This window comes from Amycolatopsis sp. NPDC057786 (assembly GCF_042797905.1).
Taxonomy (GTDB): Bacteria; Actinomycetota; Actinomycetes; order Mycobacteriales; family Pseudonocardiaceae; genus Amycolatopsis.
The window spans coordinates 1-47,902 of record NZ_JBHVKW010000066.1; the positions used below are offsets into that span (position 1 = coordinate 1).

The 47,902-nt window shown below is 68.7% G+C and carries 49 protein-coding genes and 1 pseudogene; 24 read left to right on the forward strand and 26 right to left on the reverse strand.

What is annotated here, in order from left to right:
* Positions 1-107: 107 nt before the first annotated feature.
* Entirely contained in the window at positions 108-611 is a 504-nt protein-coding gene (locus ACFVM3_RS27850) for an Rv3235 family protein (protein WP_378442937.1), read from the reverse strand.
* Positions 612-723: 112 nt separating this feature from the next.
* Here ACFVM3_RS27850 and ACFVM3_RS27855 point away from each other — a divergent pair, with 112 nt between their 5' ends.
* Positions 724-1,128: an HAD family hydrolase gene (locus ACFVM3_RS27855; protein ID WP_378442938.1), complete on the forward strand. Its 405-nt coding sequence runs from the start codon at positions 724-726 to the stop codon at positions 1,126-1,128.
* Here the strand turns inward: ACFVM3_RS27855 and ACFVM3_RS27860 are convergent.
* The gene (locus ACFVM3_RS27860) at positions 1,103-1,882 is read right to left on the reverse strand and encodes a TrmH family RNA methyltransferase (RefSeq protein WP_378442939.1); all 780 of its coding nucleotides are present in this window, start codon (positions 1,880-1,882) and stop codon (positions 1,103-1,105) included. The two genes, ACFVM3_RS27855 and ACFVM3_RS27860, sit on opposite strands and share 26 nt — an antisense overlap.
* A 34-nt stretch (positions 1,883-1,916) precedes the next feature.
* Between ACFVM3_RS27860 and ACFVM3_RS27865 the strand changes: the two genes are divergently transcribed.
* Together ACFVM3_RS27865 and ACFVM3_RS27870 are read left to right on the forward strand one after the other, a co-directional pair.
* Positions 1,917-3,323 (forward strand): wax ester/triacylglycerol synthase family O-acyltransferase, encoded by a 1,407-nt coding sequence (locus ACFVM3_RS27865; RefSeq protein WP_378442940.1) that lies wholly within the window; start codon positions 1,917-1,919, stop codon positions 3,321-3,323.
* The gene (locus ACFVM3_RS27870) at positions 3,320-3,811 is read left to right on the forward strand and encodes a DUF6912 family protein (RefSeq protein ID WP_378442941.1); all 492 of its coding nucleotides are present in this window, start codon (positions 3,320-3,322) and stop codon (positions 3,809-3,811) included. The genes ACFVM3_RS27865 and ACFVM3_RS27870 overlap by 4 nt, the downstream gene beginning before the upstream one ends.
* A 71-nt stretch (positions 3,812-3,882) precedes the next feature.
* On the opposite strand, the gene ACFVM3_RS27875 is transcribed toward ACFVM3_RS27870, so the two are convergent.
* The 6 genes from ACFVM3_RS27875 to rsgA form a co-directional block, all read right to left on the reverse strand.
* Positions 3,883-4,767: an NAD-dependent epimerase/dehydratase family protein gene (locus tag ACFVM3_RS27875; RefSeq protein WP_378442942.1), complete on the reverse strand. Its 885-nt coding sequence runs from the start codon at positions 4,765-4,767 to the stop codon at positions 3,883-3,885.
* A gap of 61 nt (positions 4,768-4,828) precedes the next feature.
* The gene (locus ACFVM3_RS27880) at positions 4,829-5,623 is read right to left on the reverse strand and encodes a hypothetical protein (RefSeq protein WP_378442943.1); all 795 of its coding nucleotides are present in this window, start codon (positions 5,621-5,623) and stop codon (positions 4,829-4,831) included.
* A gap of 71 nt (positions 5,624-5,694) precedes the next feature.
* A complete protein-coding gene (locus ACFVM3_RS27885; protein ID WP_378442944.1) occupies positions 5,695-6,366 on the reverse strand; it encodes a hypothetical protein in 672 nt (223 codons plus the stop codon).
* 141 nt (positions 6,367-6,507) lie between these two features.
* Positions 6,508-6,945, reverse strand: coding sequence for a hypothetical protein (locus ACFVM3_RS27890; RefSeq protein ID WP_378442945.1), 438 nt, complete (start codon positions 6,943-6,945; stop codon positions 6,508-6,510).
* Positions 6,946-7,387: 442 nt separating this feature from the next.
* Positions 7,388-8,290, reverse strand: a complete 903-nt coding sequence (locus tag ACFVM3_RS27895; protein ID WP_378442946.1) for a hypothetical protein — start codon at positions 8,288-8,290, stop codon at positions 7,388-7,390.
* A 61-nt stretch (positions 8,291-8,351) separates the two neighbouring features.
* A complete protein-coding gene (gene rsgA, locus ACFVM3_RS27900) occupies positions 8,352-9,362 on the reverse strand; it encodes a ribosome small subunit-dependent GTPase A (RefSeq protein ID WP_378442947.1) in 1,011 nt (336 codons plus the stop codon).
* 101 nt (positions 9,363-9,463) lie between these two features.
* Here rsgA and ACFVM3_RS27905 point away from each other — a divergent pair, with 101 nt between their 5' ends.
* Positions 9,464-10,222, forward strand: a complete 759-nt coding sequence (locus ACFVM3_RS27905) for an SOS response-associated peptidase (RefSeq protein WP_378442979.1) — start codon at positions 9,464-9,466, stop codon at positions 10,220-10,222.
* Complete coding sequence (locus tag ACFVM3_RS27910) at positions 10,219-10,827, forward strand: alpha/beta family hydrolase (RefSeq protein ID WP_378442948.1); 609 nt, start codon at positions 10,219-10,221, stop codon at positions 10,825-10,827. Before ACFVM3_RS27905 ends, ACFVM3_RS27910 begins: the two co-directional genes overlap by 4 nt.
* Here ACFVM3_RS27910 and ACFVM3_RS27915 read toward each other — a convergent pair.
* Positions 10,777-11,340, reverse strand: a complete 564-nt coding sequence (locus ACFVM3_RS27915; RefSeq protein ID WP_378442949.1) for a hypothetical protein — start codon at positions 11,338-11,340, stop codon at positions 10,777-10,779. The two genes, ACFVM3_RS27910 and ACFVM3_RS27915, sit on opposite strands and share 51 nt — an antisense overlap.
* A 141-nt stretch (positions 11,341-11,481) precedes the next feature.
* Entirely contained in the window at positions 11,482-11,958 is a 477-nt protein-coding gene (ybaK, locus tag ACFVM3_RS27920; protein ID WP_378442950.1) for a Cys-tRNA(Pro) deacylase, read from the reverse strand.
* A 190-nt stretch (positions 11,959-12,148) separates the two neighbouring features.
* Here ybaK and ACFVM3_RS27925 point away from each other — a divergent pair, with 190 nt between their 5' ends.
* Together ACFVM3_RS27925 and rsrA are read left to right on the forward strand one after the other, a co-directional pair.
* Positions 12,149-12,787, forward strand: a complete 639-nt coding sequence (locus ACFVM3_RS27925; protein ID WP_378442980.1) for a sigma-70 family RNA polymerase sigma factor — start codon at positions 12,149-12,151, stop codon at positions 12,785-12,787.
* On the forward strand, positions 12,784-13,107 hold the full coding sequence (gene rsrA / locus ACFVM3_RS27930) for a mycothiol system anti-sigma-R factor (RefSeq protein WP_378442951.1): 324 nt from the start codon (positions 12,784-12,786) through the stop codon (positions 13,105-13,107). The genes ACFVM3_RS27925 and rsrA overlap by 4 nt, the downstream gene beginning before the upstream one ends.
* Positions 13,108-13,176: 69 nt before the next feature.
* Here rsrA and ACFVM3_RS27935 read toward each other — a convergent pair whose 3' ends face one another.
* Positions 13,177-13,251 carry a 50S ribosomal protein bL37 gene (locus tag ACFVM3_RS27935; protein WP_369299112.1) on the reverse strand — a complete coding sequence of 25 codons (75 nt, stop codon included), beginning with the start codon at positions 13,249-13,251 and terminating at the stop codon, positions 13,177-13,179.
* Positions 13,252-13,357: 106 nt separating this feature from the next.
* Here ACFVM3_RS27935 and ACFVM3_RS27940 point away from each other — a divergent pair, with 106 nt between their 5' ends.
* Positions 13,358-14,881, forward strand: coding sequence for a sensor histidine kinase (locus ACFVM3_RS27940; protein ID WP_378442952.1), 1,524 nt, complete (start codon positions 13,358-13,360; stop codon positions 14,879-14,881).
* Positions 14,882-15,177: 296 nt separating this feature from the next.
* Here the strand turns inward: ACFVM3_RS27940 and ACFVM3_RS27945 are convergent, their stop codons facing one another.
* Together ACFVM3_RS27945 and ACFVM3_RS27950 are read right to left on the reverse strand one after the other, a co-directional pair.
* Complete coding sequence (locus tag ACFVM3_RS27945) at positions 15,178-15,432, reverse strand: WhiB family transcriptional regulator (RefSeq protein WP_007028999.1); 255 nt, start codon at positions 15,430-15,432, stop codon at positions 15,178-15,180.
* Between the two features lie 273 nt (positions 15,433-15,705).
* Complete coding sequence (locus tag ACFVM3_RS27950) at positions 15,706-16,632, reverse strand: diacylglycerol/lipid kinase family protein (protein WP_378442953.1); 927 nt, start codon at positions 16,630-16,632, stop codon at positions 15,706-15,708.
* Positions 16,633-16,876: 244 nt separating this feature from the next.
* Between ACFVM3_RS27950 and ACFVM3_RS27955 the strand changes: the two genes are divergently transcribed.
* Positions 16,877-17,416, forward strand: coding sequence for a hypothetical protein (locus ACFVM3_RS27955; protein ID WP_126735734.1), 540 nt, complete (start codon positions 16,877-16,879; stop codon positions 17,414-17,416).
* A gap of 116 nt (positions 17,417-17,532) precedes the next feature.
* Here the strand turns inward: ACFVM3_RS27955 and ACFVM3_RS27960 are convergent, their stop codons facing one another.
* Positions 17,533-18,015, reverse strand: coding sequence for a GNAT family N-acetyltransferase (locus tag ACFVM3_RS27960; RefSeq protein ID WP_378442954.1), 483 nt, complete (start codon positions 18,013-18,015; stop codon positions 17,533-17,535).
* A gap of 1 nt (position 18,016) precedes the next feature.
* The gene (locus tag ACFVM3_RS27965) at positions 18,017-18,610 is read right to left on the reverse strand and encodes an acid phosphatase (RefSeq protein WP_378442955.1); all 594 of its coding nucleotides are present in this window, start codon (positions 18,608-18,610) and stop codon (positions 18,017-18,019) included.
* A 62-nt stretch (positions 18,611-18,672) separates the two neighbouring features.
* Between ACFVM3_RS27965 and ACFVM3_RS27970 the strand changes: the two genes are divergently transcribed.
* Positions 18,673-19,143 carry a hotdog fold domain-containing protein gene (locus ACFVM3_RS27970; protein WP_378442956.1) on the forward strand — a complete coding sequence of 157 codons (471 nt, stop codon included), beginning with the start codon at positions 18,673-18,675 and terminating at the stop codon, positions 19,141-19,143.
* 218 nt (positions 19,144-19,361) lie between these two features.
* On the opposite strand, the gene ACFVM3_RS27975 is transcribed toward ACFVM3_RS27970, so the two are convergent.
* Positions 19,362-20,039 (reverse strand): hypothetical protein, encoded by a 678-nt coding sequence (locus ACFVM3_RS27975; protein WP_378442957.1) that lies wholly within the window; start codon positions 20,037-20,039, stop codon positions 19,362-19,364.
* A gap of 168 nt (positions 20,040-20,207) precedes the next feature.
* Between ACFVM3_RS27975 and ACFVM3_RS27980 the strand changes: the two genes are divergently transcribed.
* Complete coding sequence (locus ACFVM3_RS27980) at positions 20,208-21,809, forward strand: GMC oxidoreductase (protein WP_378442958.1); 1,602 nt, start codon at positions 20,208-20,210, stop codon at positions 21,807-21,809.
* Between the two features lies 1 nt (position 21,810).
* On the opposite strand, the gene ACFVM3_RS27985 is transcribed toward ACFVM3_RS27980, so the two are convergent.
* Entirely contained in the window at positions 21,811-22,416 is a 606-nt protein-coding gene (locus tag ACFVM3_RS27985) for a dTDP-4-dehydrorhamnose 3,5-epimerase family protein (RefSeq protein WP_378442959.1), read from the reverse strand.
* A 387-nt stretch (positions 22,417-22,803) separates the two neighbouring features.
* On the opposite strand from ACFVM3_RS27985, the gene ACFVM3_RS27990 reads away from it, so the two are divergent.
* Complete coding sequence (locus ACFVM3_RS27990) at positions 22,804-23,979, forward strand: NADP-dependent malic enzyme (protein ID WP_378442960.1); 1,176 nt, start codon at positions 22,804-22,806, stop codon at positions 23,977-23,979.
* A 96-nt stretch (positions 23,980-24,075) separates the two neighbouring features.
* Here ACFVM3_RS27990 and ACFVM3_RS27995 read toward each other — a convergent pair whose 3' ends face one another.
* Positions 24,076-24,819 (reverse strand): DUF4190 domain-containing protein, encoded by a 744-nt coding sequence (locus ACFVM3_RS27995; RefSeq protein WP_378442961.1) that lies wholly within the window; start codon positions 24,817-24,819, stop codon positions 24,076-24,078.
* A gap of 43 nt (positions 24,820-24,862) precedes the next feature.
* Entirely contained in the window at positions 24,863-26,266 is a 1,404-nt protein-coding gene (locus tag ACFVM3_RS28000; protein ID WP_378442962.1) for a bis-aminopropyl spermidine synthase family protein, read from the reverse strand.
* A gap of 91 nt (positions 26,267-26,357) precedes the next feature.
* Here ACFVM3_RS28000 and ACFVM3_RS28005 point away from each other — a divergent pair, with 91 nt between their 5' ends.
* Genes ACFVM3_RS28005 through ACFVM3_RS28020 form a run of 4 tightly spaced genes read left to right on the forward strand, consistent with a single transcriptional unit; the run spans position 26,358 to position 29,711 of the window.
* Positions 26,358-27,446 (forward strand): ABC transporter ATP-binding protein, encoded by a 1,089-nt coding sequence (locus ACFVM3_RS28005; protein ID WP_378442963.1) that lies wholly within the window; start codon positions 26,358-26,360, stop codon positions 27,444-27,446.
* Positions 27,446-28,129, forward strand: a complete 684-nt coding sequence (locus ACFVM3_RS28010; protein WP_378442964.1) for an ABC transporter permease — start codon at positions 27,446-27,448, stop codon at positions 28,127-28,129. The genes ACFVM3_RS28005 and ACFVM3_RS28010 overlap by 1 nt, the downstream gene beginning before the upstream one ends.
* Entirely contained in the window at positions 28,126-28,815 is a 690-nt protein-coding gene (locus tag ACFVM3_RS28015; protein ID WP_378442965.1) for an ABC transporter permease, read from the forward strand. The genes ACFVM3_RS28010 and ACFVM3_RS28015 overlap by 4 nt, the downstream gene beginning before the upstream one ends.
* 8 nt (positions 28,816-28,823) lie before the next feature.
* Complete coding sequence (locus tag ACFVM3_RS28020) at positions 28,824-29,711, forward strand: ABC transporter substrate-binding protein (RefSeq protein WP_378442981.1); 888 nt, start codon at positions 28,824-28,826, stop codon at positions 29,709-29,711.
* Positions 29,712-29,788: 77 nt separating this feature from the next.
* On the opposite strand, the gene ACFVM3_RS28025 is transcribed toward ACFVM3_RS28020, so the two are convergent.
* Positions 29,789-30,304, reverse strand: coding sequence for a GNAT family N-acetyltransferase (locus tag ACFVM3_RS28025; RefSeq protein WP_378442966.1), 516 nt, complete (start codon positions 30,302-30,304; stop codon positions 29,789-29,791).
* Positions 30,305-30,697: 393 nt separating this feature from the next.
* Between ACFVM3_RS28025 and ACFVM3_RS28030 the strand changes: the two genes are divergently transcribed.
* Together ACFVM3_RS28030 and ACFVM3_RS28035 are read left to right on the forward strand one after the other, a co-directional pair.
* Positions 30,698-32,263, forward strand: coding sequence for a S8 family serine peptidase (locus tag ACFVM3_RS28030; RefSeq protein ID WP_378442967.1), 1,566 nt, complete (start codon positions 30,698-30,700; stop codon positions 32,261-32,263).
* Between the two features lie 132 nt (positions 32,264-32,395).
* Complete coding sequence (locus ACFVM3_RS28035; RefSeq protein WP_378442968.1) at positions 32,396-33,115, forward strand: hypothetical protein; 720 nt, start codon at positions 32,396-32,398, stop codon at positions 33,113-33,115.
* Here ACFVM3_RS28035 and ACFVM3_RS28040 read toward each other — a convergent pair.
* The gene (locus ACFVM3_RS28040; RefSeq protein ID WP_378442969.1) at positions 33,112-33,900 is read right to left on the reverse strand and encodes an SMP-30/gluconolactonase/LRE family protein; all 789 of its coding nucleotides are present in this window, start codon (positions 33,898-33,900) and stop codon (positions 33,112-33,114) included. The genes ACFVM3_RS28035 and ACFVM3_RS28040 overlap by 4 nt on opposite strands.
* A gap of 156 nt (positions 33,901-34,056) precedes the next feature.
* On the reverse strand, positions 34,057-37,779 hold the full coding sequence (locus ACFVM3_RS28045) for a multifunctional oxoglutarate decarboxylase/oxoglutarate dehydrogenase thiamine pyrophosphate-binding subunit/dihydrolipoyllysine-residue succinyltransferase subunit (RefSeq protein WP_378442970.1): 3,723 nt from the start codon (positions 37,777-37,779) through the stop codon (positions 34,057-34,059).
* 361 nt (positions 37,780-38,140) lie between these two features.
* Here ACFVM3_RS28045 and ACFVM3_RS28050 point away from each other — a divergent pair, with 361 nt between their 5' ends.
* Positions 38,141-38,407 carry a hypothetical protein gene (locus ACFVM3_RS28050; protein ID WP_378442971.1) on the forward strand — a complete coding sequence of 89 codons (267 nt, stop codon included), beginning with the start codon at positions 38,141-38,143 and terminating at the stop codon, positions 38,405-38,407.
* Here the strand turns inward: ACFVM3_RS28050 and ACFVM3_RS28055 are convergent.
* Positions 38,404-38,973 (reverse strand): annotated as a pseudogene (locus ACFVM3_RS28055) (DUF4291 domain-containing protein). The gene ACFVM3_RS28050 and the pseudogene ACFVM3_RS28055 sit on opposite strands and share 4 nt — an antisense overlap.
* Positions 38,974-39,047: 74 nt before the next feature.
* On the opposite strand from ACFVM3_RS28055, the gene ACFVM3_RS28060 reads away from it, so the two are divergent.
* A complete protein-coding gene (locus ACFVM3_RS28060) occupies positions 39,048-39,359 on the forward strand; it encodes a hypothetical protein (RefSeq protein ID WP_378442972.1) in 312 nt (103 codons plus the stop codon).
* 358 nt (positions 39,360-39,717) lie between these two features.
* Here ACFVM3_RS28060 and ACFVM3_RS28065 read toward each other — a convergent pair whose 3' ends face one another.
* The 3 genes from ACFVM3_RS28065 to ACFVM3_RS28075 form a co-directional block, all read right to left on the reverse strand.
* Positions 39,718-43,440 (reverse strand): ABC transporter ATP-binding protein, encoded by a 3,723-nt coding sequence (locus ACFVM3_RS28065; protein ID WP_378442973.1) that lies wholly within the window; start codon positions 43,438-43,440, stop codon positions 39,718-39,720.
* A 125-nt stretch (positions 43,441-43,565) separates the two neighbouring features.
* Positions 43,566-44,450, reverse strand: coding sequence for an ABC transporter permease subunit (locus ACFVM3_RS28070; RefSeq protein ID WP_005150670.1), 885 nt, complete (start codon positions 44,448-44,450; stop codon positions 43,566-43,568).
* Positions 44,450-45,610 (reverse strand): ABC transporter ATP-binding protein, encoded by a 1,161-nt coding sequence (locus ACFVM3_RS28075; RefSeq protein WP_378442974.1) that lies wholly within the window; start codon positions 45,608-45,610, stop codon positions 44,450-44,452. Before ACFVM3_RS28075 ends, ACFVM3_RS28070 begins: the two co-directional genes overlap by 1 nt.
* A gap of 588 nt (positions 45,611-46,198) precedes the next feature.
* Here ACFVM3_RS28075 and ACFVM3_RS28080 point away from each other — a divergent pair.
* Genes ACFVM3_RS28080 through ACFVM3_RS28095 form a run of 4 tightly spaced genes read left to right on the forward strand, consistent with a single transcriptional unit; the run spans position 46,199 to position 47,871 of the window.
* Complete coding sequence (locus ACFVM3_RS28080; protein ID WP_378442975.1) at positions 46,199-46,492, forward strand: YbaB/EbfC family nucleoid-associated protein; 294 nt, start codon at positions 46,199-46,201, stop codon at positions 46,490-46,492.
* Entirely contained in the window at positions 46,489-46,761 is a 273-nt protein-coding gene (locus ACFVM3_RS28085) for a hypothetical protein (RefSeq protein WP_378442976.1), read from the forward strand. Before ACFVM3_RS28080 ends, ACFVM3_RS28085 begins: the two co-directional genes overlap by 4 nt.
* Positions 46,761-47,093, forward strand: a complete 333-nt coding sequence (locus ACFVM3_RS28090) for a hypothetical protein (protein ID WP_378442977.1) — start codon at positions 46,761-46,763, stop codon at positions 47,091-47,093. Before ACFVM3_RS28085 ends, ACFVM3_RS28090 begins: the two co-directional genes overlap by 1 nt.
* Positions 47,086-47,871 carry a hypothetical protein gene (locus ACFVM3_RS28095; protein WP_378442978.1) on the forward strand — a complete coding sequence of 262 codons (786 nt, stop codon included), beginning with the start codon at positions 47,086-47,088 and terminating at the stop codon, positions 47,869-47,871. Before ACFVM3_RS28090 ends, ACFVM3_RS28095 begins: the two co-directional genes overlap by 8 nt.
* The last annotated feature ends 31 nt before the right edge of the window (positions 47,872-47,902 follow it).

A 47,902-nucleotide genomic window follows, 5' to 3' on the forward strand; every position in this document is an offset into this window, starting at 1 on the left:
GCCCCTTCCCTCGGCTCAGCCGAAGGAAGGGGCCTTCACGCGCTTCAGGCCGCGTCGTGCGCTTCACGGCCGTCTGCCGCCCGCCCGCGCAGCGGCCTTCACGCGTATCAGGCCGCGAGCGCTGAGACCCGTCGCGGCGGCTTCAGCAGGTGGAAGCGGGTGCACACCCAGCCCGACGGCGTCCGCTCGAAGCGGGCGGCCAGCGCGAGGCAGCGTCCGTTCTGTTCGACGGTCGCGCAGGCTTCGACGACGCCGTCCGCCGGATGTCCCAGGTGGACCGACTTCGGCCGATAGCCACCCGAGGGACGGCGACGGCCGCGGTCGAGCAGCGCGCTGTGCAGTGCCGGGTCGAGGATCGGCCGCACCTGGACCGCGGGACGGCGACCGTCACAGGCTTCGAGGATGGTGGTCAGCAGCCTGCCGACCTGCCGTCCGTCGGGGGTGTCCGGTCGCGGCCGCGGTTCCTCCACGACGGCTTCGCCGAACAGCGGCAGGTCCAGCACGAGCTGGTTGTCCGGCGCCGCGGCCCGGTGCACCAGGTTGTCCGGCCTGCCGTCGACCCGGTACGGCGGTTCACACGGTTCAAGCCGTCTCAGTACGTACGACTTCATCTGACAGTCCCCCTCCGCGGCCCCCTCGGCCGCGCCCAGCAACTAAGGGGCGGGCGGTGGGCGGAGCCGCGACAAGGACCGCCCGAGAGGATGAACCGGGCGGTGATCGCTTGTGTACGGTGGGCCGGTGTTGAAAGGGCTGGTCATCGACTACGTCGGGGTGCTCACGGACGCCGGCGCGGACGAGCTGTACGCCTTCCTGCGAGCGGTCAGGGAGCGCGGCATCAAAACGGCCTTGCTCTCGAACGCTCCCGGCGCTTCCGATGAGGCCAAACGGTCGCTCGACCCGTTCTTCGACGCGCTCGTCTTCTCCGGCGAGGTGGGCGTGGCCAAACCCGAACGCGAGGTCTACCTGCTCACCGCGGGGCTGCTCGACCTGCCCGCCGACCGGTGCGTGTTCGTCGACGACGCCGCGCACAACGTCCGCGCGGCGGTGGCGGCCGGGATGGCTGGAGTGCACCACACCTCGGTCGAGGAGACGCTGACCGAGCTCAGCGCGTTGTTCCCGCAGCCTTAGCGCGCCGCACCAGCTCGAAGGAAAGCACCGCGGCGGCCGCCGAGACGTTCAGCGACTCGACCTCGCCCGGCATGGGGATCGACACCCATTCCGTCACCAGTTCGCCGACCTCGGCGCCGACGCCGTTCGTCTCCCCGCCCAGCACGAAAGCCGCGCGCTGCGGCAGTTCGACGTCGAACACCGAGCTCCGGGCGGAAGCGCCCAGCGCGAAGATCCCGTAGCCGGCTTCGGTGAGCATTTCGGCCGCCTCGCGCGCGCTGCCGCAGCGCAGCACCGGCGCGCGGAACGCGACCCCGGCCGAAGCCTTGACCACCATCGGATCGAGGGCGGCGACCCCGCGCCGCGGCACCACGACCCCGTCCAGCCCGGCCGCGGTCGCCGTGCGCAGGATCATCCCGACGTTCGCCGGGGTGGTGATGCCGTCGAGCAGCAGCACCCGCGACGGCGGCCTGCCGTCGGACAGGGCCGCGTGCAGGGACCGCATCCGCGGGGCGACGACGTCGGCCAGCACCCCCTGGTCCTGTTTGCCGTTGCCCGCCAGCACTTTGACCCGATGCGCGCTCGCGCGCTGTACCGGCACCCCGGCGGCCTTGGCGGCACGCTGGATCTCGGCGGCGTTCGGCCCTCGCACGGTGTCGGCGAGGATCACCTTGTCCACCTCGAGCGCCGCGTCGTCCAAGGCCTCGAGCACCGGTTTGCGCCCGTACACCGTCAGGAACCGGTCCTTCGGCGAGATCACCGACTCATCACCCACACCGGCGAGTGTCCCACTATGTAAGGATCGGCCCATGCCCGACCGCCTCTCCGCGCTGGACGCCTCGTTCCTGTACGTGGAAGACCACTCGACCCCGATGCACGTCGGCGGGGTGGCGGTCTTCGAGCGGCCGCGCGACGGGTTCACCCACGAGCAGCTGCTGGACCTGATCGGGCAGCGTCTCGCGTTCCTGCCGCGTTACCGGCAGCGGGTGCTGGAGGTGCCGGGGCATCTCGCCCGGCCGGTGTGGGTCGACGACGTCGACTTCGACCTGAACTACCACGTCCGCCGGTCCGCGCTGCCGCAGCCGGGTTCCGACGGTCAGTTGTCCGACCTCGTGGCGCGGCTGATGTCGCGGCGGCTCGACCCGGGAAGGCCGCTCTGGGAGGCGTATTTCGTCGAGGGGCTCGCGGGCGACCGCGTCGCTCTGGTGACCAAGACGCATCAGTCCGTCGTGGACGGGCTAGGCACCATCGAGCTCGGACAGCTGATCCTCGACGGCACCCCGCAGGAGCCGGAACCGTTCGAGGACACCTGGCATCCGCGCCGGGAACCGAGCCGTACGCAGCTGATCCTCGACGCGGTCGCCGAGACCGTGCAGCGGCCGACGGAGCTGGTGGAGAACGTCCGCTCCATCGCCCACGACGCCACCGCGATGGCGGGCAAGGTCACCGAAACGGTCGGTGACGTCGCGTCGGCGCTGAAGACCATGGTGAATCCGGCGCCGTCCGGGCCGCTCAACGTCCGCACCTCGGGCGGCCGCATGTTCGCCGTGGTCCGCACGCGGCTGGAGGATTTCCGCAAGGTCCGCGCCGCGCACGGCGGCACGGTCAACGACGTCGTGCTCGCCGCGATCACCGGCGCGCTGCGGGAATGGCTGCTCTCCCGCGGCTCGAACCTGACCGCGACGACCACCGTGCGCGCGCTGGTGCCGATGGCCGTCCGCGACGCCGAGACGGCCGAATACTCGACGCCGGCGCTGGTCGGGAACCAGGTCGACGCCTATCTGGTGGATCTCCCGGTCGGGGAGCCGAACGCGGTCCTGCGGTTGCAGCACATCGGACACGCGATGGCGGACCACCTCGACTCCGGCCGTTCGGTCGCCGCGCGCGGGCTGCTGACGGTCGGCGGGTTCGCCCCGGCGACGCTGCATTCGCTGGGCGCGCGGGCGGCCGGGTCGATGTCGGGACGCATTTTCAACGTGCTGATCACCAACTCGCCGGGCCCGCAGGTGCCGCTCTACGCGGGACAGGCGAAGATGGTGGAGATGTTCCCGGTCATGCCGCTGGTGCGCAATCAGGCGCTGGCGATCGGGGTCACCTCGTATCACGGGGGTGTCTACTTCGGACTGAACGGCGACCGCAAGGCCGTGTCCGATGTGGACCTGCTCGCCGGGATGATCGAGGAATCGTTGGAAGAGCTGAAGGGTGCGCACTGGTGAGGGTCTATCTACCGGCGACGATCGCGATGCTCCGTGAGCTCGAAACCACCGGCGAGTTCCGGGCGCGGAGTGGCACGGGATTCGCGCTGACCCCGGCGCTGCGGGAGTCCTACGCCAGCGGTTCCGACGAAGAGCTCGAATACGCCGCGCTGCTCGACGCCGCGAGGGCGTCGCTCCGGCTGATCGCGGCCGAGGAGAAGCCCGAGCCGCGGCGCGTGGTGATCTCGGCCGACGTCGAGGAGGTCACGCTGCGCCCGGATCTCGACGCCGCCGTCGTCCGGCTGGCCGGGCCGGTGAAGATCGCCGACGTCGCCGCGATCCACGTCGACGCCGCCGAGGCAGCGGAGGCCGTGCGGGCCGCCGCCGCGGTGATCGACCAGGCCGACCTCGGCGACCCGGACGCGGAGTTCACCCTCGGCGACGCCGAAGACCACGAACTCGCCTGGTACGCGCCTCAAGAGCTCCCGTTCCTGCTCGAACTCCTCTAACCCCGTCCGCGTTCAGTCCTCTGAATGCGGTCCTTGCACGCGCGACTACCGCATTCAGAGGACTGAACGCGTCAGAACCAGGACGGGCCGGGCACCGGGCGCTCGGGGCGCCAGCCGGTCGCTTCGGTGAGCCGGGTCGAGACGACGCGCTGCGAACGCGCCAGCACCGACATCAGGCCCAGCCGGTTCGCCAGCCACTTCGGCAGCGCGCGCGGACGGCGGACACCGGCCGCCGCGGCCATCGCCTCGCCGAGTTCCTGCTTCCGCACCGGATCCGCGGCCAGGTTGTAGACGCCGCTCGGGGCCCGCAGCGCCGCGATCGCGCCCGCCGCCGCGTCGTCCGGATGGATCGCCGCGGTCCAGTCCGTCCGGCGGCCGAAGATCAGCGGCGAACCGCGCCGCGCGGCGGACAGCATCGTCGTGGTCATCGGATCGTCGGCGACCAGGAGCCCGATCCGCAGCCGGATCGCGGTCCGGCCCTCGTCCGCCAGTTCCGCGATGTTCGCGTGCGCCACCGTCGAAGACGCGATGTTGCCGCGCAGTTCGAGGGGCGCGTCCTCGTCCAGTTCCTGATCGCCGCCGTCGGCGTAGACGAACGAAATCCCTTCCTGCACCACGATTCCCACTTCACCGACCCGTCGCACGGCGTCCGACAGGGTCCGGCTGCCGGTGATCCGCACGCGGTCGTTCTCGGCCCAGCCGGACAACGTCATCGCGTGGCGCGCGTCCGGGATGCGGGTCGCGACATTGACCACCGCGTCGTGTCCGTTCAGCGCGCCTGCCAGGGAGTCGACGTCGAACAGCGAACCCTGCACCGGTTTCGCGCCGGTCGCGCGCACCGCCGCGACCCGGTCCACCCCGCGGGCCAGCCCGCTCACCTCGTGGCCTTCGGCCAGCAGCCGCCGCACCAGCGGCCGTCCCAGCATCCCGGTGGCCCCGATCACCATCACTCGCATGTTCGCTCCTCCTGTCCCGCCTTCACGAATCCGACGAGATGGGCGAGCGGAACGTGACGGATCAGCCCGCCGGGATCTCCCCGATCTCCTCCGGCGGCGGCGCCTGGATGTCGGCCTGCATGCCCCATTCGCTGTAGCGCGTGACGATCCGGGCCGTCGCGCTGTCCGGGACACCCGAAGCGGCTAGTACCGGCGCGAGGTCGAGCACGATCCGCACCGGCCGGTGCGTGTCGTCGAGCCAGACCTCCATGGGGATCTTCCCGAGCTTCCCCCGCAGTTCCCCGACGGCCTCGGCCGACAACCCGGCGGGCAGATCACCGCCCAGCGCGGCCAGGTCGACGTCCAGCCGGTAGTGCTCGGTGGGCGTCCCGTCCAGTTCGGCGTGCCCGGATTCGGTGAGCGTGCCCGCCTTCCGTACCCGGTCGAGCGCACGGCCGGGGTCGTTCTGCTTCGCCAGTTGGTCGATGCTGCCGCCGGCGACCTGCGAAAACGGGTCCGCGCCATCGGGGGAGACCTTCACCCAGGGCTTCCCGCCGGGGATGTCCGCGCGGGCGGCTTCGGGGACCTTGGCGAAGACGATCTTGTCGACGAGCCGGAGTTCGAGTGGCTCGCCGAGGAAGTCCGTGGTCATGGCCAGCGCGGTCCCCGTCCCCGCGACCCTCGCCTGTCCCTGGCTCTTCGACCGCATCGTGCTCGCGGTGACCTCGGTGACGAAATTCGCGGCCTTGCCGTCCATGGCGGAGGTTGCTCCGTCGGCGAGCGCGCGGGCGTCGGCGAACGACACGGCTCCGCGGTCGCACGCGCCGAGCAGCGCGCCGACGACGAGCACGACGGTGGACAGGGCCGTTCTCCGCATGAGGACCTGCTTTCAAAGGCGGGCGCCCAAGCGAAACACAGCGGTGGTCCGCACCCCGATCGGGGGACGGCTCAGCGGCTGTCGCCGACCGCTTCGGGCGGCGGCGCGATGATCACCACGTCCGAAGCCCAGCTGTCGTACTTGACCGTGGTCTTGCCGATGGTGACCCGCACCGGGCGCTGCTCGCCGTCCAGCCACAGCTCGGCGGGCGCGCCGCCGAGGTCGAGGGTGTACCGCGTGGCGGCCGTGCCGTCCGCGTCGGCCTGTTCGGACTTGGTGACCTTGCCCGACTTCGAGATCCGGTCGATCGTCCGCGTCGGATCCATCGACTCGACGACGTTCGTCAGCAACGCGCCGTTGGCCGCGGACAGCGAATCCTTGCCGCCGGCGGTGATCTTGACCCATTCCTTGTCGGTCTTGAATTCCTGGACCTGCGTGTCCGACAGGTGGTAGTAGAGGACGCCGTCGGCGAAGATCAGGTCCCGTTTTTCCCCCGCGACGTCGGCGACCATGGAGAACTTGCTGTTCGGGCCCTCGTAGAGCCCGGAGCTGGTGACCAGGACCTTGCGGCCGTCCTCCGCGGTGGTCTCGAGAGCGATCTTGGACGAGCGGGCCTTCTGTGTACCCGCGGCGGCGGCCGAGGCCAGCTGCGCCGCGTCGTTCACCACCGGTTTTTCTTCCCCGGAACAGCCGCCCAGCAGAAGGAGAGCGGTACAGACGACGGCGAATCCGGTGGCACGCATGGGACTCCCTCGGGTGAATGGTCTGTACCACTACCGTAGCGCCTGGCGCGTGAATTTCCACCGTCCGATTGTCTGGGTACGTGAAGGCCCCCTTCATTGCGCCAGACGCAATGAAGGGGGCCTTCACGTACTCGCGGGAGGCTAGCCGCCCGCCTGCTGCATCATTTCGGCGTAGTCGCCCACCTCGGCGGCGGGCGGCGCGGTGACCTCCACCGGCGTGCCCCAGTCGCTGTAGGTGTAGGTCGACTTCGCCTCGCCGGTCTGCGACCCGCCCGCCGACTTCATGAACGAGGTCATGTCCATGGTCATCTTCAGCGGCAACTGTTCGGCGTTGAGCCACAGCTCGGCAGGGAGCAGCAGATCCCTGCCATCGAGCCGCTTCTCGATCTCCGCGCGCTGTTCGGCGGGGACGTCTTCGCCGAGGAACAGGGCGATCTGTTTCCTGGCGTCGAATTCGACGAAGTAGTGGTTCGCCGGGACGCCGTCCAGCCGGGTCTGTTCCGACCTGATGACGCGGCCGGTCTTTTCGACCAGCTCCAGCTGTTTCGCCGGGTCGCCCATCTCGAAGGCCCTCAGCATGGCCTTCCCCATGGCCTTCGCCTGGGGCTCCGCGCTGTTCAGCGGGACCTTCCCCCCACGCCTTGTCCGTCTTGAGCCGGGCCTTCTCCTCCGCGGGCAGCTTGACGAACACGGTCTGGTCCACCAGACGCATCCCGACCGATTCACCGTCGACGGTCATGTTCGCCTCGAGTTTCGAGGCAGGACCGTCGTAGAACGCCTTCACCGTGCCCGTGACCTCTTTGGTCCCGAGCATGCTGTCGATGATCGTCGTGGAGGACTTCGCCTTCTGAGTTCCCTGCTTCGCGGCCTCGACGAGGCCGAGCGCGTCGGTGAACGGGGTGGCCAGCGCGAGTTCGCCGCCGCCCTTGTCCTCGGCCGTCGCGCCGGGGCGGGTGCCGCAGCCCGTGACCACGAGGGTCAGGGCCGCGGCCACCGCGGTCAGCTTGTAGGCAGCACGCGTCTACCGGCCGCCGGCCTTCTTCATCATCTCCGTCAGGTCGCCGACCTGGTCGGCGGGCGGGGCGGTGACCTCCACCGGGCTGCCCCAGTCGGTGTACTTGACCGTGGTCTTGGCGACGCCGTCACCGGGAACGCCCATGGCCTTCATGAACGCGGTCTGGTCCGACACGACCTGCACCGGCAGCTGGTCGGCGTTGAGCCACAGCTCGGTGGGGATGGTGACGTTCTTGCCCTTCAGCTTCGCGTCGAGCTGCTTCTGGACCTCCGCCGGGAACGGGATGCCCACCTCGCCCACGATGAGGGCGATGGCCTTCTCGACCTCGATCTCGACGACGTAGTGGTTGGTGAGCTCGCCGTTCAGCTCGACCTGGTCCGACTTCGTGATCTTGCCGGCTTTCGAGACCTGCTCGAGGGTGCGCGACGGGTCACTGTCCTTGATGGCCTTCGACATCATCTTGCCGAGCATCTGCGAGATGGGGTCCTGGCCGTCGGCGGAGATCTTCACGTACGACTTGTCGGTCTTCATCTCGGCCTTGTCGGACGCGTCGAGCTTGAAGTACAGCGCGCTGTCGACGAAGAGGATGTCCAGCTTCTTGCCGTCGCTGTCCATCGACATCGAGAACTTGGTGTTCTCTCCGTCGTACACGCCCTGTCCGGTCGCCGTTTGCTTCTCGGTGCCGGCGACGCTCTCCATCGTCACCTTCGACGACTTGGCCTTCTTGGTGCTCTCGCGGGTCAGTGCCGCGAGCTGGATCGGGTCGCCGAGCGGCGCCGAAAGCAGGCTCTTCTGCTCGGAAGGAGCAGGAGCGGGGGCAGCCGCGCCGGGCTGCTTCTCGCCACCGCAGGCGGACAGCGCCAGAACGGCGGCCGTCGTGATGGCGGCGAGCATGGTTACGCGCTTCAAGATGACCCCTCAGAAAAAGTTGATCTAATCCGAACGGGTTATCGCGCGAAGCCGGAATTAGTTACCGCTCGTCGTCGTGCCCAGCTCGGGACGCCAGAAGGCGACGCAACGAGGTCAACCGTTCCGGGCTCGCGTGACCCTCGGTGACCACGTCGTCGAGGGCGCAGTCCGGGTCCGAGGGCGGCCCGAGGTGCCCGCACCCGGAGGGGCACTCTTCGGCCGCTTCGGCGAACTCCTCGAACGACAGCACGATGTCGTCGGCGGTCACATGCGCCAGCCCGAAGGAGCGGATGCCCGGCGTGTCGACCACCCAGCCACCGCCGGGCAGGGAGAGTGCGACCGCCGCGACGGACGTGTGCCTGCCCTTGCCGACCGCGCTGACCACGCCGGTCGCCAGTCCGGCGTCCGGCACCAGCCGGTTGACCAAAGTGGACTTCCCGACGCCCGAATGCCCGACCAGCGCGGTGACCCGGTCCTTCAGCCGCCCGGCCAGTTCGTCCGGATGCTCGTCGTGCCGGGTGACCACGGCGGGGATGTCGAGGCCCGCGTAGCCGGCGAGGAGTTCGTCCGGGCTCGCGAGGTCGGCCTTCGTCAGGCACAGGACCGGCTGGAGCCCGCCCGCGTAACAGGCGACGAGGCAACGGTCGATGAATCCGGTGCGCGGCGGGGGATCGGCCAGCGCGGTGACGATCAGCAACTGCTCGGCGTTGGCGACGACCACCCGTTCGAAGGGGTCGGTGTCGTCCGCGGTCCGGCGCAGCACACTGGAACGTTCGTCCACCCGGATGATGCGGGCGAGCGTGTCCGGCTTGCCGCTCACGTCGCCGACGATGCCGACGGTGTCGCCGACGACGACCGGGACCCGGCCCATCTCGCGGGCCCGCATCGCGGTGACGACCCGGTCCGGATCGGAGTCGATCGCGCAGGTCCAGCGGCCGCGGTCCTTGCCGATGACCATCGCCGTGGAGGCGTCCGCGTGCTCGGGGCGGCGTTTGCTGCGCGGTCTGGTGCCCTTGCCGGGACGGATCCGCACGTCGGATTCGTCCAGCTTGCGCCAGTCCTTGCCAGCCAAACCGCCTCCTGCTCTTCGCATACCGCGGAACAATGATCCCATGCTGCTCGCCAACGCATCGGTAGCGTGTAACGATGGCTGTCGATCAGGGAGGTTTTCGCATGTGCGGGCGTTATGCCGCGACCAAGGACCCGGCGGCGCTGATCGACGAGTTCGCCGCGGTGGACCTGACCGAGGGCCGGGTCCGGACCGATCACAACGTGGCGCCGACCAAGGTCGTCCCCACCGTCGTCCAGCGGCATCCGCGTGACGCCGACGGCGCGGTGCTCGAAGACGAGCCCGCCGTGCGGTCGCTGCGGATGATGCGCTGGGGGCTGGTCCCGTTCTGGGCGAAGGACCCGGGCGTCGGCTCGAAGATGATCAACACGCGCGCCGAGACCGCCAAGGAGAAGCCGTCGTTCAAGAAGGCGGTTTCCGCTCGGCGTTGCCTCGTCCCCGCCGACGGCTGGTTCGAGTGGCGGCGTGACGGCAAGGAGAAGCAGCCCTTCTTCATGACCGGACCGGGTGACGAGTCCCTCGCGTTCGCCGGGATCTGGGAGACCTGGCGGCCGAAGGACGACAAAGAGGCCGATCCGCTGATCACCTTCTCGGTGATCACCACCGACTCGGTCGGCAGGCTCACCGACATCCACCACCGCATGCCGCTGCTGATGCCGCGCGAAAAGTGGGACACCTGGCTCGACCCGGATCGGGCCGACGTCACCGACCTGCTCGTCCCGCCCCCGGCGGACCTGGTCGACACGATCGAGCTGCGGCCGGTGTCCAGCCTGGTCAACAACGTCCGCAACAACGGCCCGGAGCTGGTGGACCGCGTCGAACCCGCCGCCGAAAGCTCGCTCTTCGAGCTGCCGAACTCATGACGAAGCTGGAGATCGACACCGCCTACGGCCCCGCGCGGGCCGAGCTGCACTGTGCCGAGGAAGGCATCGCGGTGCTGATGCTCGGCCACGGCGCGGGCGGGGGGATCGGCGCGAAGGACCTGGTCGCGGTCACCCGCGCGGCGCAGGCGGCCGGTGTCCACGTCGCGCTCGTCGAGCAGCCGTACCGGGTGGCGGGCCGCCGGGCGCCCGCTCCCGCCACCCAGCTCGATACCGCCTGGCTTACCGTGGCCGACGAGATCTCCGCGCGCTTCGACGATCTTCCGCTCGTGTTCGGCGGCCGGTCGTCCGGTGCCCGCGTCGCCTGCCGGACCGCCGCGACGGGGCAGGCGGTGGCGGTGCTGTGCCTGGCCTTCCCCGAACACCCGCCGGGGAAGCCGGAGAAATCCCGGCAGGGTGAGCTGGACGCCGTCGAGGTCCCGACCCTGGTGGTGCAGGGTGACCGGGACCCCTTCGGCCTGCCCAAGGCCGGGCCGCATCACGAGATCGTGGTGCTCAAGGGCGACCACAACCTCAGCGCCGACCTCGAAGGCGTGTCACGCGCGGCCGCCGAGTGGCTGGAGCGTGTGCTGCGGCCGCTCACCTGAGAGCCGCCGCCGCGCGTAGTGGACGGTGACGGCCGCCAGCAACGGACCCCAGAGCAGGAGCGGCGCGTAACAGGCCGCCATGACGACGCCGTAGACCGGCGAGTCCTCCCAGCTTCCCGCCGCCATCGAAGAACCGGCCTCCGCCCAGCCGAACAGCCCCTGGACGCCCAGCGCGGTCAGGGCGATCGCCCCCGCGGCGGCCGGGAGGATCGCCGCGAGCGGCGGGATCCGCCGGCCACGCAGTCCGGGAATCCAGCGCGGCCACACCTCACCCCACGGCCGGACGAGCCCGAGGGTGAGGAACGCGAGCGCTTCGGCGAGCAGGCTCAGTCCGAAGACGTAGGCCGTGCCCCAGCCGGGGATGCCGAACTCGTCCAGCCCCTGCGCGGTGAACCCGACCGGGATGCCGAGGCCCATCGCGATCCGCCACAGCCCGGAGGGCAGGGTCGCCAGCAACGTCGCGTGGGCGGCGAGGTTCGCCCACCTCGGCACGTCGGGCACGGTCTTGGTCATTTCGTCGCTCCCGGGGGATCGTCGTTCTCTTGCCGACGACGATTCCCGAGCGGGGGCGCGTGATCTTCCCCCTGCGGTCCGGCTCCACTCCCTCGTGAGGGTGAACCCCATCCCCGCATTCAGAGGACGAAATGCGGGTGGTCAGCCTCCGATCGGGGCGAGCACGGCACCGGTGAGCCGCGCCAGGTCGCCGGGCGCGAGTTCGACCTCCAGCCCGCGCCGCCCGGCCGAGCAATGCACGGTCTCGAACTTCTCCGCCGACGAGTCGAGCACCACCGGCAGCCTGCTCCGGTGCCCGAGCGGCGAGATCCCGCCGAGCACGTAACCCGTCGCGCGCTGCGCGGCGGCGGGATCGGCCATCTTCGCCTTCTTCCCGCCCACGGCGGCCGCCAGCGCCTTCAGATCCAGCTGACCGGTGACCGGGACCACACCGACGGTCAGTTTCCCGTCGACCTCGGCGACCAGTGTCTTGAACACGCGCGCGGGGTCGAGCCCCAGCGCTTCGACGGCTTCGAGGCCGTACGACTCGGCCCGCGGGTCGTGGTCGTAGGCGTGCAGAACGTGCGCCACTTTCTGCTTCGCCAGCAGCGCCGTCGCCGGGGTTCCCTTGCCTGCCATGGGCGGAGTCTACGAGCGCGCCGGGAATGCCCGGCCGGGCCGCACTGTTGGAAGGCACGTGTCCACCACACTCGAAGCTCCCCGAATCCTGATCCCGCACACGCCGGGCGGCCAGGTGATCCGCCCCCGCGTAAACTCGACGACGTCTCATGCGCACAAGCGCATCGACGCCGATCGGGAAGGGAACGGTTTGCCGAGCACGCAGAATCCCGCGCCGGACACGGGCACGGACGCCGAAGAGGCGGCCGCGCGGGCCGAGCGCTTCGAGCGGGACGCGATGCCCCTGCTCGACCAGCTGTACTCGGCCGCCATGCGGATGACCCGGAATCCCGCCGACGCCGAGGACCTCGTCCAGGAGACGTACCTGAAGGCGTACGCGGCCTTCGCGTCTTTCAAGGCGGGCACGAACCTCAAGGCGTGGATGTACCGCATCCTCACGAACACCTACATCAACGGCTATCGCAAGCGTCAGCGCCAGCCGGTGCAGCAGCCCACCGAGGAGATCACCGACTGGCAGATCGCCAAGGCGGAGAGTCACACCTCCAGTGGGCTGCGCTCGGCCGAGGTCGAGGCGATGGACAACCTGCCCGACGCCGACGTCAAGGAAGCGCTGCAGAAGCTGCCCGAGGAGTTCCGCCTCGCGGTCTACCTCGCCGATGTCGAAGGTTTCGCGTACAAGGAGATCGCCGAGATCATGGACACGCCCATCGGCACCGTGATGTCCCGGCTGCACCGCGGCCGCGCCCAGCTCCGTGACCTGCTCGCCGACGTCGCCCGCGAGCGGGGCTTCATCCGCACGGGCAAGCAGCAGGAGGTGGCGGGGCGATGACCGAGGACTACTGCGCCGGCGCGGACGACAAGGTCAGGTGCGAGGAAGCCCTCGCCGACATCTATCTGCTGCTGGACAAGGAGTGCAGCGCCGAGCGCGACGCCGCCCTGCGCAAGCACATCGAGGACTGCCCGCCGTGCCTCGAGGAATACGGCATCGACGAGCACATCAAGCAGCTCCTCGCCCGCAAATGCGGCGGTGACCACGCGCCGGACGACCTCAAGTCCCGGCTGCGGGCCTCGATCCGCCAGACCGTGCAGACCAAGGGCTCGATCACCATCGAGCGCACCGAGGTCAAGATCGAGCAGACCTCCGACTAGCGAGGCTCAGGACACACGAAGGCCCCCGTACCGGATCGGTGCGGGGGCCTTCGCCGTCTGATCGAATGATCAGGAGTTGGGCTTCTTGCCGTGGTTCGCGCCGTTCTTCTTACGGTCGCGACGCTTGCGGGCGCGCTTCGACATGTTTCACTCCTCGTCCGAGTGGCCCTCGCGGGGTGATACGACACCGCTGGGCCAGGGTCAACCTCTCCAGTGTGTCATGCGGCCCTCACCCTGCTTGGATGGGGACGTGTCCACCCTTTCCGATCTGCTCGCGGAGAACACCGGCCTGTCCGGTCAAGCCGCGGACCATCTCCAGACCGTGGTCGCCGAATGGCAGCTGCTGGCCGACCTGTCCTTCGCCGACTTCCTGCTCTGGGTCGCCGTCTCGGAGGAGTTGCAACCCGACGGCGGCGACTACGTGTGCGTCGCCCACGCGCGCCCGACGACCGCGCCGACGGCCCATCCGGAGGACGTCGTCGGCTCCCGGTTCACCGTCGACGAGCATCCGCAGCTGGCCAAGGCGAGCCGCGAGGTGCGGATCTGCCGCGAAGAGGATCCGCACTGGTACCGCGACCTGCCGATGCGCCGCGAGGCCATCCCGGTGGTGTTCGCGGGCACGGTGATCGCCGTCCTCAGCCGCGAGACCAACCTCGCGGCCTCGCGGGTGCCCAGCCCGCTCGAGATCGCGTATCTCGGCAGCGCGGGTGACCTGTGCCAGATGATCGTCGACGGCACGTTCCCCAGCCCGGGGAACCAGACGGACACGCATACGAGCCCGCGGGTCGGCGACGGCCTGATCCGCCTCGACCCGACCGGCACGGTGGTCTTCGCCAGCCCGAACGGGTTGTCGGCCTATCACCGGATGGGGCACGAGTCCGATCTCGTCGGGCAGCGCCTGGCGCCGCTGACCAGGTCGCTCATCCGTGACCCGTTCGACGCGACCGAGGTGTCGCACCGGATCATCGAGGCGCTCGACGGCAAGCCCAGCAGCCGGACGGAGGCGGATTCGCGGCGCGGCGCCGTCGTGCTCTTCCGTGCGCTGCCGCTGCGTCCCGCCGGGCAGCCCGCGGGCGCGCTCGTGCTGGTGCGTGACGTCACCGAGGTGAAGCGCCGTGACCGCGCTCTCCTGTCCAAGGACGCGACCATCCGCGAGATCCACCACCGCGTGAAGAACAACCTGCAGACCGTCGCCGCGCTGTTGCGGCTCCAGTCACGCCGGACCTCCAGTGAGGAGGCGCGGCTCGCGCTCGGCGAGTCCGTGCGCCGGGTCTCGTCGATCGCGATGGTGCACGAGGCGCTGTCCATCTCGGTGGACGAGCGGGTCGACCTCGACAAGCTGCTCGACAACGTCCTCCCGATGGTCGGCGAGGTCGCGACGGCGGAATCGCAGGTCGGGCTCTCACGCACCGGTTCGTTCGGCGTCGTCGTCGCCGAGATCGCGACGCCGTTGGTGATGGTGCTGGCCGAACTCGTCCAGAACGCCATCGAGCACGCGTTCCCCGACGGACGGCCGGGCAAGGTCGAACTCGTGGTGGAGCGCTCCGCCCGCTGGCTCGACGTCGTCATCCGCGACAACGGTCGCGGGCTTCCCTCGGGTTTCTCACTGGAGCGCAGCGACGGCCTCGGGCTCCAGATCGTGCGGACACTGGTGGAGTCGGAGCTGCGCGGATCGCTGTCGATCCGGGGGCTGCGCGGGGAATCCGAAGAGACCGGCGGACGACGGCTGGGAACCGAAGCGGCGCTGCGGATCCCGCTGTCCCGGCGTCTGTAATGGACTGTCGCGTTTGATCGTCCACAAGGGACAGTCTCATCCGGACACGTTTTAGGGCCGGCGCCCGAAGAGAAAGATGGCGCCGGCCCTGTAACGGTTCCGCGGGAGGACTTGGAAAAAGTCCGCTGAAGCCATACCCCCGTGAGGGCGTGTCGGCCTCGCTTGTTAAGCTCAAGTCGGGTACGTGTCACCTCGCAGCGCACGGCCATGCAGCCATTGCACCGCGGGAGTTTCCCGAAGCTTGGGGTCTTGCTCAGTTGTGTGTGATGCGATGAAGCGTGCTGAGTCCGAAAGACTCAGGCGGAGGTACGCGTGCCGATGTGCGTACGACGGCGCTTCAGGGCCCGTCGCTCGTCCTCGCTCATCCCGCCCCAAACGCCTGCGTCCTGCCCGCTGGCCAATGCCCAGGCCAAGCAGTCGGAAGCGACGGTGCAGCGGTGGCACACGGCCTTCGCCTGCGCTACCTGCGACAGAGCAGGACCGCTGGTTCCCACGGGGAAGAACAGCTCGGGGTCCTCGTCTCGGCAGGCCGCGTCGTGGCGCCAGTCCATGTTTCTGAGCTCCTTCATAACGGCGCGGTACTCCGCGCCATAGTCGTCATGGCGGTCGTTTTTTTGGGTGCTTGTGAATGCTTTCACGAAGCACCCGTTTCGACAAGGGTTTTCTGAAGATCGGTGAGTCAGCTCACCCGGCCGAGCGACGCTTCTGACCTGCGGTTTCGTTCCGAAACAGCCTTCCGAAGGGAAGGCCGATGCGGTGAGCGGAGGTTCTGCGTCGATGAGCGGCAGTTCGTACTTTGCCGCAGGCGATCAGCGGTCCGGTCGTCAGACGATTACCGTCAGTGCTTCCGGGACGCTGAAGAACTCCACCCTCTTCCGCTGGCCGACGAGGTCGCCGTCCACCTGGAAGTTTACCGGTTCAGCAGCGTCTATGCGGATCATCGGCAGGTCATCGTGACGAAGGAGACGTCGTCCGCGTTGATCGCTCTTAGTGAGCAATGCCTGCCGTACATGCTTGAACACGGTGGGCAACCCCAGACCGCTCAACGCGAAAAGGCCCAGCCCGGTGTCGAACGAGCTGTCCGGGTTGAGGTGGACAGGACGGTTGCCCAGGTAACTCCACGGATCGGTGTTCGACACGAAAGCGGTCAGCACTTCGGTGGGCTCTTCACCCGGGATCCTGACCGTGAGCGGCGGACGGCCCAGCGGAGGCCGCAGATGCGACACCACCGCGGCCCTCAGGTAGAGCCCGGCGGTGGTCTGCTTGCCCCGGCGTTTGGCCACACGGCCGACGACGTCCGCGTCCCAGCCGAGGCCGGCGTTGAAGGTGAACCAGTGGCCGTCGGCGATCCCGAGTCCGACGTCGCGGCTCCGGTCGTTCTCGATGGCGTTGAGGAGCTGATGGGTCGCTTCCACGGGATCGTGCGCGATGCCCAGCGCCCTGGCGAAGACGTTCGCCGAGCCGCCCGGCACGACACCGAGCATGGGGGCGCCGCCGACCTTCGCCGGATCGCCGTCGGCGTCCGCGAGCAGACCGTTGACCACCTCGTTGACCGTGCCGTCGCCGCCGTGGGCGACCACCAGGTCGATCCCGTCGCGGGCGGCCGACCGGGCCACGGCCATCGCGTGGCCGCGGTAGTCGGTCTCCACGACGTCGAGTTTGACCTGGCTGGCCAGTGCGTGCGCCAGCACGTCACGGCCACCGGCGGTGGTCGAGGTGGCCTGGGGATTCACGACGAGGATGGCACGCACATACCGCAGGGTAAGCCTCTTAGGCCCGAAGAGGGGAGCGTCAGGTGACGCGAAGCTCAATGGCCCGTGCGTCCTCGAAGCAGCACCGTATGGCCTGTGGCGGGCGTCCCTCCTCACTGCCGGCTGGAGACAGCGCGTCGTGACAAGTGCACCCGGGCCGACCGCCCGCTCATCGACGACACCGCCAATTCTTCCCATGCGGCGGCGAGGGGAAACCGGCCGACCGGGTGGCATACGATCGAAAGTGCTCACGTACGGTGACCCGCCCTGGTGGAGTGCCGTGTCCGGAAGCCTGGAAGGCTGTTTCGCCGTGTCCATCGCCGACAAGCTCTCGCCCGCACCCCGTGAAGTCCGCCTCGCCGGGGCCGTCACCGCGCTGCCGGGGCTCGCCCTGATCGTGTTCGCGATCCTGCTCCTGGTCAACGGCCAGGCCGGACCGGAGAACCTGCTGGCCGAGGTCGCCTATTACCTCGTCCTCGCCGCCGGAACGCTGGCCTGCGCGGCCGGTCTGATGATGGGGAAGACGTGGGCGAGGTCGCCCGGCGTGGTCGTCGCGCTGATCCTGGTCGGCGTCGGCTGGTACGGCGCGGGCCCGTCCGGGCAGCCGGTGTGGGGAGTGCCGCTCGCGCTGATCGGCGTCGCCGTCATCGTGCTGCTGTTCCGCCGCCCCTCCCGCGCTTGGGCGCTGGGGATGCAGGAGGGCGAGAGCGAGGAAGAGGCCGCCGAGCGTGACGGCGCCGCGGGTCGCGCGGCGCGTCGCGAACGCGAGGAGCGGGATTCCTGAACTCCGCACTCGCGTGATCAGAGGCGTAACTCGCGTGATTGGAGCCGTATCTTCGAGTGGTGCCTCCAGACACGTGAGTTACGTGTCTGATCACGCGAGTTACGCCTTCGATCTCGCTAAACCTGGGCGGCCAGTGCCTTCAGGGGCTCGTCGGTGAGGCGGTCGACGGTCCATTCGTCCATTGGCACCGCGCCGAGGGACTTGTAGAACCCCTGAGCCGGGTTCCAATTGAGCACCGACCATTCGAGGCGGGCGTAGCCGCGCTCGACGCAGACCGCCGCGAGGGTGGCCAGGAGCGCCTTGCCGAGGCCGGAGCCGCGCTGCTCGGGGCGGACGTAGAGGTCCTCCAGGTAGATGCCGTGCACACCGCGCCAGGTGGAGAAGTTGAGAAACCAGAGCGCGTAGCCGACGATCTCGCCGTCGACCTCGGCGACGTGCCCGAACAGGCCCGGCGCTTCACCGAACAGTGCGACGCGCAGCTGCTCGGGCGTGAGGTGGCATTCGTCCGGGGCGCGTTCGAATTCGGCGAGGTCGTAGACGAGCTGGACGACGGCGTCCACGTCTTCTTCGCGGATGCGCCGGATGCGGTCGTCGCCCATTTCAGTCCTCTGTGGTGGGGAGCAGGTTGAGGTGTTCGATCTGCGGCTCGCCGCGTTCGTCGCCGAGTACCGCGACGCCCGCCGGGTCGAGTCCGAAATGGACGCCCGCGGTGGACGGGAGACCGATCCAGCGCGCGACCAGGACGCGGCTGAAATGCCCGTGGCCGACGAGGATCACGTCACCCTCGCCGAGCGGTCCGCGGACGCGTTCGATCAGCTTGTCCGCGCGGGCGTTGACGTCCTCCGCGCTTTCGCCGCCGGGGATCGGATGCGACCAGACCGTCCATCCGGGAACGGTCTCGCGGATCACCGGCGTGGTGACGCCCTCGTAGTCGCCGTAGTCCCATTCGGCCAGCTCTTCGGTGACCTCGTCGACGCGCAGCCCGGCCAGCTCGGCCGTGCGCAGCGCGCGGGTGCGAGGACTGGAGAGGACGAGCGCCGGGTTGCCGCCGAGCACCGCGCGCAAGGTGCCGCCCGCCGCGCGGGCCTGCCCCTCGCCCGCGGCCGTGAGCGGGATGTCGGTGCGGCCGGTGTGCCGTCCGTTGACGGACCACTCGGTCTGACCATGCCGGAGGAGGAAGAGCCGATGTGCCACGTTGCGAATATAGCCTGCGGTCCGGTTATGCTACTGGTGAGTAACATGATGAGGAGACCGTGATGGCGCAGAATCCGACCTACGCGATGTGGAACCGGCTGGCGGGCAAGCCGATCGGCAAACAGCTGTTCTCGGCGGCGATGTGCCTGCGTGTGCCGTACTTCCGGACGGTGCTCCCGTCGGTGCGCGAGCTGCGTCCCGGCCGGTGCGAGGTGACGTCCCCGAAGTGGTGGGGTGTTTACAACCACATCAAGACTTTTCACGCGATCGCGGCCTGCAACCTCGCCGAGATCGCCATGGGCATGCTCGCCGAGGCGACCGTCCCTACGACGCATCGCTGGCTGCCCAAGGGGATGACGGTCGAATACGTGGCGAAGGCCGAGACGAGCCTGCGCGCGGTCGCCGAACTGCCGGAGTTGCCGGAATTCGGCGACGAGGGTTTCGAACTCCCCGTGCCGGTGACGATCACGGACACGAACGGGAAGACCGTCGTGACCGCGACCATCACCATCTGGGTGACCAAGAAGAAGTAAGCACCATCGCGCCCGGCCCTCGCGGATGCCCTTCGCGTGACCGGACGGCCGACACGCGTGATCAGGCGGACGGCTCGCGTGTCCTGACAGACGACACGCGGCGGACCTCGGCTGCGCGGAGAGTCGGCCGCCGGATCACGCGTGTCGTCCATCCAGTCACGCGTGTCGTCCGTCCGCGCACCGGCGGTGGGCACCCAAGGCGCGGTTCTCTCGCGCGTTCAGAGGGGTTTGAACTGCACGTAGGTCACCTGCTTGAAGGTGTTCCGCCCGCTCGGGGAGGGCAGTCCGAGCAGCTGGTCCGCCGCCGGCGCCAGCGGGCCGCAACCGGTCGTGGCGGGCAGGGCGAGCTGCGAGTCGACGACGCCGAACTTCACCGTCGTCGGGTTCTGAGAGATCACCTCGAAGGGCACCGCGGGATCGTCCTTGACCACCGAGTGCAGCGGCGCGGCCAGGGTGCCGACCGTGCATTCCTTGGGCAGTAAGGGATGCCGCAGGGCCGCGTAGAGATCCAGTTCGCCGCGGCGCTCGTCGTTCGACTGGAAGTCCGAATAGCCACCGTACTTCAGCTGCAGGCTCGCTCCGAAAGTGCCGCGGATCCTGGCGGGAGCGTGCCGTAGGTCGCCGAACACCTGCGCGTACTTCCCGGCCACTTTGCCTTCGGAGAACGTCAGCCGCATCTCCCCGAGCGGGATCTCCCGGTCGCCGATGGTCAGGACCCCTTGGGAGACAAAGGCTTCGCAGCGCCAAGTGCCAGGGTCGGCGTTGGCGGGCGGGGTGGGGCAGGCGGAGAAGTCGAAGTCGGGCAGCGGCGGCGGTGCCGCGGAGGCGTGGCCGGGGAAGGCCAAGAAGGCGGCTGCGGTCAGTGCCGCCGCGGTCGCGGCGAGAAGGCGTCTCATGACCCGAAAGCGTGGTCTGTCCGGGTTTGGATCACATCAGGGAAGCCACCCAGGGGGCCCCTGGAATCGCCACGTTCGAGTGAAAATAAACGGTGTTTACCCAGTTGACGCGAATCCGCTTCGGATTCGCCCTTGAAGGCGGCTCGAACAGCGGGCGATCATCGGCCCATGTCCCCACTGTCGCGCCGCGGTTTCCTCGGGTTCACCGCGCTCAATTCGGCCGCCGCTCTCGGGCTCACCACGATTTCCACCGCGCAGGCGGAGGAATCGGGCTTCTCGGCGGCCGTGGTCGTCGGCACCGGGTACGGCGCCGCGGTGACCGCGCTCCGGCTCGGCGAAGCCGGGATTCCCACGGTCATGCTCGAAATGGGCAGGCTGTGGGCCGACCCCGGTCCCGACGGCAAGGTCTTCTGCGACATGCTCCGGCCGGACCGGCGGGCCGCGTGGTTCAAGAGCCGCACGCAGGCCCCGCTCGCGTCGTTCCTCTGGATGGACCTGGCGAACCGGGACATCAAGCGGTACCCCGGTGTGCTCGACAGGGTGGACCACGGCGACATGTCCGTCTACGTCGGACGTGGCGTCGGCGGCGGTTCGCTGGTCAACGGCGCGATGGCCGTGACGCCGAAGCGGTCGTACTTCGAGGAGATCCTGCCCGGCGTCGACGCGGACGAGATGTACGGGAAGTACTTTCCCCTGGCCAACCGGGCCCTCGGCGTGAACCATATCGACCCGCACTGGTTCGAAACCTGCCGTTCCTACCGCTACGCGAGAGTTTCCCGGAAGGCCGCGACGCGGGCAGGCCTCAAGACGGTGTTCGTGCCCAGCGTCTACGACTTCGAGTACATGAAGCGGGAAGAAGCGGGCACGGTGCCGAGGTCGGCCCTCGCGTCAGAGGTCATCTACGGCAACAACCACGGCAAACGTTCCCTCGACAAGACCTATCTCGCGGCCGCGCTGGGCACCGGGAACGTGACCATCAAGACGCTGCACCAGGTCCGCGGGATCACCCGGCAGAGCGACGGCACGTACGTCCTCACCGTGCACGAAACCGCCGAGGACGGCACGGTCGTCGCGAGGAAACAACTCGGCGCGAAGTACCTGTTCCTCGGCGCCGGCAGCCTCGGTTCGACGGAACTGCTCGTGCGGGCACGGGAGACCGGGACGCTGCCCGGGCTGAACGACGAGGTCGGCCGCGGCTGGGGAACCAACGGCAACGTGATGCTCGGCCGCGCCAACCACGCGTGGGATCTCGGCGGATCGCTGCAGTCGGGGATGCCCGCGCTCGGCATCGACGCGTGGGACGACCCGGTGAACCCGGTCTTCGCCGAGGTCGCGCCGGTGCCCGCCGGGGTCGAGACCTGGCTGAGTCTCTACCTGGCGATCACGAAGAACCCCGAACGCGGCCACTTCACCTACGACGCCGCCACCGACTCCGTGCGGCTGCGCTGGAACGCCGCGCAGGGGAAGCCGTCGATCGACGCGGCGAAGTCGTTGTTCGACAAGGTCAACCGGGCGAATCGCACGATCTACCGCAGTGACCTGTTCGGGGATACCCGGTCGTTCGAGAACCGGTTCACCTATCACCCGCTGGGCGGACTGGTGCTGGGCGAGGCCACCGACCTGTACGGCCGGGTGAAGGGCTACCGGAATCTCTACGTCACCGACGGTTCGCTGATCCCGGGCAGTACCGGCGTGAATCCCTTCGTGACGATCACCGCGCTGGCGGAACGGAACGTGGAACGGGTGCTGAGCGAGGACGTGGCGCGCTAGCTCAGTTTTCGGCCCGCAGCTTTTCGTAGTAGGCCACGCAATCTTCGTACCGAGGAAGCACTCCCTGCTCCAAGGCCTCTTTCAGATAGGGCGCGGTGGTGTCCTTTTCGGACACCACGGGTTCGATCTCCCTGGGCCAGGGCAGCGCGAGATCGGCGTCCATCGGGTTGACGCCGTGCTCGCCCACCGGGTTGTACGGCTCGGAGCAGAAGTACGTCATGACCGTGTCTTCTTCGAGCGCCATGAAGGCGTGGCCGAGGCCTTCGGGGATGTAGACCGCTTTGTAGTCGGTGCTGTCCAGCAGCACGGAGGCCGATTCGCCGAAAGTGGGCGAGCCGACGCGGAGGTCCACGATGATGTCGAGCAGCGCGCCTCGCGGGCAGTACACGTATTTCGCCTGCCCTGGCGGGGTGTCCGCGAAGTGCACGCCGCGGATCGCGCCGCGCCGGGAGACGCTGGTGTTGGCCTGGCCAAGGCGAAAGCGGTGCCCGACCGCGTCGGCGAACGCCTGTTCCTGGTACGGCGCCACGAACAGGCCGCGGTGATCGGGGAAAACCCGCGGGGTGAACTCGAAACAGTCGGGGATGCTGAGGCGCCTGGCTTGCATGGCCTCAATGCTAACCAGGGCTCAAGCCGCCTTCCCAAACCGGATGGACGTCTTGCGAAACCTCTCTTGAGCTGCGGAAAGCCCGGCCGGTTTGTGACGTCAACCGCACCAGAGGGGCACACTGGTCCGCACGCCTGTCACAATGATCGGACCGCTGCGTCCGCGGCCGTCGCCACACCCACGGCACCGATGGCCGATTGGACGCTTCGCCGACAGGCCGGCGCTACCGCGCTGGGCTGCCGTGTCGGAGGACGAGTTACCCCAGGTGGCCGGGCCATGCCCAGTTTTGGCCTGCTCACCGGCCAGTTCCCCCGCTCGCAGTCCCAGGAGAATCCCATGACCTTCGCTCGAATCGAGACTTCGCCGTCCTTAGACACGGCGGAAGCAATGACGGGAACCACGATGACCACGCCAGTGACGGACACCGAGATCTTCGAGGGCCACGAGGGCGGCAAGCTCTCCGTGGCCGCGACGCGCCCGATCTCCTCGCCCCGTGACCTTTCGGTCGCGTACACGCCTGGCGTGGCGAAGGTGAGCCGTGCGATCGCCGAGGATGCGGCCAAGGCGAAGCGGTACACGTGGGCGGACCGGCTGGTCGTGGTGGTCAGTGACGGTACGGCGGTGCTCGGCCTCGGTGACATCGGCGCGAGCGCCTCGCTGCCGGTCATGGAGGGCAAGTCGGTCCTGTTCAAGACCTTCGGCGGGCTCGACTCGATCCCGCTGGTCCTCGACACCACCGACGTCGACGAGATCATCGAGACCCTGGTCCGGTTGCGCCCGTCGTTCGGCGCGGTGAACCTGGAGGACATCTCGGCGCCGCGCTGCTTCGAGCTGGAGGACCGGCTCAAGGAGGCCCTCGACTGCCCGGTCATGCACGACGACCAGCACGGCACGGCGATCGTCACGCTGGCCGCGCTGCGCGGGGCGAACCAGGTCCTCGGCAAGGACATCTCCGGCCAGCGCGTGGTCGTCTCGGGAGCGGGCGCGGCGGGTGTGGCCTGCGCCAGGATCCTGCAGAACGCCGGCGTCGCGGACGTCACCGTGCTCGACTCGCGCGGCATCATCCACGAGGGGCGCGAGGGCCTGAACCCGATCAAGCGGAAGCTCGCCGAGACCACGAACACGGCCGGTCTGCGCGGCGGCCTCGGCGAGGCGCTGAAGGGCGCCGACGTCTTCCTCGGCCTGTCCGGGGCGACCATCGACGAGACCCTGCTGGCCGGGATGGCCGACGACGCGATCGTGTTCGCGCTGTCCAACCCCGACCCGGAGGTTCACCCGGTCGCGGCGTCGCGGTACGCCAAGATCGTGGCGACCGGGCGCAGCGACTTCCCGAACCAGATCAACAACGTGCTGGCGTTCCCCGGCGTCTTCCGCGGCGCGCTGGACTCCGGTGCGCGGGCGATCACGGAGAACATGAAGCTGGCCGCGGCCGAAGCGATCTTCGCCGTCGCGCAGGACGACCTCGGCCCGGACCGGATCGTCCCGAGCCCGCTGGACCCGCGTGTCGCGCCCGAGGTGGCCGCGGCCGTCGCGAAGGCCGCGGAGGCCGACGGCGTGGTGTGACGGTCCCTTTCACGCTCGCTCAAGCGCTATGAAAGGTCCTTTCCTTGCAAATTTCGCAAGGAAAGGACCTTTCATAGCGTGTGGGGGTCGCGCACGTCAGCCGGTGGGGATGGACAGATCGGCGCCGGGGACGAGGACGGAACCGGTCAGCTGCGAGTCGGGCGAGTAGATCGTGCAGAAGACGGTGCGCACGCCGTTTTCCCAGCTCTCGCGTCCGGGCCCCATGTAGCTCAGCTCGGCGTGGACGCCGGACGCCTCGAGCCGCGGACGGTCCACGTTCTTTTCCATGATCCGGCGGCACTCGCCCACGGCCTCCGCTCGCAGCTTTTCGGCACCGGGCCAGGAGGTGTCCGCCGGAGTGAAGGCCCCGATCGCTTCGGCGGCGTGCGCGCTCCCGCACGAGGTGAGTTCGACGGTGGCGAACGTACCCTTGACAGTGGGTTGTTCGAAGCATTCGCCCGGCTTCAAGGTGCAGGCGTCGGCGTGTCCGGCCGGCGGGGTCGCGCAACTCGCGCCCGTCGGGCTCGCGGTGTAGCGGTCCGGGTTCCCCATGGTGTTCCCGATCAGGGCGACCCAGCCGATGGTCCAGAACGCGGCGGCCGCGAGGCCGCCGATCGCCAGGCCCCGGCCCTGCTGTTTCCCAGGACCGGTCTGACCGAGCGCCATGATGCCCAGGATGAACGCGGGGAGCAGCGGCAGCACCAGGCAACCGGCCAGGCCCAGTACGAGCGTGGCGATCGCGAGGCCGCTGGTCTTGGGGTGTTGAGGCGGAGGCCCCGGCGGGTAGGCGTACCCGTACGGCTGCGCTATCGGTGTTCCGGGGCCTTGGGGTTCGTACATGCGACTGAACCTAGGAAGGCCGCATGAAGTTCCGATGACACGCTCAGCCGAGTAGTTCCGCCAGCCGGTGTCGCGGCAGGTCGATCAGCCGCGCGTCCGTCAGGTCCGGAGGCACGTCCAGCGAGACGTTCGCGAGCCGCGCGTGCGCCCTGGTCAGCAGTTCTTCCTGGTGGTCGACGGCGTCCGCGACGACGATGGCGTGCCGGTTGTCCGGGGTGCTCCGCAACAGCCGCAGCTTGTACTTCGCGCCGATCAGCCGGTTCAGCGCGGCCTGCGCCTCGGCGTTCGTCAGGTCGGGATGCGAGTTCGGGACCAGCAGGGCCAGCCGTCGCGCGTTGGTGCCCAGCAGGGTCCTCAGCAGCCACGGCCCGGGGTCGGCCGAAAGGTCCATCGCGACCGCGTCACCCTCCGGGCCGGAGCCGGACCAGTCGACCGGACGCGACTCGAGCGCCAGCCCGCCTTCGGTGGCGATCTCGTGGAGCTTGTCCAGCAGTGACGGCTTGGCCGCGCCGGCGGATTCCACCGACTGCGGGCCGTGCGTGTAGATCGCGGCCTTCCCCTTGCCGCCGCGGTTCTTCTTCGACTTCGCGGTCGGCTGGCAGACGTAGAGGTCCGCCGCGCTCCCGATCGCCTGCGCGCCGAAGTACCGGTTGAAGTCCGGCAGGATCGCCTCGAAGGTCAGCCCGAGCGTCGCGAGCGCCCGCTGCACCTGCGCGCCCAGCGCGGGATGGCGCGGGCTGTAACCGTAGGCGAGCAGCAGTCGCCCGTCCGAGGGTTCGGAGAGCGCCTGCACCCCGCGCGCCGCGAACAAGCCCATTCCTTCGGGGGTGTAAGGCGGATCACTGAACACGAGATCCATTCGTCCGGTCACCGAGGGTGGGAGGCCGACGCGCAGATCCGTGTGCAGGGTGCGGATGGACCGTTCGCTGAGTTCGTCGATGTAGGCGAGAACACGATCGTCGAGGTCGACGACGGTGAGGTCCGCGTCGGGCCGCAACGCGCGCACGGCCAGTGAAGTGAGGTCGTGGTCGCCGAGGAACAGCAGCTTCGCCGTACCGAGGTCGTAGCGCTCGTCCAGCCACAGCGCCCGGTTCAGGACCGTTTCCGGCGTCGCCTGCACGTGGTCCAGCGCGGCCAGCGGCGCGGGCACGTTCTCGACGTAGCTGGTGATGATCTTCAGCAGGTCGGGGTCGGATTTCCGGTCCCGTGCCTCGAAGCGCGCGTACTTCTCGCGGGCGGCGGGGACCAGCCGGAAGCGGGACTCGTTCCGCTCGAGGTCGTCGCCCAGCGCGTTCAGGACGTCTTCGACACTCCGGCGTGGCGCGGTGCTGATCCGGACCAGTTCGCCGAGGTCACGCCAATCCGTCCGGAGCAGGGAAATCACCTGATGGAGCGGTCGCACGTGGACACCGTGCGCCGCGAGGACGTCTTCGACGGAAGGACTCACGGGCAGCAGCCTAGTAACCCGGTCCCTGGGACACCGTGCCAACAGGCAGGATCTGGGCTACGGTTTTTCGACCAGACATGGGGAGAGACACGTGACTATCGAGTTCCGTGGCGTGACCAAGCGGTATCCGGACGGGACGGTCGCGGTCGACGACCTGGACCTCACCGTGGAGGACGGCACCATCACCGTCTTCGTCGGGCCGTCCGGCTGCGGCAAGACCACGTCGCTGCGGATGATCAACCGGATGGTCGAGCCGACTTCGGGCACGGTGCTGCTCGACGGCAAGGACGTCAGCGACGGCGACCCGGCGTTGCTGCGGCGCGGCATCGGTTACGTCATCCAGCACGCCGGCCTCTTTCCACACAGGACGGTGCTGGACAACGTCGCCACCGTGCCGCTGCTGTCCGGCTGGGACAAGGGCAAGGCACGCAAGCGCGCGGCCGAGCTGCTCGAAACCGTCGGCCTGCCCGCGGAACTCGGCAAGCGGTACCCCGCCCAGCTTTCCGGCGGCCAGCAGCAGCGCGTCGGCGTCGCCAGGGCGCTCGCGGCGGATTCGCCGGTACTGCTGATGGACGAGCCGTTCTCCGCCGTCGACCCGATCGTCCGCGAGGAACTGCAGGACGAGTTGCTGCGCCTTCAGTCGCAGCTGGGGAAGACGATCGTGTTCGTCACCCACGACATCGACGAGGCCGTGCGGCTCGGCGACAAGATCGCGGTGCTCCGCGTCGGCGGGGTGCTCGCGCAGTACGGCACGCCCTCGGACGTGTTGCGTCATCCCGTCGACGACTTCGTCGCGTCCTTCGTGGGCAAGGATCGCGGCTATCGCGGGCTTTCCTTCCTTTCGGCGGACGGGATCGTCGTCGAAGAGGTCAAGCGGGTCGAGGTCGGCAAACCCGCCCCGGGGCCGTCCGACGACTGGCAGGTCGCGGTCAACGCGGAGGGGCAGCCGCGCGGCTGGCTGCGCCCTGGGTCCACTGTGGACGGTGAGCTCGCGGAGACCGATCTCGTCGCGGGCGGATCCCTGTACGTCCAGGGTTCGCCGATCCGCGGCGCGCTCGACGCGGCGCTTTCGTCGCCCGCGAGTCTCGGTGTCGTGGTCGACGCCGATCAGAAGGTCCTCGGCGTGGTCAGAGCCAAGCAAGTCCTCGAAGTGATCGAAGCGCCGTCGCTGAGTTCCTGATGGGGGACTTCTTCGCGGAGCTCGGCCGCTACCTGGGCAGCGCCAACAACAGGTCGCAGTTCTTCGGCGACCTGCTCGACCACATCTATCTCTCCCTGGTCCCGCTGGCCCTGGGCCTGGTGATCGCGGTACTGGCGGGCTGGCTCGGCCACCGGTTCGCGGCGGCGCGTTCCGCGCTGCTGGTGGTGTCGAACCTGCTGTACACGATCCCGTCGCTCGCCCTGTTCGTGGTGATCCCTGGCATCATCGGATCGAAGATCCTCGACAGCGTCAACGTCATCGTCGCGCTCACCCTCTACACCGCCGCCCTGCTCGTGCGCCCGGTGCTGGACGCGCTCGACGCCGTCCCGCCGCACGTCGTCGCCGCGGCCACGGCGATCGGCTACAAACCCGCGCGCCGCTTCCTCGCCGTCGAGCTGCCGCTTTCGGTGCCGGTGCTCGCGGCGGGCGTCCGGGTGGCCTCGGTCAGCAACATCAGCCTGGTCAGTGTCGGCGCGCTGATCGGCACCGGCGGGCTCGGCGTGCTGTTCACCGACGGCTTCCAGCGCGAGTACTTCTCGCCGATCGTCGTCGGGATCGTCGCGACCCTGCTGCTCGCGCTGATCGTGGATCTGGTGTTGGTCCAGCTGCGCAATGTCCTCACACCCTGGGACCGGGTGGCGACCACGGCGGGGGCGAAATGATCGGCGACGTCCTGAACTGGTTCGGCGACCCGGCCCACTGGCAGGGCCCCGACGGCGTCCCCGCCCGGCTGCTGCAGCATCTCGGCTACACGGCGCTGGCACTGGTCTTCGCGCTGCTCATCGCGATTCCTCTAGGGCTCTACGTCGGGCACACGGGTCGGGGCGCGGTGCTGCTGGTGAGCGGCGGCAACGCGATCCGCGCGTTGCCGACGCTGGGGCTGGTGACGTTCCTGTTCCTGCTCTTCACCGAAAGCGAGCTCTCGACGATCATCGGGCTCGTGGTGCTCGCCATCCCGCCGATCCTCGCCGGGACGTACGCGGGTCTCCAGGCGACCGACCACGGCGTGGTCGACGCGGCGCAGGGTATCGGGATGACCGGCTGGCAACGGTTGTGGAAGGTCGAGGTGCCCATTTCATTGCCGCTGGTCCTCGGCGGCGTGCGGAACTCGGTGCTGCAGCTGGTGGCGACGGCCGCCGTGGCCGCCTACGTCGGGCTCGGCGGGCTTGGCCGGTTCCTGCTCGACGGACTGGCCATTTTGGACTATCCGCAGGTGGTCGCGGGCGCGGTGCTGACGACGTTGCTCGCGGTCGTGCTCGATCTCGCGCTGGCGGGTGTCCAGCGGGTGCTGGTGCCCAAGGGAGTTCGGCTGGCGCAGGCCGCGAGCGGGAAGAAGGCGAAGGCATGAGGCGGAGGATGGCGGCGCTGTTCGCCGGGATCGCCTTGCTGGCGACCGCTTGTGGCAACCCGCTCGCCGGAGGCGCCGAGGGCGGAGCGACCGGCGACATCATCATCGGCGCGTCCGACGTCGGGGAAAGCCTTCTGCTGGCCCAGATCTACGCGGGCGCGCTGCGCAACGCGGGCGCCGAGAACGTGACCGTGCGCCCGCCCGTCGGCAGCCGCGAGGTCGTCGTCAAGGCGCTGCAGGACAAATCGCTTTCGGTGGTGCCGGACTACAGCGGGAACCTGTTGCGCTACTTCGACAAGGACACGCAGGCGACCACACCGCAGGACGTGTACGCGCAGCTGAAACAGAAGCTGCCGTCCGGGTTCGAGGTCCTCGAACAGGCGCCCGCGGAGGACAAGGATCTGCTGGTGGTGCGCAAGGAACTCGCCGATTCCGGAATACGGACCTTCTCCGATCTCGGCAAGCGGTGCGGGGAATTCGTGTTCGGCGGTCCCGGCCAGTGGAGCAGCCGCTGGAAGGAAAAGATCAAGGCGCTCTACGGCTGCGAGTTCGCCGAGATCCGCACGACCGACACCGGCGGCCCGGTCACGGTCGCCGCGCTGAAGTCGGGCGACATCCAGGTCGCGGATCTGTTCAGCACGTCGTCGACGATCGCCGCGAACGGGTTCGTCCCGCTGGTGGACGACAAGAACATGTTCCCCGCGCAGAACATCGTGCCGCTCGTCGCGAAGGGGACGTTGTCGCCGAAGGAGGCCGACGCGTTGAACCGGGTTTCGGCGGTCCTCACGACCGAGGAGCTCACCGAGTTGAACGTCCAGTTCAGCGAGGAGAAGCGCAACCCGCTCGACGTCGCCGAGGAGTTCCTGCGACGGCACAACCTCCTCGCGCCCGCCTGATCCCCCACGCGTTTCGTCCTCTGAATGCGGTGGTTGCACGCGCAAGGACCGCATTCAGAGGACTAAACGCGGAGGGCCTAGAGGCGGTCGAAGGCGGGCGAGTAGCGGAACTCGCCCTGGAGGCCGGGCGTGTACGCACGCAGGGTGCGGACCTGGAAGTGCGGCGCCCATTCCGCGACCGGCGGCGTGATCCCGTGCCGCTCGGCGAGCACGAAGCCGAAGCGGGAGTAGTAGTTCGGGTCGCCCAGCAGGACCACGGCGCCATAACCGAGCGCGTCCGCCGCGCCGAGCACGGCGTGCACGAGCGCGGAGCCGACACCGGAAGCGTGGTGCCGGGGCAGGACTCCGAGCGGGCCGAGACCGACCGTCGACTTCTCGTCGGAGCCGAGTACGGCCGGGCTGCAGCAGACGTGCCCGACGACCTCGCCGTCGCGTTCGGCCACGATGGACAGTGCGCCGATCAGGTCACCGTCCTCCCGCAGTTCGTCGACGAGTTTCGCCTCGACCACCGGGACACTGAGTTTCTCGAACGCGGCCAGATGGACGGCGTGGATCGCCTCGCGGTCGGCCGGGGTTTCCTGTCGGAGCAGCATGCGCCCGAGTGTGCTCCATCCGAAGGTAGGATGGAAATCGATTTCCGCGCGCCGAGGTCGCGACTTTAGTAGGCGGCCATCCGTGTGTACTTCCACGGCGTTGAAACGACCCGGGGGACGGGAAACGACCACCAGATGTGCGGATCCCCAATTCTTCGTGGGCCGTACGGCGGTAAAACGCGACTAACGGCGGGGGCTGAACGGTGCCCGAACTGCGCCGAGGCGACGTCCATTACTACCGGGATGTCCGTAATGCAAGGTCTTCCTTGGGGTGAATCAGCCACTTAGTCTCAGCCTGCGCTCCTAAGTGGAACGCGCTTCACCTCTGAGTCACCCCAACGATCCGGCGGGCTTCGTCATGTCCGTGGGTCGACCCTGCCTGGGAGGAATATCTTGAACAATTCCCTGGGAACCTTGAAGAGACGGCTGCCCGCCTTCGGTGTGGCCGCGGCCGTCGCCGTGCTGACGGCGCTGGGCGGTACCACCGTCGCGTCGGCGGCCGAGGGTTCGATCGTCAACGCGGGTAGCGACAAGGCGATCAAGGACAGCTACATCGTCGTGCTGAAGGACGGCTCGTCGGTCGAAGCCACCGCGAAGAGCGTGACCCAGCGCCACGGCGGCACGGTCGAGAAGACCTTCGCGTCGTCGGTCCGCGGCTTCTCCGGTGCGCTGACCGAAAAGCAGGCGAAGCGCGTCGCCGCCGACCCCGCCGTCGCGTACGTGGAGCAGAACCAGACCGTCTCGATCTCGGCGGACCAGCTGAACCCGCCGTCGTGGGGCCTGGACCGGGTCGACCAGCAGAGCCTTCCGCTCAACCAGAAGTACAGCTACAGCACCACGGCGTCGAACGTCACCGCGTACGTCGTCGACACCGGCATCCTCACCACGCACCCCGACTTCGGCGGGCGCGCGACCCACGGCCGTGACACCGTCGACAACGACAACGACGCCACGGACTGCCAGGGTCACGGCACCCACGTCGCCGGCACCATCGGCGGTACCGCGCACGGTCTGGCCAAGGGCGTCAAGCTCGTCGCCGTCCGCGTGCTGAACTGCTCCGGTTCCGGGACGACCGCCGGCGTCATCGCCGGTGTCGACTGGGTGACCGCGAACGCCGTCAAGCCCGCCGTCGCGAACATGAGCCTCGGTGGCGGCGCCTCGACGACCCTCGACCAGGCCGTCCAGCGGTCGATCGCGTCGGGTGTCACCTACGGCGTCGCGGCCGGTAACGACACCGGTGCCAACGCCTGCAACGTCTCGCCCGCCCGTACGCCGGAAGCCATCACCGTCGGCTCGACGACGAACACGGACGCGCGGTCGAGCTTCTCCAACATCGGCACCTGCCTCGACATCTTCGCGCCGGGCAGCGGCATCACGTCGACGTGGCTGAACAACGGCACCAACACCATCAGCGGTACCTCGATGGCGACCCCGCACGTCGTGGGCGCGGCGGCCCTGTACGCCTCCGCCAACCCGTCGGCGACGCCCAAGCAGGTCCGTGACGCGCTGGTCGCCAACGGCACCAAGGACAAGGTGACCAACCCCGGCACCGGTTCGCCGAACGTGCTGCTCTACACCGGTACCGACGGTGGCCCCGGCCCCGAGCCGACCCCCTGTGGCACGCAGACCAACGGCACCGACGTTTCCATCCCCGACGCCGGTGCGGCGGTGACCAGCACGATCAACGTCGCCAACTGTGCCCGCAACGCTTCGGGCACCACCAAGGTCGCGGTGGACATCGTCCACACCTACGTCGGTGATCTGGTCATCGATCTGGTGGCGCCGGACGGTACCTCGTACCGGCTGAAGGGTTCGAGCAACGACTCGTCCAACAACATCAACACCACCTACACCGTCAACGCCGCGGCCGAGGCCGCGAACGGTGCCTGGAAGCTGAAGGTCCAGGACGTTTACCGGATCGACACCGGCTACATCAACAGCTGGTCGTTGACCGTCTGATCCACACCTGGAGTACGTGAAGGCCCCCTTCCTCCTGCTGGGAAGGGGGTCTTCCCGTCTCCGGAGAGTGATTCGGCGCCCAGTTGCGGCGTTCGTCCACTAAGGACCTTGGCGAGGCTTTACCCTCTCCGCATGCAGCCCGGACCGCCCTATCAGCAGGGACCTCAGCAGCCGTATCCGCCGCAGGGATATCCGGGATATCCGCCGCCCGGATACGGCCCACCGCCCAAGAAGTCGAACACCGGGCTCATCGTCGGGCTCGTCATCGGCGCGGTGGTGCTGCTCGGCGGTGGCGGGGTCGCCGCCTTCCTGCTGCTGTCCGACGACAACGGTTCGTCGACGACCGCGGCGCCGACGTCGTCCAAGAAGACCGGCCCGCCGGACAAGTACACCGCCATGCCCGCCTGCGAGCGGATCGGAAGCAAGATCCGGAACCTGCCGCCGCTCGAAACGCCGAAGGGCGAAGAGCCGGCGAGCACGTCGAACGACGAGATCACCTACACCCGTTCGTCCTGCAGCTGGCGTGAGCCCAACGCGCCTTCGGCGACCGTCTCGATGTACCTGTCGAAGTCGAAGGAGCCGGGGTCGGGCGCCGGTGAGGCGTGGGCGAAGGCGAGTGTCGAGAACGCCGTGACCGATGGCGGCGTCCTCATCCCCACCATGGCGAAGTCGACCAAGGCCGTGCACACCAAGCTCGACTCGTCGAGCCAGTGCCAGATCAAGTTCTACCAGGGCAACGTCGAGGGCGAGATCCTCGTGACCGGCCCCGACCCGTCCGGCACGGTCAATCAGACGGTGTGCAAGGAGAACGCCTTGAAGCTGGCCAAGGCGACCTCCGAGGCGATCGGCTAGCCGATTTCGGCGACCTGGACCTGCCCGGTCGGCCCGTCGCCGAACGGGTTCTCCCAGCCGTGCCACTCGGCGGCGAGGACGTAGAGCGAACGCCCGTCCTCGCCGCCGAGCGTGCAGGAGAAGCAGCCTCGGTCGGTTTCGACCTTCTGAAGTACTTCGCCTCCTTCGCGGACGCGGACGCAGTGCTTGCCCGCTACGTCCGCGTACCAGACGGCGCCGTCGGCATCGAGGCAGATGCCGTCCGGGTGGTCGCCGCCGAGTTCGGCCCACACCCGCCTGCCGGACAGCGAACCGTCCTCGGCGATGTCGAACGCGGTGAGCCTGCTGCCGTACGACTCGGCGACGATCAGCGTCCCGCCGTCGGGCGTGACGGCCATTCCGTTGCCGAACAGGATGCCGTCGGCGACCTGGCGCACCTCACCGTCCGGGGTGACGACGGCGATGAAGCCGGGCGCCTGGAAGTCGTTCATTCCGTTGACGAAGGCGTTGCCGCGGCCGTCGACCACGACCTCGTTCCAGAGAGAGGCGACCGGGCTCAGATCCGCGTAGGTGCTCAGGTCCGCGTTGAGCAGCCGGGCGTTCGGGCCGTCGACGATGAGCAGGCGGCCGTCGGGGAGCCAGTCGAACGTGAGCGGCATCGCGGTCGGCACGTTCGCGATCAGTTCGCGCTCACCGCCGGGGGTGAGGGCGAGGATCTGGCCGCCGCCCCAGTTCGCCAGCCAGAGGCGGCCGTCGTGCCAGCGGGCGGATTCGGGGAGCTTGAGGCCGTCGAGCAGGGTCTTCATGGTGTCTCCTTCGGTCGTTTGCCCACTACACGAACGGGACCCGCCGGTTTCGACACCCGGATGCCGTGAAAGCCTCCTTCACCGCATCCAACGCGACGAAAGGGCCCTTCACCGCGTTGGATGCGGTGAAGGGCCCTTTCGGCTCACGTCAGGCGATCAGTCGAAGGCCCGCGCGATCAGCGCCTTCTGCTCGACCTCGTGCACCTTGGACGAACCGGCCGACGGTGCCGCCATCGGACGACGCGACACGACGTCCAGGCTGGAGAACACCTCCGGGAGCTTCCGCGGCAGGTTCAGGCCGAAGAACGGCCACGCACCCTGGTTCTCCGGCTCCTCCTGGACCCAGACCGCGGGAGCGCCGTTGTAGCGCTCGAGCGCCGCCAGCAGCTTCTTCTTCGGCAGCGGGTAGTACTGCTCGACCCGCACGATCGCGATGTCGTTCGCCTCGCGCTTCGTGCGCTCGGCCACCAGCTCCCAGTACAGCTTGCCCGAGGTCAGCAGGACCTTGCGCACCTTCGACGGGTCGACATCGGCGTCGTCGATGACCGACATGAACTTCGACTGGCCGGTGAAGTCCTCGACCGCAGAGGTCGCCGCCTTGTTGCGCAGCATCGACTTGGGGGTGAAGACCACCAGCGGCCGGTTGACTCCGTCGAGGGCGTGACGGCGGAGCAGGTGGAAGTAGTTCGCCGGGGTCGACGGGACCGCGACGGTCATCGAGCCCTCCGCGCACAGCGAGAGGAAGCGCTCGATACGGCCGGAGGTGTGGTCCGGGCCCTGGCCTTCGTGGCCGTGCGGCAGCAGCAGCACGACGTCGGAGAGCTGGCCCCACTTGGCCTCACCGGAGGAGATGTACTCGTCGATGACGGTCTGCGCGCCGTTGACGAAGTCACCGAACTGCGCTTCCCACATGACCAGCGCTTCGGAGTTGGCCACGGAGTAGCCGTATTCGAAGCCGACCGCCGCGTACTCGGACAGCGCCGAGTCGTAGATCATCACGCGGCCCTGGCCCTCGGCCAGGTTCTGCAGCGGCGAGTACTCCTGACCGGTCTTGCGGTCGATCAGCACCGAGTGGCGCTGGGTGAAGGTGCCGCGGCGGGAGTCCTGGCCGGACAGCCGCACCAGGCGGCCCTCCATCGCCAGCGAACCGAAGGCGAGCAGCTCACCGAACGCCCAGTCGATGCCGCCTTCGCGGGACATCTTGTGACGGCGCTCCATGACCGGCTTGACCCGCGGGTGCGGGGTGAAGCCCTCTGGCACGTTGAGGAAGGCGTCGCCGATGTGCTCGATGACCTCGGTGGTGGTCGCCGTGGGCACCTTCGCCGGGACCTGCTGCTCCTCCTCGACGGAGGGGCTGGCCTTCGCCGGGTGCTTCTCCAGCTCGCGGACCTCGTTGAACACGTGCTCCAGCTGGCTGGAGAAGTCGCGCAACGCGGCTTCTGCCTCTTCGACGGAGATGTCGCCGCGGCCGATCAGCGATTCGGTGTAGGTCTTCCGGACCGAACGCTTCGTGTCGATGATGTCGTACATCGCCGGCTGCGTCATCGAGGGGTCGTCGCCCTCGTTGTGGCCGCGGCGGCGGTAGCAGATCAGGTCGATCACGACGTCCTTGTGGAACGCCTGGCGGTAGTCGACGGCCAGCTTGGCCACCCAGTGCGCGGCCTCGGGGTCGTCGCCGTTCACGTGGAAGATCGGGGAGCCGATCATCTTCGCGACGTCGGTGGCGTACTGGCTCGACCGCGAGTGCTCGGGGGCGGTGGTGAAGCCGACCTGGTTGTTGACGATGACGTGCACGGTGCCGCCGGTACGGTAGCCGCGCAGCAGCGCCAGGTTCAGGGTCTCGGCCACGACACCCTGGCCCGCGAAGGCCGCGTCGCCGTGCATCAGGACCGGGAGGACGGTGAAGCCCTCGCCACCCTTGTCGAGGATGTCCTGCTTCGCGCGGACGATGCCCTCGAGGACCGGGTCGACGGTCTCCAGATGCGACGGGTTCGCGGTCAGCGACACCTTGGTCTCGCCGTCGCCGAACATGCGGAAGTACTTGCCCTCGGCACCGAGGTGGTACTTCACGTCACCGGAACCGTGCGCCTGGCCGGGGTCGAGGTTGCCCTCGAACTCCTGGAAGATCTGCGCGATCGGCTTGCCGACGATGTTCGCGAGCACGTTCAGGCGGCCGCGGTGCGGCATACCGATGACGACCTCGTCGAGTTCGTGCTCGGCGGCCTTGTCCAGCAGCGTGTCGAGCAGCGGGATCGCCGTCTCGCCGCCTTCGAGGGAGAACCGCTTCTGTCCGACGTACTTGGTCTGCAGGAAGGTCTCGAACGCCTCGGCGGCGTTGAGCTTCGAGAGCACGTACTTCTGGACGGCGGGGTCCGGCTTCTCGTGCGGGATCTCGACGCGGTCCTGGATCCAGCGACGCTCCTCGGGGTCGAGGATGTGCGTGTACTCGATGCCGACGGTGCGGCAGTACGAGTTGCGCAGCACGCCGAGGATGTCACGCAGCTTCATCCGCTCCTGGCCGGCGAAACCGCCGACCGGGAACTCGCGGTCCAGGTCCCACAGGGTCAGGCCGTGGGAGAGGACGTCGAGGTCGGCGTGGCTGCGCTGCCGGTAGTTCAGCGGGTCGGTGTCGGCCATCAGGTGACCGCGCATGCGGAAGGCGTCGATCAGCTCGATCACGCGCGCGGTCTTGTCGACCGGGCCGTCCGGGATGTCGGCGACCCAGCGGATCGGCTCGTAGGGCAGGCGCAGGCTGGTGAAGACGTCGTCGTAGAAGCCGTCCTCGCCGAGCAGCAGCTCGTGGATGCGCTTGAGGAACTCGCCCGACTCCGCGCCCTGGATGATGCGGTGGTCGTAGGTCGAGGTCAGCGTCATGATCTTGGAGACGCCGAGGTCGACCAGTGCCTTCTCGCTGGTGCCCTCGAAATGCGCCGGGTACTGCATGGCGCCGACGCCGATGATCGCGCCCTGGCCGGCCTGGAGCCGCGGCACCGAGTGGTTCGTGCCGATGCCGCCGGGGTTGGTCAGCGAGATCGTGGTGCCGGCGAAGTCGTCGGCGGTCAGCTTGCCGTTGCGGGCCTTCTTGACGATCTCCTCGTAGGCCTGCCAGAACTGCATGAAGGTCATGTTCTCGGTGGCCTTGATGGAGGCCACGACGAGCGTGCGGGCGCCTTCCTTGCCCTTCATGTCGATCGCGAGACCGAAGTTCACGTGCTCCGGCGTGACCGCGAACGGCTTCCCGTCGATCAGCTGGTAGTGCCGGTTCATGTTCGGGAAGTTCTTCAGCGCGCGGACCATCGCGTACCCGATGAGGTGCGTGAAGGAGATCTTGCCGCCGCGAGTGCGCTTGAGGTGGTTGTTGATGACGATGCGGTTGTCGGCCATCAGCTTCGCGGGGACCGCGCGCACACTCGTGGCCGTCGGCACGGACAGCGAGGCGTCCATGTTCTTCGCGATCGCCGCCGCGGCGCCGCGGAGCTGCTTCGACTCCGGCTCGGCGTCCTTCTCGACGGGGGCCTTCTCGGCCGCCTTGGGGGCGGCCTTCGGGGCGGTCTTGGGGGCCGCCGCCTTCGCCTCGGTCTTCGGGGCCGTCTTCGGCGCAGCCTTCGCCGGGGCGGTCTGCTTCGCGGCGGACTCGGCGTTGCGGACCGTCTGCGGCGTCGGCGTGGCGGCCTGGCCGTTGGTGTCCGGGCTTCCCTCCGCCGTGGTCTGACGTGCGTCGTCAGCCTTCGCCTGCGCGTCCTGCGTTGGCTTGAAGTCCGCGAAGAAGTCGTGCCAGGCGGCATCGACTGAGCTGGGGTCGGCAAGGAACTGGTCGTACATTTCCTCGACGACCCACTCGTTGGGGCCGAATTGTGACGCAGGGCTGCTGCTGGACACGGCTTGGACTCGCCTCTATCCGTCTCGAGATCTTGAACACCGCTGATGCGCCTACCAGGCTAACCCCCTCGGTCGCGGCCGTGTGATGGAACTGGCCTGTGTGAGGCGTGGCGCACTAGGTGATGGGTCACTGTCTCGATCAAGAGACCGAAAATATGCCCGCTCAGCCTCCTGCGGGGGAGCGGGGGACCTTTGCTGTCGCCTTCACCGTCCGTGCAGGTCAGGTCACTGTCCCGTCGGTAAAGGTTGGCTGGGTCGTCGTGCCCGGACAGCCTGGAGTTCACGTCGGGGGGTTTCGCTGGGTGGAGGATGCGGCCGGTGTCGTGCCGGCCGCCGATCGCCCGCGAGGTGGTGGCAGCCGATGTGGCTCGACGAGTGCCCGTCGTTCTGGGACGAGGGGCGGGTGCGCCCGCTGGTCACCGAGTCCGGCACGGTCGTGCTGATGTGCGACTCGTGCTCGGCGGTCTGGCCGACGCTCGACGACTTCAAGGAGATGGAGCACGTCGAGCCCGACGAGCCGGACTGGACGGTGACGGCCGGGGTGCACGTCCGGCCGGGGACCGTCCGCTGGGCTTCGGCACAGGACCTCGAGGTCGCCGGGATGAGCGGCCTCAAGTGGCGGCCTTAGCCGGGGTACGGACGCTCCGCGGGTAGCAGCGCTTCGGCGTCTTCGATGCGGTTCGCCGCGACCAGGGCGCCGACCTCGCGCATGACCGGGGTGACGTCGGTGACCGCCGTGATCCATTTGTCGACATAGCGATCGACGGCTTCGTCGCTCAGGCCCATCTGGAGCGAACGGTGCTTCAGGGCGCCGAGCCGGATGCTGCGTTCCGGATCTCATTGGATACGGACCGGGCTGGCCTTGACCTCGTCCTGCCACGTCTTCCGGTCGGCGTGGACGTCGGGGTCGTAGTGGCTGAGCGCGGCGTGCTCGAGTGCCCACGCGAAACCCTCTCGGGTGATGTCGAGGGCGAGTACGCGCTCTTGACCGGGCTTCGCGGCCCAGCCGCAGCGGTACGCCATCCAGAGGAAGGACGGCTTGATCCAGGTCATGCGTTCGCGTTTGAACGGCGGCACGAAGGTACCCGCCTTCAGCGCGGCGTCGGCGATGGCCGGCGAGTACGCCTGATAGACGCGGATGGTGGTCTCGGTGTGCACGGCGCGGATCTGCCGCGCCGGGATCTCTTCGTTCATTTGCCGTGATGGTGGCAGGTGTGGGGGTTGGTGCGCGACCGAAATTCCCTTGCCTGGCTCGCCATGCTGGCTTCATGGCATTGCTGCGCAAGGGTTCGCGACGGATCGTGGTCGACGACGCCGCTTATCGGTGGATCGTCCGGCGGAAGCCCACCTACGCACAGGACGGCGGATATTTCCTTTCGTACGGGGTGGAATTGGAGGACGCGCGGGGTGCCGTGCTGGTGGTCCAGACGGATCACGCGCATCCGTTGAACTACATGGGGGTGCCGTCGAAGGCCGTGCTTCCTTCGGATGTCGAAAGGGCCATTCGGCTGGCGTTGGCTCGTGGGTGGGAGCCGTCGGCTCCGGGGCCGCAATTCCAGCTGGATCTGTCTGCCGTGTGAGGCCCGCATTTGGAGGACGCCGTTGTGGCCGGTGCGGTTGAGCGGGAATTCGGTGTTGCGAAAGCCACTTTCGCAACACCGTCCGCCGGGGCCGCGTTGCTGGGTGAGCGGTGGGGGAGGCGCGACCGACTCGGTACAGGTGTTCTTTGCCCGCCGGGAGTACATGAAGGCCCCCTTCCTTGCGCCTAGGTACAGGAAGGGGGCCTTCATGTACTGGGAAGGTGTGAGGGTCGAGTTTCTTCGGCTGAGCCGAGGGAAGGGGCCTTCGCGGACTTGGGCCTGACAATCAACCCACGGCCGGAATCCATGTAGGTATCTAAGGCACCCTTGGCGCTAGCCGTCCGTACCGCTCACGAGGTCAGCCGAGGGACCAAAGGCGGGCGTAGTGGCCGTCCGCCGCGAGCAGTTCCGCGTGCGTGCCCTGTTCGATGATCCGGCCGTGGTCCAGCACCACGATCCGGTCCGCCTTAGCGGCGGTCGCGAGGCGGTGCGCGACCACGAAGGTCGTGCGGCGGCGCGCGAGCTGTTCCGTCGCGCGCAGGACGGCGGCTTCGGTGGACGGGTCGAGGGCCGCGGTCGCCTCGTCGAGCAGGAGGACGTCCGGGTCCACGAGTTCGGCGCGGGCGAGGGCGACGAGTTGCCGTTGCCCGGCCGAAAGAGACCGTCCGCGTTCCCCGACGGGCTGATGGAAACCGGCGGGGAGCGCGGCGACACCGTCGAGCGCGCCGACCGACCGCACCGCTTCCTCGACCTCCGCGTCCGTCGCGGAAGGCCTGCCGTAGCGCACATTGTCCGCGACGGTCCCCGAGAACAGATGCGCTTCTTGCGGTACCACGCCCATTCGCGTGCGCAGTGCGCCCAAGTCGTACTCGCGGATGTCGGTCCCGTCGATCCGGACCACGCCGCCCGTCGCGTCGTAGAACCGCGCGACGAGCTTCACCGCCGTCGACTTCCCGGCGCCCGTCGCGCCGACCAAGGCGACGGTCTCCCCGGGCGCGACCTCCAGCGTCAGTTGCTTCAGGGCGGGCTCGTCCGTTGCGGTGTAAGCGAAATCGACGTCCTTGAAGGACACCTCGCCGCGTAGCCGCTCCGGGACCGGCACCGGATTCTCCGCCGCCGGAACGGAAGTCGGCGTGCGCAGCAGGTCACCGATGCGCGTCAGGCCGACCCGCGCCTGCTGGTAGCCGTCGAACACCGAGGACAGCTGCTGGATCGGCGAGAAGAACTGGCCCAGGTACAACAGGAACGCCACCAGGACACCGGCCGACAGCGTGCCCGCCGCGACCCGGTTCGCGCCGACGATCAGCACGACCACTTCGGCCAAGCCGGAAAGCATTGCCGCGAAAGGGAAGTACGTCGCGACATAGCGTTGGGCGCGCAGCCGCGAACGCCGGTACTCGTCGCTGCGGGAAGCGAACTTCTCCGCCGTCCGCTCCTCGCGCGTGTACGCCTGCGCGACCCGCAGCCCGTTCACGTTCTCCTGCATGTCCGCGTTGACGACGCTGACCCGTTCCCGGGCTTCGGTGTACGCCTTGGACGACGCCCGGCGGAAGATCACCGTCGCCACGATGAGGATCGGCAGCACGGCGAGCGCGTACGCGGCCAGCCCGATGTCGGTGATCATCAGCGCCGCCGCGATCCCGACCAGGGTCAGCGCGCTCACCACGGCCTGCGCGACACCGGTCTGCAGGAACGTCGAGAGCGCGTCGACGTCGGTCGTCATCCGGGTCATGATCTTCCCGGAGAGTTCGCGTTCGTAGAAGTCGAGCCCGAGCCGTTGCAGATGGGCGTAACTGCGGACGCGCAGCGAATACAGCACCGTCTCGCCGACCCGCGCGGTCATCCTGGTCTGGAGGTAGACCACCAGCCAGTCCGTGAGGATCACCAAAGCACCGATCCCCGCGGCGAGCCAGATCACCGCCTCCGCTCCGGCGCGCACCCCGCCGTCGATGCCGTACTGGTACAGGGCGGGCATCGCGATGGTGGCCAGCGCGTCCGCCGCGACCAGCCCGATCACCACGGCGAGCGGGCCGCGCACCGGTTTCAGCAGGCGGCCGAGGCGGAACTTCGGTTCGGGCGCGGTGACATCGGTACCCGGCAGGCGCGGGACGTCCGTGGCGGGCGGCAGTTTCCGGACGCCTTCGACGAGTTCGGGAGTCGGCGGCAGGTCGACGTCCCATTCGCCGCCGGTGCCCTTCCGCTCGCCCGGCAGCTCGTCGGCCTCGTCCTGCTCCGGCCACAGTGCCGGGGTGATTCCCGCGGGGCCGCAGTCCAGGCCTTCGCAGCGATGTGGTTCCTCGACGTCGTCACCCGGTCCGGCGACGAGTTCGCGAAACAGCGGGCAGCGCGCGAGCAGCTCCTCTTCGGTGCCGACGTCGACGACGCGGCCCTTGTCGAGCACGGCGATCCGGTCGGCGAGGGCGAGGGTGGAGCGGCGGTGCGCGATGAGCAGGGTCGTCCGGCCGGCGGTGACCGAGCGCAGCGTGTCGTGGATCGCCGCCTCGGTGACCGTGTCGATGGCGGAGGTCGCGTCGTCGAGGACCAGCACACGCGGATCGGTCATCAGCGCCCTGGCGAGGCCGAGCCGCTGCCGCTGGCCACCTGACAGCGTGAGGCCGCGCTCGCCGACGAGCGTGTCGTAGCCGTCGGGCAGGCGCTGGATGAACTCGTCCGCCTCCGCCGCCCGCGCGGCCGCGCGGATCTCCTCGTCGCTCGCGTCCGGCCTGCCGTAGGCGATGTTGTCCCGCACCGACGAGGAGAAGAGGAACGCCTCCTCGAAGACCACGCCGATGACGCTGCGCAGGTCGCGCTGCCGGACGTCGCGGACGTCGAGGTCGCCGACCTGGACCGAGCCGTTGTGCACGTCGTAGAACCGCGGGAGCAGCAACGAGATCGTCGACTTGCCGGAACCGGCCGTGCCGACCAGCGCGAGCGTCTCGCCAGGCCGGGCCTCCAGGGTGAGCCCGTCGAGCACAGGATCCGACCGCGTGTAGCCGAAGGAGACGTCCTCCAGCCGGACGCCGAGCGGGCCTTCGGGCAGCGATTGCGCGTCCGGGCTGTCGACGACGTCCGGCTGCGCGTCGATCAGTTCGTTGACCCGTTCCGCGCCCGCCCTGGTCAGCTGGGCCTGCACGACGAGACTGGAGATCATCCGTGCCGGTCCGATCAGGATGGACAGATAGGTCGCGAACGCCAGGAAGGTGCCGAGGCTGACCTCACCCTTCAGTGCGAGGATGCCGCCGACCGCCAGTACCGCGACCTGGCCGGCCGCGGGCAGCGCGGCCGTCGTGGCCGTCGGCAACGACGAGAGCCGTGCCGCGCGCATGCGTTCCGCGAAGAGCTTCTTCGCCGTCTTCTCCAGCTTCGCGACTTCGCGTGCTTCCTGGCCGAAGCCCTTCACGACGCGTACGCCCGTGACGGTCTCCTCGACCTGCTGCGCGACGTCGGCCGCGCGCTGCTGGGCCGCCCACGTCGCCGGGAAGAGCCGCTTCCGGCTCACCGCCATGATGATCGCGATCGCGGGGGCGACCACCATCGCGATCAGCGTCAGCGTCGGCGACATCCACAGCATCGCGCCGAGCGACAGCAGCGCGAAGATCACCGAACCCGCCGACAGCGGCACCTGCATCAGGACCGAGGTGACCAGCTGCAGGTCCGAGATCGCGCGGGAGGCGACCTGGCCGGTGCGCAGCGCGTCCTGCTTGCCGCCGTCGAGCCGGGAGACCGCGTTGAACACCTGGCGGCGCAGGTCGTGCTGGACGTCGAGGGCCAGCCGTCCGCCGACGTACCGGCGGGCGAAGGCGTTGCCGAAGGTCAGCACCTGCAGCACCGCCATCACCGCGGCGAGCAGGCCGAGCCGGGAGGTTTCGCCCGCGACGGCGTCGTCCAGCGCCTCGCGGATCAGCAGCGGACCGGCGGCTTGCAGCCCGACGCCGATGATGGCCGCGCCCAGCGAGAGCACGACGAGCCAGGGATGTTTCCAGCACGAAGCGGCCAGGCGGCGGATCCAGCCTCCGGTGGGCGCGGGGGCGGTCTCGCGAGCCGGACTGGCTTGACGCGGACGAGGTGGAGCAGTGGTCACCCCGCAAGCCTATGCGGCCCCACCGACAGGACCGGCCGGTTCGCGCAGGGCCGAACGCCATGAAAGGTCCTTTCCTTGCAAAATTTGCAAGGAAAGGACCTTTCATGGCGCTTGTGGCCGGTGACCTACGTGATGTCCTTCTTCTGGTTCACGGCCCAGCCGGCCAGGAAGAAGATCATCGTCCAGCCGAAGAAGATCAGCGCCGAGGCCCACCACGAGAACGCGCCGGGCGCACCGGCCGCGTACTGCAGCGCCCACGCCGTCTCGTCCTGCAAGCCGGGCACCTTCACACCGGCGGCGCCGAACGCCTCGGCGCCGATGGCGCCCACGATGCCGTTGACCGTGCCGTTCGGCAGGACGCCGCCCAGCCAGGTGATGTCGGCGGCGCCGAACATGACGAACACCAGGACGTTCTCGACCACCAGCATCCAGATGGTCAGCGTGATGATGCTGCCGACCACGCTGCGCCACACCGCGCCGACCCCGATGCCGAACAGGGTCGCCAGGATCGTCGCGAGGACACCCGCGCCGAGCACGCCCAGCCACTGGCCCGCCGTCGGCAGGCGCTGGCTGTCGACGGTGATCACGGTGCCGAGGCTCGCCGCGCCCACGATGATCACGCCGTAGATCGCGCCCCAGGCGATGTAGGTGATCATCTTCGCGCTCAACGCCGAAACCCGGTTCGGGGCGGTGAGGAACGTCGTGGTGATCGTCTTCTTCGTGTACTCGCCGGCGAGGGCGAAGACGCCGAAGATGATCGGGATCATCGTGCCGATGTTGATCCCGTGCCCGAGGGCGAGCAGGCCGACGGGCAGTTCGCCGGTCGAGATGCCGAGCGCCTCGGTCAGTTCACGGGTGTCGGAGCGGCCGAGGAAGTCGCTGAAGTCGTTGGTGACCATGCCCCAGAACAGGGCGAACGCGAAAGCGAAGACCACCGCGGGGATCATCAGCGCCCACCACGCCTTGAGCGTGAGCGTCTTGCGGAACTCCGCCTTGATCAGGTTGCCCATCAGCCCTGGCCTCCCCAGCCCTCGTTCTGGCCCTGCTGCTGCGCCTGCGGCTGAGGCGGCGCCTGCTGGTACTGCGGTTGCTGCGGCTGGCCCTGCTGGAACTGCTGCTGCGGCGGCGCGAAACCGGGCGGCGGCGTGTTCTGCGGCGCGTAGCCGGGAGGCGGCCCCTGATAACCGGGCGGCGGGCCCTGGTAACCCGGAGGCGGACCCTGGTAGCCCGGCGGCGGGCCCTGCTGGAAACCGGGCGGCGGCGCGGCGTACTGACCCTGGGTCAGCTGGAAGAACATCCGCTCCAGATCCGCCGTCTCCTCCTGCATGCCGTAGACCGCGATACTCGCCTTGGCGGAGATGTCACCGATCTGCTGCACCGTCGCACCCGACACCGCGACACGACCGTCCGGCATCGGCGAGACCTGCGTGATCCCCGCCTCCTGCAACGCGGCGACGAGCCCGTTCGCGTCGGCGGACTGCACCAGCACCCGGGACTGGTTGCTCTTGCGCAACTGGTCCAGCGAGCCGTTGTAGCGCGTCATGCCCTGGCTGATGATCACGACCTGGTCGATCGTCTGCTCCACCTCGTTCAGCAGGTGGCTCGAGACCAGCACCGTGCGCCCCTCACGCGCGTACGCGCGCAGGAAGTTCCGCAGCCACAGGATGCCCTCGGGGTCGAGACCGTTCGTCGGCTCGTCCAGCACCAGCACCTGCGGGTTCCCCAGCAACGCCGTCGCCAGCGCCAGCCGCTGCCGCATACCGAGCGAGAACCCGCCCGCCTTGCGGTCCGCCGCCGACGAAAGGCCGACCAACCCCAGGACCTCGTCGACCCGCTGATCCGGCATCCCGATAGCCGCCGAGTACACGCGCAGGTGATTGCGCGCCGTACGCCCAGGGTGGAAACCCTCGTTCTCCAGCACCGAACCGACGACCCGTGCCGGATTCCCCAGCTGATCGTGCGGGCGCCCGTTGATGGTCGCCGTGCCGTTCGTGGGCGTCACCAGCCCGAGCAGCATCCGGAGCGTCGTGGTCTTCCCGGCCCCGTTGGGCCCCAGGAAGCCGGTCACCGAACCGGGCTCCACCGTGAAGCTCAGATTCTGGACCGCGTTGACCGCACCGAACTGCTTGCTCAGGTTCTGCACCGCGATGCGGCCACTGCCGTCGTGCATACCGTCCCCTTTTGTTGACGAAGGCCGATCACGCGACATCCTGCCTCACGGGGTGAGTCCGTACCCGAGGAAGGGGTCAATCCGCCGAAAGCGACCTTCGTCACGTTCGGCACGGTGACGACTCCGCCTCCCGGCGCACCCGTCGCTGGGCCGAATGGCCGCTGACTACCGGATATGCGCCGTCGAGCATGGAAAATCACCGACCATGAAGGGGGTCGGTGAACAAATAATTCGGACGACATGGCAACCCCATGCAGCGCGACGGCGACTTATTACCTACGATGAAGGAGGCGGCCCGCTCCCAGTGACCCCCAGGCTGGTCGAGCGGGCCGCCCTCAGCCCCTTTGCCCCACCTTGGTCGTTGCTTGCGCACCTTCCCGGAGGTGGGGCTTCGTCGTATCACCCGGGGGCCGAGCCCCCGGACCGCCGCGGTGCGGTCGGCGCCGGTTGGTGAGGTGGTCGGCCTACGGCGCAGAGCGCCGTGGCCAGGTGAGCGAGATCGGTCAGGTTTGCGAGGGTCGGGGGAAAGGTTCGGGAAAGGTACGGGCGCCATCCTGTCGTCGTTCAGTGACGAGGGGAGAGCGACCGGTGGACACCGATCCGGTACGGAAGATCAGAGAGTTCCTCGCGAGGAACAAGGCCGCGTTCGCGCGGGCGGCGGGGGAGCTGGAGGGACGGCACTACACCGCTTCGGCACGTGGGGGACTCGTGCGGGCGGAGGTGGATCACCGGGCGCGGCTCGTCGGGATCCACATCGACCGGGCCGCCGTGGCCCGCAGCCGCGGCGGCGAACTCGGCGCGTACATCGTCGAGGCGGTCGGTCAGGCGCGTGACGAGGCCCGCGCCGAATACCGCCGGCTGATCCAGGCGGGCGTCCGATGAACGGCCTGCTGCGGCTTCACGACCTCGATGACGAGGAAGACGACAGGCGGCCGGTTTCCCGGCGAGAAGAGCATTTCGCCGTCGCGGACATCGACGCCGGTCTCGGCAGGGTCCACGTCGACGAGGCCGGTGACCTGGTCGCCGTCGACCTCGACGAGCGTGCGCTGCGTGCGATGAACCCGGCCGCGCTCGGCGGTCACCTTCTCGCGGCGATCGAGCGGGCCGAACAGGCCGCCAGGACCCGGCGAATCGAACGGAGGAAGCTCTGATGCCAGAGGGAACCGGCTACGAGGTCGTCCCGGAGTCGCTCGCGGAGATGGCGATGGAGTTCCGGGTCGCGGCCGACTCGTGGACCACGCTCAAGGACACGATCGGTGGACTGACGATGCAACCGGGTGACCTCGGTCTGCTCGCCACCAACGTGGGATACATCGAGGCTTACAACGCGGCGTGCACGCTAGTGGTCGAGAAACTCGGCGAGGCGGTCAAAAGCTTCGACGACACCGAGTCCGCGCTGATCACCGTCGCCAACACGTACGCCGCGCAAGACGCCGAGTACTACGAGCAGTTCGGCTACCTGGGGAGCGACGACGATGACTGAACCGGCGCCGTACCCGGAAGGTGACGCGGCGACCGTGCTGGACGCCGCGGAGGTTTTGGACTACTTCGTCGTTCCCGCCGGCTCCGTCTCCGCCGGGGTGAAGGTGATCCTCGACGAAATCCGCAATATCCTCGGCGATCCCGCGATCCCCGCGGCGCGCGCCACTCAATGGGGCGAAGCACAGAAGACACCGAGCACGGTGGCGGACGGCCTGAACACGAAACTGGGTTCGCTGGACTCGTATTGGCAGGGAGGCGCGTTCGACGCGTTCAAGGTCCACACCGATCGGATCGTCGAGGAGTGCGATCTGACGGCCGCGAAACTGGGGGAAGTGGGCACCCTGCTCGCCGGAGCGATCGCCTTCGTGCACCAGACCTGGGGGATGGCCATCGGGTTCATCTCGACGGCGGCCGCTCGCTGCGCCACTCTTCTTCTCGACCCGACGGAGGCGATCGGCGCGATCAACGACCTGGCCTCCAGTTATGCCGATCTCATCGAGAGCGCCCTCGTGACGATGGGCGAGTTCGCGGCCAACGTGAAGGCCATCGAGATCTCCGCGCTCAGCTTCCCGGCGCCGGGAACGTTGCCGTCCCAGGTGAGCGACCCCGACAAATGGGTCCTCGAACCGGCACCCGAACACCCGCCGGAGGACAAGAAGCTGACCGGCGAAGCCGGGATGGGCGAGTCGCAAGGCGGGGTCGTCGCCCCCGAAGAACCGGGCATGGCCGAGGACGAACCGGCGGACGAACCCGCCGGACTCGAGGAAACCCCCGCCTGAACCGGCCGCCTCGGCGCGTGAACCCTCACGC

Coding starts and splice junctions, on each gene's coding strand:
- ACFVM3_RS27850 (WP_378442937.1), bottom strand. CDS start 611: ATGAAGTCGTACGTACTGAGACGGCTTGAACCGTGTGAACCGCCGTAC.
- ACFVM3_RS27865 (WP_378442940.1), top strand. CDS start 1,917: ATGCCCGACCGCCTCTCCGCGCTGGACGCCTCGTTCCTGTACGTGGAA.
- ACFVM3_RS27875 (WP_378442942.1), bottom strand. CDS start 4,767: ATGCGAGTGATGGTGATCGGGGCCACCGGGATGCTGGGACGGCCGCTG.
- ACFVM3_RS27880 (WP_378442943.1), bottom strand. CDS start 5,623: ATGCGGAGAACGGCCCTGTCCACCGTCGTGCTCGTCGTCGGCGCGCTG.
- ACFVM3_RS27885 (WP_378442944.1), bottom strand. CDS start 6,366: ATGCGTGCCACCGGATTCGCCGTCGTCTGTACCGCTCTCCTTCTGCTG.
- ACFVM3_RS27890 (WP_378442945.1), bottom strand. CDS start 6,945: ATGCTGAGGGCCTTCGAGATGGGCGACCCGGCGAAACAGCTGGAGCTG.
- ACFVM3_RS27905 (WP_378442979.1), top strand. CDS start 9,464: ATGTGCGGGCGTTATGCCGCGACCAAGGACCCGGCGGCGCTGATCGAC.
- ACFVM3_RS27910 (WP_378442948.1), top strand. CDS start 10,219: ATGACGAAGCTGGAGATCGACACCGCCTACGGCCCCGCGCGGGCCGAG.
- ACFVM3_RS27915 (WP_378442949.1), bottom strand. CDS start 11,340: ATGACCAAGACCGTGCCCGACGTGCCGAGGTGGGCGAACCTCGCCGCC.
- ybaK (WP_378442950.1), bottom strand. CDS start 11,958: ATGGCAGGCAAGGGAACCCCGGCGACGGCGCTGCTGGCGAAGCAGAAA.
- rsrA (WP_378442951.1), top strand. CDS start 12,784: ATGACCGAGGACTACTGCGCCGGCGCGGACGACAAGGTCAGGTGCGAG.
- ACFVM3_RS27945 (WP_007028999.1), bottom strand. CDS start 15,432: ATGGACTGGCGCCACGACGCGGCCTGCCGAGACGAGGACCCCGAGCTG.
- ACFVM3_RS27960 (WP_378442954.1), bottom strand. CDS start 18,015: ATGGGCGACGACCGCATCCGGCGCATCCGCGAAGAAGACGTGGACGCC.
- ACFVM3_RS27970 (WP_378442956.1), top strand. CDS start 18,673: ATGGCGCAGAATCCGACCTACGCGATGTGGAACCGGCTGGCGGGCAAG.
- ACFVM3_RS27975 (WP_378442957.1), bottom strand. CDS start 20,039: ATGAGACGCCTTCTCGCCGCGACCGCGGCGGCACTGACCGCAGCCGCC.
- ACFVM3_RS27980 (WP_378442958.1), top strand. CDS start 20,208: ATGTCCCCACTGTCGCGCCGCGGTTTCCTCGGGTTCACCGCGCTCAAT.
- ACFVM3_RS27985 (WP_378442959.1), bottom strand. CDS start 22,416: ATGCAAGCCAGGCGCCTCAGCATCCCCGACTGTTTCGAGTTCACCCCG.
- ACFVM3_RS27990 (WP_378442960.1), top strand. CDS start 22,804: ATGACGGGAACCACGATGACCACGCCAGTGACGGACACCGAGATCTTC.
- ACFVM3_RS27995 (WP_378442961.1), bottom strand. CDS start 24,819: ATGTACGAACCCCAAGGCCCCGGAACACCGATAGCGCAGCCGTACGGG.
- ACFVM3_RS28010 (WP_378442964.1), top strand. CDS start 27,446: ATGGGGGACTTCTTCGCGGAGCTCGGCCGCTACCTGGGCAGCGCCAAC.
- ACFVM3_RS28015 (WP_378442965.1), top strand. CDS start 28,126: ATGATCGGCGACGTCCTGAACTGGTTCGGCGACCCGGCCCACTGGCAG.
- ACFVM3_RS28020 (WP_378442981.1), top strand. CDS start 28,824: ATGGCGGCGCTGTTCGCCGGGATCGCCTTGCTGGCGACCGCTTGTGGC.
- ACFVM3_RS28025 (WP_378442966.1), bottom strand. CDS start 30,304: ATGCTGCTCCGACAGGAAACCCCGGCCGACCGCGAGGCGATCCACGCC.
- ACFVM3_RS28035 (WP_378442968.1), top strand. CDS start 32,396: ATGCAGCCCGGACCGCCCTATCAGCAGGGACCTCAGCAGCCGTATCCG.
- ACFVM3_RS28040 (WP_378442969.1), bottom strand. CDS start 33,900: ATGAAGACCCTGCTCGACGGCCTCAAGCTCCCCGAATCCGCCCGCTGG.
- ACFVM3_RS28050 (WP_378442971.1), top strand. CDS start 38,141: ATGTGGCTCGACGAGTGCCCGTCGTTCTGGGACGAGGGGCGGGTGCGC.
- ACFVM3_RS28060 (WP_378442972.1), top strand. CDS start 39,048: ATGGCATTGCTGCGCAAGGGTTCGCGACGGATCGTGGTCGACGACGCC.
- ACFVM3_RS28070 (WP_005150670.1), bottom strand. CDS start 44,450: ATGGGCAACCTGATCAAGGCGGAGTTCCGCAAGACGCTCACGCTCAAG.
- ACFVM3_RS28075 (WP_378442974.1), bottom strand. CDS start 45,610: ATGCACGACGGCAGTGGCCGCATCGCGGTGCAGAACCTGAGCAAGCAG.
- ACFVM3_RS28085 (WP_378442976.1), top strand. CDS start 46,489: ATGAACGGCCTGCTGCGGCTTCACGACCTCGATGACGAGGAAGACGAC.
- ACFVM3_RS28090 (WP_378442977.1), top strand. CDS start 46,761: ATGCCAGAGGGAACCGGCTACGAGGTCGTCCCGGAGTCGCTCGCGGAG.
- ACFVM3_RS28095 (WP_378442978.1), top strand. CDS start 47,086: ATGACTGAACCGGCGCCGTACCCGGAAGGTGACGCGGCGACCGTGCTG.